Genomic DNA, 55,001 nt, shown 5'->3' with positions numbered 1-55,001 from the left:
CAACCTCGACCTCGACTGGTTCGGCCGCCACCTCCCGGCCGACGGCACGGTCCAGGTCCGCGACATCACGCCGGGCACCTGCTGCATCGGCCTGTGGGGCCCGCTGGCCCGCAAGGTCCTCCAGCCCCTGACGGACGAGGACTTCTCGGGCGACGGCCTCAAGTACTTCCGCGCCAAGCGCGCCCACATCGGCTCCGTCCCGGTGACAGCCATGCGCCTGTCGTACGTCGGCGAACTCGGCTGGGAGCTGTACACCACCGCCGACCTCGGCCAGAAGCTCTGGGACACCCTGTGGGCGGCGGCCGAACCGCTCGGCGGCGTCATCGCGGGGCGCGGCGCCTTCAACAGCCTGCGCCTGGAGAAGGGTTACCGCTCCTTCGGCACCGACATGACGTACGAGCACGACCCGTACGAGGCCGGCGTCGGCTTCGCGGTCAAGCTCGACAAGGAGGACTTCGTGGGCAAGGAGGCGCTGGTGCGCCGCAAGGCCGACGTCCGACGGAAGCTGACCTGTCTGACCATCGAGGACCCGCGGTCGGTCGTCATGGGCAAGGAGCCGGTGTACGACGGCGACCGCGCGGTCGGCTACGTCACGAGCGCGGCGTACGGCTACACGATCGGCAAGGGCATCGCGTACGCCTGGCTCCCGTCGGAACTCACCGCCCCCGGCACGACGGTCCACATCGGCTACTTCGACCAGCGGATCGAGGCGGTCGTAGCCGAAGAGCCGCTGTTCGACCCGACGATGTCCCGTCTCCGTGGCTGACCCCGGGAAGGAGCAGCGAAGGTGACCGCACAACTCCTCGACGGCAAGGCCACCGGAGCCGACATCCGGCGCGAACTCGCCGAATCCGTCGCCAAGTCGACCGCGCCATGGCTGCGCCCGGACCACCCTCCTGGTCGGCGGGCCGCGCGCCCGTGACCTCCTCGCCCATGGCTGTCGGCTCGGCCTGCACCCACGGGGCTTCGCCCCGGGCCGCTGTGCCCAGACCGCGCTGGGCCGCACTCAGGTCGTGCTGGTCGCCCGCGACCAACTTCGGGCGGGCTTCTGGGTGTTGCTGCGCTCCTCCTTCGCCGGTTGTCCGACGGACCGGCTGCTGGACGCGGCGACCGAGTACGTGTGAGCGGTGCTTGAGGGAAGGGCGCGCGACCGGCAACTCCCGGTCGGGCGCCCTTCGTTGTGGATGTCAGGCCGTGTGCAGGGTCAGCCCGTACCGGTTGAGGATCTCGTTGACCGGCTGGTACCAGGTCTCGCCGCCGGAGGTGCAGTCGCCCCAGCCGCCCGAGGTGACGCCCTGTGCCTGGTCGCCGCTGATGAAGGAGCCGCCGGAGTCACCGGGCTCGGCGCAGACGTTCGTCTTGGTCATCTGGTAGACCGCGCCCTGGCTGTAGTTGACGGTCTCGTTCTTGGCCAGGACCGTGCCGCAGTGCCAGTGCGAGGTGGAGCCGGAGCGGCAGATGGAGGCGCCGACGGGGGCCTCCACCGAGCCGCGGACCAGCTGGTCGGAGACGGTGCCCCAGCCGAGCACCACCGGGACGGTCCACCAGCCGCTGCCGACGTTCACCCAGGCGTAGTCGTTGTCCGGGAACGACGAGCCCTGGAAGTTGCCGACGTAGGAGCCGTCCCAGCCGTACACGGCGCCGGTGTGCTGGTCGCAGTGCCCGGCGGTGATGAAACCGCCGTACACCGAGAAGCCGATGGAACAGCGGACGTTGCCGGTGTAGTAGGGGTCGCCGCCGACGGTCCCGGCGGCGAAGGTGCTCGGGGCCTGGGCGATCTGGCGCACCTCGACCGGTCCGGCCTTGCGAGCCCTGGCCAGGAAGGCCTGGACATCGTTGTCATCGCGGTTCGCGGTGACGACGTTCACGACGATCGAGCCGGCCTTCTGGTCGACGTACCAGCTCCCGACCCCCTTGGGCGCGGCCAGTTCGTCGATGTGGGCCTTCGCCGCGTCGAGTTGCCGTGCGCTGTGCTCGACGAGGCGTACGGTGGCGCCGGTCGCGCGGACGGCCTCGGTGTTCGCGCCGCGGGTGACGGCGACGGTCAGCTTCCCGCTGCGGGAGTCGAACCAGGAGCCGCCGTACGAGGCTCCGGCGGCCCGCTTCGCCTTGCGTTCCACGGCAGTTGCCGTCTTCTCGGCGGAGAGCCGTGCCAGTGCCTGGTGCTTCGTCAGGCCGAGGTCGCGCTGCATCGCGGAGATCAGCGCGGAGGAAGCGGGTGCCGCGGCGCGGGCGGGGGAGTCGGCGGCCGAGGCGGGAAGGGCGCCGGCGGTCGCCCAGGTGCCGAGGAGGAGGAGTGCGGACAGGGCGGTGCGCATGGCTGTGGTGCGTCTCAAGGGAGTGCCCCTTCGTTGTTCCAGCGAGGTGGGGGTGGAACAGCAGAACGGTGAGAGCGCTCTCATCCAGATGCGCGGCCGAGCTTAGCCACTGATCATGAACAGGTCCATGCCAATCCCAAGAGTTGGCCAAGAAAGACGGCCCCGCGCCTCACCGCGCGCGTCTGACGAGCATCAGCACACCCTCCGCACTCGTCCACGGCCCGTGCTCCATGCCCGGCAGCCGGTAGGCGTACATGCCCGCGGTGAAGGTCTCGTCCAGTCGCAGGTCGGTCAGGGAGCCGTCGAGGAGATACACCTCCTCGTGGAAGTCGTGCCGCACCGAGCCCTGCGCGCTGGTGTCCGCCCCCGGCTCGTACCGCTGGAGCACGGTGGCGTCCCCGGTCTCCGGATCCTCGGCCAGCATCTGCTCCCACACGCCCTCGGCGGCCCCCGGTGGCCGGTGCCAGGGCGCTTCGGGGCGGTGGAACTCGGACTGCGGTCTGCTCATCGGGGTACCCCTTCGCGGTGTCGACCCAGTTCAGCACCGGCGGTACGCCTTGTCCGGGGTGCGCAGGTGGTGGGACTCTGGGACGAAAGGTATCCGCCGAGGGGACTCGGGAGGGCCCGATGGGACGTGATGTGCCCGCCCTGGTGTTCACGCGGGAGGACCGCCGCCGGTACCGGGACAAGATGCACACCTGCCTGGATGTGCTGGCGCAGATGCTGCGCGAGTCGGGGTTCGAGAGTGAGCGCCCTCAGGTCGGTCTGGAGATCGAGCTCAACCTGGTGGACGCCGACGGACGCCCGGCGATGCGCAACACCGAGGTGCTCCGGGCGATCGCCGACCCCGCCTGGTCGACCGAGCTGGGCCGCTTCAACCTGGAGATCAACGTTCCGCCCAGGGAGCTGACGACCGGCGGCCCCGGGGCGTGGGAGCGGGCGATCCGCGACGCCCTCAACCACGCCGAGGAACGCGCCGCGGCCGTCGGCGCGCACCTCATCATGATCGGCATCCTGCCGACCCTGTGGGAGACGGACGTCGGCGAGGCCGCCCTGTCCGGCGATCCGCGCTACAAGCTCCTCAACGAGCAGATCTTCGCGGCCCGCGGCGAGGACCTGCGGATCAGGGTGGACGGCGTGGAGCGGCTGTCGATGTACGCCGACGCCATCACGCCCGAGGCCGCGTGCACCAGCACCCAGTTCCATCTCCAGGTCGCCCCCAAGGAGTTCGCGGACTACTGGAACGCGGCCCAGGCGATCGCCGGCGTGCAGACCGCCCTGGCGGCGAACTCGCCCTACCTCTTCGGCAAGGAGCTCTGGCGCGAGACCCGTATCCCGCTCTTCGAGCAGGCCACCGACACCCGCCCGCAGGAGATCAAGGCCCAAGGGGTACGGCCCCGGGTGTGGTTCGGGGAGCGCTGGATCACCAGCGTCTTCGATCTGTTCGAGGAGAACGTCCGCTACTTCCCGGCCCTCCTCCCGCTCTGCGACGACGAGGACCCGCAGGAGGCCCTCGACGGCGGCGGTGTCCCGCAACTGGGCGAACTGACCCTGCACAACGGCACGATCTACCGCTGGAACCGCCCCGTCTACGCCGTCACCGACAGCGGCCCGCACCTGCGCATCGAGAACCGCGTCCTGCCCGCCGGGCCCACCGTGGCCGACATCATCGCCAACGGCGCGTTCTACTACGGCCTGACCCGCGCCCTGGTCGACGAGGACCGCCCGGTGTGGACCCGCATGTCCTTCTCGGTCGCCGAGGAGAACCTGCACACCGCGGCCCGCGACGGCATCGACGCCCGCCTCTACTGGCCCGGCGTAGGCGAAGTCCCGGTCACGGAACTGGTGTTGCGCCGCCTGCTGCCCCTGGCCCACCGCGGCCTGGAGCTGGCCGGCCTCGACGCGACCTGGCGCGAGCCCATGCTCGGCATCATCGAACAGCGCTGCGTCACCGCCCGCAACGGCGCCCTGTGGCAGGCCGAGACGGTCCACCACCTGGAGAAGACGGCCACCTCGGACCGCCGGGAGGCGCTGCGGCGGATGACCATGACATACAAGGACTACATGCACCTGAACGCACCCGCGCACACCTGGCCCGTGGACTGACGGCCGAGTGACGGAGACGAACGCCGGATCCCGCGCGTCGGGGGACGCGCGTGCGGCACCCGAATCGCTGTGGCGCAACCGGGACTTCGTGCTGCTGTGGTCCGGCCAGGTGCTCTCGACCCTCGGCACCCGCACGTCCTCCGTCGCCGTCCCGCTGATCGTCCTGGCCATGACCGGATCGCCGGGCCGGGCAGGTCTGGCGGGGTTCGTCTCCACCCTCCCGTATCTGCTGTTCTACCTGCCCGCGGGGGCGGTTCTGGACCGGCTGGAGCGCGGGCGGGTCATGCTGTGGTGCGAGGCCGTCCGGGTCGTGGCGCTGGGCAGCATCCCGGTGGCGCTGTGGCTGGACCGGCTGACGTACACCCAACTCCTGTCGGCGGGCTTCGTCGGCGGCACGTGTTTCGTCTTCTTCAGCGTGGCCGAGAAGTCGGTCCTGCCCTCGCTCGTCACCCCCGGGCAACTCACCCCGGCGCTCGCTCAGCAGGAGGCCAAGTCCCGGGCGCGGGCCTGGCCGGTCCGCCCCTTGGCGGCCTGTTGTACGGCGTCTCGCACGCCCTGCCCTTCCTGGCCGACGCGCTGTCGTACGTCGCCTCCTTCACCACTCTCGCCTTCATCCGCGCGGATCTACGGGTCCGACGCCGGGAGCCGGCCGGTCCCTGGTGGCAGGAGGTGGGCGCCGGGGTGCGGTGGCTGCTCGGGCAGCCGTTCATCCGGGTCACCGTGGTGTGCATGGCGCTGGCCAACATCATGTTCCAGGCGCTGACCCTGGTGGTGATCGTGCTGGCCCGCCACCTGGGCGCCTCCGCCGGTGTCACCGGCGCGGTGCTCGGCTTCTTCGGCTTCGGCGGCCTGGCCGGGGCGTTCGCCGCGCCCTGGATCCAGCGCCGGCTGCCGCCCAGGACGGTGGCGATCGGCGCGGCCTGGCTGTGGGCGGCGCTGCTGGTGCCGATCGCCGCCATGCCCACCCCGCTGACCCTCGGCCCGCTGGTGGCGGCGATGGCCTTCGTCAGCCCCGTGTGGAACGTGGTCGTGGTCGGCTACCAGTACAAGGTCATCCCGGACCACATGCTCGGCCGGGTCAAGAGCGTCGTCCTGCTGGTCAGTTGGGGTGCCATTCCGTTCGGTTCGCTGATCGCCGGAGCGCTGCTGGACGGCGTGGGCCCCCGGGCCGCCGTCCTCGCCCTGTCGGGGATCGGCCTCCTCGTGGCCGTCATCGCCACCACAAGTCCCGGAATCCGCAAGGCGGTTGTCCTGGCCGAACACTGACGGTCCCTCAGGACCTCAGCTCTCGCCCAGCACTTCCCGGATCACATGCCTCGCGTTGTCGGCCATCGCCCGGTTCGTCCTGCGGTAGTACGGCAGCGCGATCACCGCCTGCGACAGCGTCCGTCCCCGCCCGCGCCGCCAGGCCGCCTCGTCCACGTCGAGTGCCTCGCGGAAGACCGCCCGCGCGTCGGCGGGCAGCAGGTTCCACGCCGGGAACAGGTCGCAGGCCGGATCGCCCACTCCCATGCACCCGAAGTCGATCACCGCGGTCAGCCGTCCCGCGTCCACCAGCAGATTGCCCGGCATCAGGTCGGCGTGCAGCCACACGGGATCCCCCTCCCGGTCCGGGACCCGCATGGCGCCCTCCCATACGGCGGTCACCGCATCGCAGTCGACGCCCTCCTCGGGAATCCCGCGCAGCCGCTCGATCGCGGCCCGGGTCTCAGCGTCGAGTTCGGACAGCGGTCCACCCCGGTGGGCCCGCGGCGCGCCCGGCAGACCGACACCCCGCATCGCCGTCACGAACCCGGCCAGATCCTCGGTCAGTCGCACGGGCTCGCTCAACGCCCCCGCCTCGGGATTCCGCCCCGACAGCCATCGGTACACCGACCACGGCCACGGAAAACCCTCGGCGGGCTCCCCGGTTGCGAGCACCTCGGGGACGGCCGTGGGCAGCAGGGGCGCGAGCCGCGGCAGCCACTCCCGTTCCAGTGCCACATCCCGCGCGCCGCCTGCCACCAACGGCAGTCGTACGACCATGTCCGCGCCGAGCCGGTACATCGCGTTGACCGTCCCGCCGGACGGAAACCTCTCCACCGGCAGCTCCGCCCACCGCGGGAACCGGCCGGCGACGAGCCGCCGTACGAGGTCCTCGTCGATGGGATGCAGGTCGGGGTGGAGTCGCCCTGTGGTCATGGGGTGTCATCCGACCTTCGGGGACGGACACACGTCAATCGCTTTTCCGGCGGTGCCAGTTATCAGGTCAAGCGTCCCGGACTCTTGACTCGGAAGGCGTCCGCCCCGATCCTCGTCGTACCTTGCGCAGGTCATGACAGCCTCATGGGTTGGTCAACCGCGCGATCCCGCCGACCGAGGGACGTGGGCAGTGACGCAGACCCGACGCTCGTACCGCAGACGCAGGAACGTCACCATGATGTCGCTGCTCCTCCTGGTGCTGGCCGTCGTCCTCGGCCCGACGCCGAGTTCGGCGGCGAGCGGCAACTGGTGGGACCCGACCGCGCGGCCCACCCCGGACGTCCAGGTCAACGTCACCGGCGAACCCTTCACCGGCACCAACTCCGCAGGCGAGGTCCGCGGGTTCGTCGACGCGCACAACCACCTGTTCTCCAACGAGGCCTTCGGCGGTCGGCTGATCTGCGGCAAGGTGTTCTCCGAGGCCGGAGTCGCCGACGCGCTCAAGGACTGTCCCGAGCACTACCCCGACGGCACCCTCGCGATCTTCGACTACATCACCCACGGCGGCGACGGCAAGCACGACCCGGTCGGCTGGCCCACCTTCAAGGACTGGCCCGCCTACGACTCGATGACCCACCAGGCCAACTACTACGCCTGGGTCGAGCGCGCCTGGCGCGGCGGCCAGCGCGTGCTGGTCAACGACCTCGTCACCAACGGCGTGATCTGCTCGGTCTACCCCTTCAAGGACCGCAGCTGCGACGAGATGACCTCGATCCGGCTCCAGGCGAAGCTGACGTACCAACTCCAGGACTACATCGACAAGATGTACGGCGGCACCGGGAAGGGCTGGTTCCGGATCGTCACCGACAGCGCGCAGGCCCGCGAGGTCATCAAGCAGGGCAAGCTCGCCGTCATCCTCGGCGTCGAGACCTCCGAGCCCTTCGGCTGCAAGCAGATCCTCGACATCCCGCAGTGCAGCAAGGCCGACATCGACAAGGGGCTCGACGAGCTGTACTCGCTCGGGGTGCGCTCGATGTTCCTGTGCCACAAGTTCGACAACGCGCTCTGCGGCGTCCGCTTCGACTCCGGCGGCCTCGGAACGGCCATCAACGTCGGGCAGTTCCTGTCCACCGGCACCTTCTGGCAGACCGAGAAGTGCACCGGGCCGCAGCACGACAACCCGATCGGCAACGCCACCTCCGAGGCCGAGGACGACCTGCCGGCCGGCGTGGACGTCCCCTCGTACGACTCGGACGCGCAGTGCAACAAACGCGGGCTCACCGAACTCGGCGAGTACGCCGTGCGGGGCATGGAGAAGCGCAAGATGATGCTGGAGATCGACCACATGAGCGTCAAGGCCGTCGGCCAGGCGCTGGACATCTTCGAGGCCGACTCCTACGCCGGCGTGCTCTCCTCGCACAGCTGGATGGACCTCAACTGGACCGAGCGCGTCTACAGCCTCGGCGGCTTCGTCGCCCAGTACATGCACGGCTCCGAGGGCTTCGTCGCGGAGGCCGCCCGTACCAAGGCACTGCGCGACAAGTACGGCGTCGGCTACGGCTTCGGCACCGACTTCAACGGCATCGGCGACCACCCCGCCCCGCGCGGAGCGGACGCCGCGAACAAGGTGACGTACCCCTTCAAGAGCGTCGACGGCGGTTCCGTCATCGACAAGCAGACCAGCGGCGACCGTACCTTCGACTTCAACACCGACGGCGCGGCGATGGTCGGCATGATCCCGGACTGGATCGAGGACATCCGCAAGGTCGGTGGGGAGGACGTCGTCAACGACCTGTTCCGGGGCGCCGAGTCCTACCTCGACACCTGGGGTGCGACGGAGCAGCACCAGGCCTCGGTCAATCTGGCGGGCGGGCGTACGGCGACGGCCAGTTCGTCCGAGTCGAACCCCTTCACCAGCTACCAGCCGGGCCGGGCCGTGGACGGTGACGGCTCCACCCGCTGGGCCAGCGACTGGAGCGACGACCAGTGGTGGCAGGTCGATCTGGGCTCCACCAACCGGGTCTCCAAGGTGACGCTGGACTGGGAGCGGGCGTACGGGAAGTCGTACAACATCGAACTCTCCACCGACGGCTCCACCTGGCAGACCGTCTGGTCCACCACCTCCGGCGACGGCGGCCTGGACACGGCCAAGTTCGCGGGCACACCGGCCCGTTACGTCCGCGTACACGGCCTCGACCGCGGCACCGACTGGGGATACTCGCTCTACGAAGTGGGCGTCCACAGCGCCTGACGCACCCGAACCGAGGACACACATGGCACGCATGCCGTCGGCCGAGCGGCGCAGACAGCTGACGGAGGCTGCCATCAGGGCGATGGCCCGGGACGGCGTCGCGAAGACGACGACCCGGTCCATCGCCGCCGAGGCGGACGTGTCCCTGAGCGTCTTCCACTACTGCTTCGACTCCAAGCAGGCGCTCGTCGAGTCCGTGATCACGGCTCTCACGGATCACTCCGTGACGGTGGTGAAGGAGGCGCTGAAGCCCAGGGACACGTTGGTGGACACCGTCCGGGCCGGGTTCCAGGCCTACTGGGACCACGTCCGCGCCCACCCCGACGAGCACATGCTCACCTACGAACTCACCCAGTACGCCCTCCGTGAGCCCGGCTTCGAGCACCTGGCCCGCCGCCAGTACGAGCTCTACGTCGACGCGTACGCCCACCTCATCGACGAGCTGCGCGCCGGCATGGACCTCCAACTCCAGGTCCCCGTCTCGGTGTTGGCCCGCTATCTGGCCGCCATGACCGACGGGCTGACCCTCAACTACCTCGTCCTCGGCGACGAGTCGGCCTGGGCCGACATCCTCGACACGGTGACCGCCCATGTGGCGGGCCTGGTGCACGACGGGGCGTAGCCGCCGGCGCGGGGCCGGGTCGCCCTCCGGTCCACGTCGACCTGTAGGTTTGCCGGTGATCCGTGCGCCACTCCGCCGGCGCCGGCACCGGCTGAGGGAAAGGACCACATGGCACGCGTCGCCGTCATCACCGCGCCGAACATCGGATACCGGAACACCGGGATGCTGACGGTGGACCTGGCGTTCGAGTCCATGCGCCGGCGGATGGGCGGCGAGATCGACGCGAACTGGTACACCCTGCACCTGCCGGAGACCGTGGAGCTGCGCGCGGGCGCCCGGGGCACCGACTTCCCGTTCCGCTTCCGCTCCCTGTCCGATCACCTCGACGAGCTGCGCGATCACGACGCCGTGGTCTTCTGGGGCGACTTCCTGCACGCACGGCACTACCTGGAGCAGGACGCGACGAACCGCCTCCTGGACTTCGGGTTCGCGGCGGACCGGGACTCCGCCCGGGCCCTGCTGCACCGCACCCTGCTGCTGGCCGACCAGCCGGACGAGCTCCTCGCGCGCACCCTCAGCTACGGCGGCACGATCCTCCACAACACACAGGCCGACCTGGAGGACAAGGAGTACGGCCCCTTGTTCACGCGCCTGATGACGCGCAGCCACCGGGTCTGGATGCGGGAGCCCCTCTCGGCGGCCAAGATCGCCCACCTGCGCGGGGACCGTACGGCCGAGTACTTCGGCTCGGACGCGGCCCTGCTCTCCCGCCCCGGCGACCTCGACCACCTCCCGACCACGGACTGGTCCCGGGAGGTCCCGGACGGCGGCGCGATCGGCGTGTTCCTCGGCGCCCGCTCGACCATCCCCGACTGGCTGCCCGGCTTCTGCCGCAAGGTCTCCGACCGCCTCGGGGCCCCGCTGGAGTGGCTGCCCTGGTTCGACCGGGAGATCCCCGCGCAGGCCGGCGCCATCGCGGCCCGCCCGGGCACGCCCACCGTCGGCGACCTGCTGGGAGTCCTCCCGCGCTATCGCCTGGTCATCACGGACACCTACCACCTGGCCGTCAACGCCTGGGGCACCGGCACCCCGGTCCTGTGCGTCGGCGCGCCCGAGCCGGTACCGACGACCCACGACGACTACCTCACGCTGAGCCAGGTGAAGAAGCATGTCTTCCACCTGGCCTACGACGCGGCGGACTTCTATCTGACCACCGCCCCCGACGCCCCGGAGGGCCACGGACGCCGCATCGACCGGCTCGGCCGGCTGGTGGAGGGCGGGGGAGCGGACGCCGTCGCCGCGCGGATCCGCGCGCATGCCGACCAGTCGGCGGCCGCTTTCACCGGGACGCTCGCCTCGCTGCTCGGCATGTCCTGAGCCGGATCCGGTCAGCAAGCCCTGCGCCAAGACCTTGACGTGTACTTGGCGAAGTGGCTTCATGGGAGCGCTCCCACATCTCGTCTCCTTCCATTCCTCTCCTTCCCCTTCCCTGAACTTCTTGGCGCTCACTCCCTGGAGTCGCAGTGAGAACAACAAGAAGCACGACTCGAAACCGCTCGTTACCCGGTCTGCTGACGACCTTGGCGGCCCTGCTCGGGCTCGTCCTCGGCGGCGCGATGTTCCCCGTCGCCGCGCAGGCGCGTGGCGCCCTCGCCGCCGGACTGCACATCAGTGACGGACGGCTGCTGGAGGGCAACGGCAACGACTTCGTGATGCGCGGGGTCAACGCCGCCCACACCTGGTACCCGGGCCGCACCAAGCAGTCGCTGGCGGACATCAAGGCGCTCGGCGCCAACACGGTCCGCGTCGTCCTCGCCGACGGCCACCGCTGGAGCGCGAACAGCGCCGCGGACGTGGCCGACGTGATCGCCCAGTGCAAGGCCAACCGGCTGATCTGCGTCCTTGAGGTCCACGACACCACTGGTTACGGCGAGGACAGCGCGGCCGGCACGCTCGACGAGGCAGCCGACTACTGGATCGGCCTGAAGGGCGTCCTGGCCGGCCAGGAGAACTACATCGCCATCAACATCGGCAACGAGCCCTGGGGCAACACGAACCCGGCCGGCTGGACCGACCCCACCATCGCCGCCGTGAAGAAGCTGCGCGCCGCCGGTTTGGACCACCTGCTCATGGTGGACGCGCCCAACTGGGGCCAGGACTGGCAGGGCGTGATGCGCGCCAACGCCAAGGCCGTCTACGCCGCCGACCCCACCGGCAACCTGATCTTCTCGATCCACATGTACAGCGTCTTCGACACCGCGGCCGAGATCACCGACTATCTGAACGCCTTCGTGGATGCCGAACTGCCCATCCTCATAGGCGAGTTCGGGGGTCCGGCCGACCAGTACGGCGACCCGGACGAGGACACGATGATGGCCACGGCGCAGCAGCTGAAGCTGGGCTACCTGGCCTGGTCCTGGAGCGGCAACACCGACCCGATCCTGGACCTGGCCATCAACTTCGATCCCACGCAGCTGAGTTCGTGGGGGCAGCGCGCGTTCAACGGCGCGAACGGCATCGCGCAGACCGCCAAGGAAGCGACGGTCTACGCCGGTTCGGGCACGGGCGACACCCAGGCCCCGACCACTCCCGGCACCCCCACCGCGTCCTCGGTGACGGCCACCTCCGCCACGCTCACCTGGACCGCAGCCACGGACGACGTCGGCGTCACCGGTTACGACGTCGTACGCATCGCGGACGGCACCGAGACCAGGGTCGCCACCGCCACCGGCAACTCCGCCACGGTGACCGGGCTGGCCGCCGAGACGACGTACACCTTCGCCGTCTACGCCCGTGACGCGGCCGGCAACCGCTCGGCCCGCTCCGCCACGGTGAACGTCACGACGAGCAGGGCGCCGACCCTGTCCTGCTCCGTCGGCTACCGCGTGGTGGGGGAGTGGCCGGGAGGTTTCCAGGGCGAACTGACGATCGGGAACGGCGGTAGCGCCGCGATCAACGGGTGGACGTTGGGCTTCGCCTTCGCCGACGGGCAGAGCATCTCCAACATGTGGGGCGGCACGGCGGCGCAGGACGGCGGCACGGTCAAGGTCACGCCTGCCTCCTACACGACGAGCATCCCGGCGGCCGGTTCGGTGACCGTCGGGTTCATCGCGAGCAAGGGGTCCACGAACACGGTCCCGACCGCGTTCACCCTCAACGGGAGCACCTGCAAGGCAAGTTGACCGGATCGACCGGCGGGGGTCGCCTGCCCTCGCCGGTCCCTCCATCTGGCTGTTCCCGGCCCCCGTCGCTCTCGCGTCGGCCCAGGGGCCGCCCCGCCGCGTCGGCGGTCACAACTCCTCGCCGCCCCTGGCCAGTTGATCCGCGAGGCACGCCAAGTAGAGGGCCATGGTCGTCCGGTGTTCCCGCAGCGGGCGGCCGGTGATCTGCTCGATCTTGTTCATGCGGTAGACGACCGTGTTGCGGTGGATGTGCAGGGCCGCGGAGGCCCGGACCAGGTTGAAGCCGTTCTCGCACCACGCGGTGATCGTGTCGCGGAGCGCCGGCCAGTCCGGCTGGGCGCGCAGTTTCGCTGCCGTCAGTTCGAGGAGCCGGGTCCGGGCGGGCTGGCCCACCGCGGCCAGGAGCTGGTGGACCCGCAGATCGGTGATGACGTGGACGCGGGAGCCGCCCGACAGGCGGGCGCCGAGGCGGAGTGCGTCGCAGGCGTCCTGGTAGGAGTCGTGCAGACCGCCGACCGATGAGGCGGGCTCGCCGATGCCCGCGCGGGCGGTGAGGCCGTCCTGCGCGGCGATGACGTCGGTGACCCGACGGCAGCGGTCGGCGAGCGGGGTCGCCGGGTGCTCGGTGGGCAGGCGGTGCAGGACGCCGATCCAGCCGGGGCCGTGGTGGCGACGATGTCCTGCGGATCGGCGAAGACCTCACGGACCGTGCGCAGCAGCTCCGAGCGGACCAGCGCGATGTCCTGGGTGGGAGTGGGGTGCCGGCGCCCGGGCCTCGAGGGCATGGTCACCTCGATGGCCACCGCCACCCGGGGCAGCCGCAGGTCGAAGCCGAGTTCGGCGGCCCGGAACCTCAGGAACTCGCCCTCGACGACCTGGGGGTCGTACGAGGCGATGTCGGTGAGGAGTGTCTCCGCGGCCCGCTCGGCGAGCAGACGGGAGCGCAGCATCACGGACTCGCGCAGCAGGATCTCCGTCTGGCGTTTGACCAGCAGGCCGAAGCGGCGCACCTGGGCGGGCGTGCCGGTGATGCCGACCGTGCCCACCGCCCGCCCGCCGGTGACCAGGGGCAGGGTGCAGCCCGGCCGTACGCCCTGGAGCTGCTGGGCCTGCGCGGCGGTGTGGGTGGCGGGTTCCTGGGTGCGGACGACCTCGACGGACGCCTCGTGGAAGGAGCCGACCCGGCTGGTGTCACCGCTGCCGATCACCATGCCCTCCGCGTCGGTGATCAGCACGTTGAAGCCGATGACCGCGGACGTGTCCGCGGCGATCTCCTGGGCCAGCGAGGGACTCAGCACGCGCTTTCCTCCCGCCGAGGGGTGAGCAGGTTTGGGCGCACCGTACAGGGGAGGGGGCGTTTTCGGCCACAACTTCGTACCAAGTGACCGGTGACGACCGCGCGGGTGATCTCTAGCGTATGGCCCCAATCAGTACCCCGCCGAGGGCACAGCGCGGTGAACGGCGGGTCCCTTCAGCGCCCAGACGGAAGGCCCGAGCCGATGATCCGTGCGCGTTCGCTCATCTCTCCCCTCCTCGCCCTGCTGTTGCTGTCCACGGTCGCCGCGTGCGGCTCCGGTGGCGATGACGCCCCGAAGAACGTGTCGGCGAAGACCGCCGCCCTGGGCACCCTGACGCCCGGCGTCATCAAGGTGGCGGTCCAGCCGTACGCCCCGTACACCAGCATCAAGGGCGGCAGGATCGTCGGCCTGGACGGCGACATCCTGAACTACATCGCCAAGAAGCTCGGCCTCCAGGTCAAGCCGCAGGTCACGGACTTCGCCGGCATGCTGGCCGGCGTGCAGTCCCGCCGCGTTGACATCACCATCGGCGGCGTCGCCTGGTCCGCCGACCGGCAGAAGCAGGGCCTGTTCACCGACCCGCCCTACTACTCGCCCCCGCCATGGCCGTCCGCAGCGGCAAGACGTACAAGACCGTCGACGACCTCAAGGGCCTGAACCTCGGCACCGTCGAAGGCTATGTCTGGGTCAAGTCCATCCAGGCCGTCCCCGGCGCCAAGCTGCACGCCTACCCCGACGCCAACGGCGTCTTCGACGACCTCGGCGCCGGCCGCGTCGACGTCGGCTTCCTCGACCCGCTGATCATCATCGCGGCCCAGAAGGAGCGCCCCGACCTCAAGATCAAGACGGAGTACCTGACCCCGCCGACCGCCGCCGAGGTCAAGGCCGAGCCCGCCTACGCGTACTTCCAGCCGTACCAGACCGGCTTCTACCTCCCCAAGCAGGCCACCAAGCTGGAGAAGGCGATCTCCGCGCAGATCGACGCCATGTACACCAACGGCGAGATGGCGAAACTCGTCGAGAAGTACGGCGGTGACCCCGAGCAGTTCCTGAAGCCGGCCGCCGATGTCGCCACCGCCCGCCGCGGTGTGGACCGGCCCGCGGACTGGACGCCCCCGTCCGTCGCCAAGTGAGGGGATGACATGTCCGGTCTCTTCCAGGTCCCCTGGTCCGACTACCGCTCCGACCTGCTCGACGCCCTCGGCCGCACCGTCTCCTACACCGTGGTCAGCTTCGTCGGCGCGGTCGTGCTCGGCCTCGCGGTGGCGCTGCTCAGGCTGAGCAGGGCATGGCCCGCACGGGCCGTCGCCGCGATCTACACCGAGGTGTTCAAGAACGTCCCGCTGCTCGCCATCATCTTCCTCACCTACTTCGGCCTGGCCTCCGCCGGTATCCGCCTGGACGTGTTCACCGCCGGCTGCCTCAGCCTGATCGTCTTCTACGCCGCTTACCTGTCCGAGATCTTCCGCTCGGCGATCAGCGGGGTGCACGCGGGGCAGACGGAGGCAGGCGAGGCGCTCGGCATCGGCCGGGTGGGCATCTTCGCCCATGTCGTGCTGCCACAGGCGGTACGACAGGCGCTCCCCGGCACCAACACCATGCTGGTCGACCTGTTGAAGTCCACCTCGCTGCTGGTCACTGTCTCCGCCGCCGAGCTGATGTCGGAGGGGCGGCTCATCACCTCGGCGACCTTCCGCGCGCTGGAGGTGTACCTGGTCATCTCCGCCATCTACTTCGCCCTGTGCTATCCGCTCTCCCAGCTCCTCCTGCTGCTGGAGCGCAAGGTGCGGGCGGGCGTCCCGCTGTCGCCGTGGCGCCGCCGCCGGGTGCACACCGCCCGTGCGCTGCTCGCCGCCGACCTCGCCGCACGAACCGACCGGAAGGAGGCGGCCGTATGACCGAGCCCGTCACCACAGCGAAGAGCACGCCGACTGCCGGCACGGAAACGGTCGTTCGGATCGAGGGGCTGAGCAAGTCCTTCGACGGGCGGCTCGTGCTCGACGACGTGAGCCTGGAGGTCGGCCGGGGCAGCATCGTCAGCGTCATCGGACAGAGCGGCGGCGGCAAGACGACCCTGATGCGCTGCGTCAACCTCCTTGAACGGCCCGACCGGGGCACGGTCGAGGTGGCCGGGGAAGTGGTGCACCGCGACGGGCGGACCGTCTGCCGCGACCTGCCACGACTGCGCCGTACCGTCGGCATGGTCTTCCAGCGGTTCCACCTCTTCCCGCACCTCACGGCCGTGGAGAACATCGTCCTCGCCCAGCGCAAGGCGGGCGTCGGCGAACAGGAGGCGCTGGAGCGGGCCGTGGCCCTGCTGCGCCGGGTCGGCGTCGCGCACCGGGGGCTCGCCCAGCCCGAGCAGCTCTCCGGCGGGGAGCAGCAACGGGTCGCCATAGCAAGGGCGTTGGCGCTGCGCCCCGAAGTACTGCTCTTCGACGAGCCCACCTCCTCCCTCGATCCGGAGGCCACCCGTGAAGTGCTCAGCGTCATGCGCGAACTGGCCGCCGACGGCATGACCATGCTGCTGGTCACCCATGAACTGCCGTTCGCCCGCGAGGTGTCCGACCACGTCGTCTTCGTCGACGGCGGCCGGATCGTCGAGGAGGGGCGACCGGAGGACGTCCTGGATCGTCCCGGACAGGCCCGCACCCGGGAGTTCCTCGCCGCCTACGGGACCGCGTCATGACCGGTCCGAGCGGCGACGGGCCCGTCGTGGTCGTGGGCGGCGGTGTGGTGGGACTGTGCACCGCGTACTACCTGGCCAGGGCCGGGCTCGCGGTCGAGGTCGTCGAGCGGCGCGGCCTCGGCTCCGGGGTGTCGCGGGGCAACGCGGGCTGGGTGTGCCTCAGCCACTCGACGCCCGTACCGGCACCGGGAGTCGTGCGCTATGCCCTGCGCTCCCTGGGCCGCCCGGACTCGCCCCTCTACCTGCGGCCGCTGCCGGATCCGGCGTTCGTGCGGTGGCTGTGGCGGTTCTGGCGCAGCAGTACGCCGGCCGCGTTCCGGCGCGGCTACGCGGCGATCGCCGAGCTGAACCGTGACACCTTCGACCTCTTCGACGGCCTGCGCGAGGCGGGGGTGGAGACGACCCTGACCCGCCCCGGCATGGTGCACGCCTTCCTGTCCCCGGCCGAGGCCCGCCACCACCTCGCGGTCCAGCGGGAGATGGCCGACGGCCGCTACCCGATGCCCGACGACGTCGTCACCGGGACGGCGGCCCGGCTGCTGGACGACGCGCTGTCCCCGCAGGTGCAGGCCGGCTACCTGGTGGAGGGGGAGGGCGTGGTCGACCCGGAGGCCTTCGCGCGCGGGCTGGGGGAGGCACTGGCCGGCGCGGGGGTGAAGGTGCACGAGAACACGGAGGCCCTCGGATTCCGCACCTCCGCGGGCCGGATCACCGCCCTGCGCACCGCCGAGGGCGAGATCCCCTGCACGGCCGCCGTCATCGCGGCCGGCATGCGTTCGGGGGCCCTGCTGCGTGGGCTGGGGCAACCGCTTCCGCTCCAGGCCGGCAAGGGCTACAGCTTCTCCGTGGACCTGGACCCGGCCCCCCGGCACACCCTGTACTTCGGCGAACGCCGGGCGGTCGCCTCGCCCATCGGCGCCACCACCCGCATCGGCGGCACCATGGAGCTGAGCGGCAACAACAACCGCCTCGACTGGCGGCGCGTCGTCGCCGTCGCGCTCGCCAGCCGGCACTACCTGGGCCGCTGGTTCGACGACCCCGACGACCTCGTCGGCCAGATCCGCGACCCCTGGGTCGGCGGCCGTCCCTTCCTGCCCGACGGGCTCCCGGTCATCGACCGAGTCCCCGGTTACGGCAACGCCTTCGCGGCCACCGGCCACGGCATGCTCGGGGTGACCCTGGGCCCGGTCACGGGCCACGAACTCACCGAGTACGTCCGCACCGGGCACCGCCCGAAGGCCCTGGAGCCGTTCCGCTTCGACCGGCTGAGGGGGTGACACCGGGCCGCGATCCGCAACACGTTCCTCGTATCGCTGCACAGGGGTTGTCCTGACATTCTCCCGGAGCCTAGGGTCGCCTTCCAGGAACAAGCGCTTTCTGTGCGTCAAGCATGCACGGAGACCACCCCACTGGCCCCCGAGGAGCGCGCATGGGCATCCGAGTCAGCCACGTCCACGGTGACCACATCGGGGTCGTGGCGGCGGACGGCACCGAGATCTTCCGGTACGTCTACCGCCCCGACCCCGACCCCTTCGAGGCGCGCAAGCCGTACGCGCACCCGGTCCGCACCCTTGCCGGGCGCACGGTGACCGGCTACCGGCCCAGCGACCACCGCTGGCACAAGGGTCTTCAGATGACGGCGAGCCATCTGTCCGGCCAGAACTTCTGGGGCGGCAACTCCTATGTCCACGGGCAGGGTTACCTGCCGCTGCCGGACCGCGTCGGCTCGATGCGGCACGACCGCTTCGCCGACTTCACCGTCGAGGACGACGAACTGGCCTTCTCCGAGGAGCTCACCTGGATCGCCGCCGACGGCGAGGAGTGGGCCCGCGAAGTACGCGGCATCACCGTCCACTCCGTCGACGAGGAGGCCGGTGCCTGGGCCCTGGACTGGTCGATCCGCCTCACCAACGTCCGCGACGAACCCCTCGTCTTCGGCTCCCCGACCACCGAGGGCCGCGAGCTCGCCGGATACACGGGACTGCAGTGGCGCGGCCCCCGAGACTTCACCGGTGGCACGGTCCGCGCCCCCGAATCCGACGCCGACGCCGAGAAACTGATGGGCACTCAGGGCCCCTGGATCGCGTACACCACCGAACACGACGACGTGGACGGCCACTCCACACTCGTCTTCGCCCACGCGCCCGACAACCTCGACGCCGATACGGCGATCCACGAGTCGCACTGGTTCGTGCGCGCCGAGCCGATCCCGACGGTCGCCTTCTCCTGGGCGTTCTTCGAGGAGTTCACGCTGCCGCCGGGCGCCTCCTTCGCCTACCGCTACCGGATCGTCGTCGCCGACGGCGCCTGGGACCGCGACCGGGTCGCGGCCCACCTCGACGGCCTGCCGTGGTGAGCAAGCCCCGACCCTGCTGACGGCAGGGCGCTTTCGACAGACCCGTCCGAGGAGAGGAGAGGTGACCTCGGCATGCCCGGACACAGGACAAAGGGGTTCTGCGCGTCGGCCGCCGCACTCGCGTTGTGCGCGGTGCTGACCGGCTGCGGGGGATCAGGGGAGTCGGCCGGCGGCGGCAAGGTCGTGCTGCGCTACACGTGGTGGGGCAACCCCGACCGCGCGGCCCGCACCGAGCAGGCCGTCGCGCTGTTCGAGAAACAGCACCCGAACGTGCGGGTGCAGACATCGTTCTCGGGCTACGACGCCTACAAGCAGAAGCTCGCCATCCAGGCCACGGGCGGCGACGCCCCCGACGTGATGCAGCTCGACTACCGGCAGATCGACCAATACGCGAGCGGGCACGTCCTGTTGGACCTCGGCAGGGTCGAGGACACCCTGCGCACCGAGGAGATCGACGCGGGCCTGCTCGCGACCGGCCGGGTGAACGGCAGGCAGTACGCCGTCCCGCAGGGCCGCGGCACCGAGACCGTCGTCTACGACACCAAGGCGTGGAAGGCCTCCGGGGTCCCGCTCCCGACCAAGAGCTGGACGTGGACTCAATGGGCCGACGACATGCGGGAGTTGGCCGCGAAGACCGGCAAGCCCGGCGGCACCGACCCCGGCCAGAGCGAGGACGCCTTCGAGGTGTGGCTGCGCGGCCAGGGCAAGGCCCTCTACACCAAGGACAGCCGACTCGGCTTCACCGCCGACGACTTGACCAAGTGGTGGACGTTCACCGACAGACTCCGGCGTGCGGGCGCCGTCTCGCCCGCCGAGCAGACCACCCAGCTCGACGGCTCCGTCGAGAACACCCCGCTCGGTCGCGGCAAGGCCACCGCCGACTTCAACTGGGACGCCCCGTCCAGCGGTTACCTCGCCCTCGTCCCCACCGGAGTCGCCCTCGCGCCGATGCCGTCCGGCGAGGACGGCACACCCGGCCAGTACTTCAAGCCCTCGATGTTCCTCGGTGTCGGCGCTCACACGAGTCACCCCGAGGAGGCCGCCGCGCTCGTCGACTTCCTCCTCAACGACGACGGGGCCGCGAAGATCCTCGGCGCGACCCGCGGCATCCCCGTCAACGAGACGATCCGCGAGCGGACACCCTCCCGGCTCAAGGACTTCGACAAGACGGTCTCCGACTTCCAGGCCTCCCTGGAGGGCACCCTCAAGGACCCGCCACAGGCCCCGCCCTCCGGCGACAACGCGCTTCAGACCACCTTCCAGCGCGACTACGACCAGGTGTCGTACGAGCGGATGTCGCCCCGCGAGGCGGCCGAGGACTACGTCACCGAGGCGAAGGCGGAGCTGAGGTCATGACGACGACACAGACACCTGCCACTGCGGTGCGTGCGACGGCGGCCACCTCGAAGCGGCGGCCGAAACGCCAACGGGAGGGCGCCGCCTGGGTGTTCCTCTCGCCCTGGGTGCTCGGCGCGACCGTCCTCACCCTGCTCCCGATGGCCGTGTCGCTGTACCTCTCCTTCACCGACTACGACCTGTTCAACGCACCGCGCTGGGTGGGCCTGCGCAACTACACGCAGATGTTCACCGAGGACCCGCGGTACTGGCGCTCGGTCACCACGACCCTGACGTACGTCGTGATCGCCGTACCCCTTCAGCTCGCCCTCGCGCTGGCCGTCGCCCTCGCCCTGAAGAACATGCGGCGCGGCAGGGCCTTCTACCGCTCCGCCTTCTACGCGCCCTCGCTGCTCGGCGCCTCCATGTCCATCGCCCTCGTCTGGCGCGCGCTGTTCAACGACGGCGGCACGGTGGACCACCTGTTCGGCACCGGCGGCTGGATCACCGAACCCGGCTGGGCGCTGCTCGCCGTGGCCCTGCTGACGGTGTGGCAGTTCGGTGCGCCCATGGTCATCTTCCTGGCCGGACTGCAACAGATCCCGGCCGAGCTGTACGAGGCGGCGGCCGTCGACGGGGCAGGAAAACGGCGGCAGTTCGTCTCCGTCACCGTGCCGATGCTGTCCCCGGTGCTCTTCTTCAACCTGGTGCTCCAGACCATCCAGGCCTTCCAGGTCTTCACCCCCGCCTTCGCCGTCAGCGCCGGCAAGGGCGGCCCCGCCGACTCGACTCTCGTCTACACCCTCTACCTCTACGACCGCGGCTTCGTCGCCTCCCACATGGGCTACGCCTCCGCCATGGCCTGGGTGCTGCTGATCGTGATCGGCGCCGTCACCGCGGTGCTGTTCCGCACCTCGCGCTCCTGGGTCTTCTACGCCTCCGAGGGGGACCGATGACCACGACCGTCCCAACTGCCGCTCGCCGCAAGACGGTTCGCCGGGGCCGGATCGCCGTGCACCTCGGCTGTCTGGCCGCGCTGCTGGTCATGCTCTACCCGCTGGCCTGGCTGCTCGCCACCTCGCTCAAGCCCGCCGACGAGGTCATCGCGAGCCTCGACCTCCTGCCCAGCCACCTGGAGTGGTCCAACTACCGGACCGCCTTCGAGGGCGTGAACGACGTCTCCGTCTGGCGGCTGCTCGGCAACTCCCTGCTGATCGCGGGCGGTGCGGTCCTCGGCAACGTCATCAGCTGCTCGCTGGCCGCCTACGCCTTCGCCCGTCTCCGCTTCCGGATGCGCGGCCCGCTGTTCGCCTTCATGATCGCCACGATCATGCTGCCGCACCACGCGGTGCTGATCCCGCAGTACATCATCTTCAACAAGCTCGGCCTGGTGAACACCTACTGGCCGCTGATCCTGCCGAAGTTCCTGGCCACGGAGGCGTTCTTCGTCTTCCTCGTCGTCCAGTTCATGCGCGGTCTGCCGCGCGAGCTGGAGGAGGCGGCCCGCATCGACGGCTGCGGCCCGTTCCGCAGCTTCTACAAGGTGATCCTTCCGCTCACCCGCCCCGCCCTGATCACCACCGCGATCTTCACCTTCATCTGGACCTGGAACGACTTCTTCACCCAGCTCATCTACCTCTTCGACCCGGACAAGTTCACCCTCACCCTCGCCCTGCGCTCCTTCGTGGACGCCTCCAGCCAGTCGGCCTTCGGCCCGATGTTCGCCATGTCGGTGATCGCCCTGCTGCCGATCGTGCTGTTCTTCCTGGCCTTCCAGCGCTTCCTGGTGGAGGGCATGGCCAGTTCGGGACTGAAGGGATGAGCGCCATGCGCAGCGCACGGGAGCCGGGCGAGGTCTTCGGCCCGCGGATGACCCTGTTCGCCGACACCCTGAGCGTCGGCCTCGCGACCACCGTGGCCTGTCTGCCTCTGCTGACCGCACCGGCCGCGCTGTCCACGGCCTGCGCGGTGCTGCGCGGCGCGGGCGAGGACCGCCCGGCCACCGCCGGGCAGTACTTCGCGCTGCTACGGCGACGGATGCGCACCGGCGACCTCGCGGCGGGCCTGGTCGCCCTCGCGGGAGTGCTGCTGTTCGCCGCCGACCTGGCGCTGGCCCGGGTGGGACTCCCGGGGGCGCCGGCCTTCGCGACGTCGGCCGCCGCGATCGGGGCGGCCGCCACCGTCGTGGCGCTGCGGGCCTGCGCCCGCCCCGAGTCGCTCACCGACTGGCCGACTGCCCTGCGCGCTGCCGCCCGTGACGCCGTGCACGACACGGGCGGCAGCGCCCTGGTCCTCCTCGCGGTGGCGACCGCGGCCCTGTGCGCCTGGATGCTGATACCGCTGGCCTTCCTGGCCCCCGGTCCGCTGGCCCTGGCGCTCACCGCGGTCGACATACGCTCCGGCGCTAGGGCTTGATACCCACCGCGGTCCACAGGCTGACCTCGGCGTCCGTGTTGGTCGGCTCCTCGTCCGGGCGCCAGTGGTGGCCGACGGCGACGCCGGGGTCGAGCAGGTCGAGCCCCTCGAAGAAGCGGCCGACCTCCTCCTTGGAGCGCACCTGCACCTGGGTGCCCGCACTGATGTAGATGTCGACGAGCTTGCGCCAGGTCTCCGGGTCGAAGTCCGGCGTGCAGTGGCTCAGCGCCAGCGCGCTGCCCGAGGGCAGGGCGTCGAGCAGCCGGGCAACGATGTCGTACGGGCCCCACGCGTCCGGGATGAAGTGCAGCAGCGCGTTGAGCGAGAGCGCCACCGGCTTGGTGAGGTCCAACGCCTGCGAAAGTTCAGGGGCGTTGAGGATCGTCTCGGGCTCGGTGAAGTCCGCGTGGATGTACGTGGTGCGGCCTTCACGGGTGCTGCGCATGAGCCGCTCCGCGTACTTCAGCACGAGCGGGTCGTTGTCGGCGTACACCACCTTGGCGTCCGGCACCACGGCCTGGGCGACCTGGTGGAGGTTGGGCTCGGTGGGGATGCCGGTGCCGATGTCCAGCCACTGCCGGATGCCGTGCTCCTGGGCGAGGACCCGGGTGGCGCGGTGCATGAACGCGCGGTTCTCCCGGGCGCAGACGAAGATCGCCGGGAACACCTCCGCGACCTTCCCGGCGGCCTGCTGGTCGACGTCGAAGTGGTCCTTGCCGCCGAGGTAGTAGTCGTACATCCGGGCGGAATGGGGCCTGCTGGTGTCGATGTCCCGCGCGGCGTGCGAGTTGGTCATGCTGTCCCTTTCGGAGGTGTGCGTGGGGGGAGGGGAGAGAAAGTCAGCCGATGGTGAGGTGGTCGGCCAGGCCCCGCTTGACCCCCGCGACGAACGCGGCGATCTCCTCGGGGGTGTAGATGAGGGCGGGTCCGGCCGGGTCCGTCGACTGGCGCAGCGCCACCCGGCCGTCGGCGAGCTGCTTCGTCTGCACGCACTGGCCCCCGTTGGGGCCGCTCCAGGGTGATTCCCAGCCCTGCTCGCCGAGCTCCGTGGCGGGCATGCCGTTGTAGACGTAGAAGCTGCCGTCGATCGTGGTCATGAGTACTCCTTGCGCATGCGGTCCAGGAGTGCCCGGCTCTGCGCGTCGGAGGTCAGCAGGGACATCCGGTTGTGCGCCTCGAGATGGGCTACGACGTCGGAACGCTGGTCCAGATACATGGCGCCGGAGAGGACCTCGGTGTAGACGACGTCCGGCAGCTCCGGCTCCTCGAAACGGAAGTAAGTGAAGGGGGCGCAGGCACCGACATGGGCGCCCGCCGTGAACGGCACCACGTCGACGCTGACGTGCTCCAGCTCCGAGACCTCCAGGAGCCGCTCGATCTGCTCCCGCATCACCTCGGGGCCGCCGACCACACGGTGCAGTACGGCCTCCTCCATCACCACCCACAGAGTGGGCGCGTCGGGTCTCGCCAGCAGACCCTGACGGTGTAACCGCAGGTCCACGCGGCGCGTGAGGTCCTCGTCGGCGTCGTTCGGGAAGCCGCCGCTCAGCACACCGCGGGCGTAGCGCGGGGTCTGGAGCAGTCCCGTCACGTAGTGGGGCTCGTACGTGCGCAGCGTCTTCGCCCCGGTCTCCAGGCTCACGTAGGCGCTGAACCAGGTGGGCAGCACGTCCCGGTACGTGTGCCACCAGCCCGGCTCGTTGGCCCGCTCGGCGAACTCGACGAACTCGGCCGTCTCCTGCCGGTCGGCCCCGTACGTCTCCAGCAGCTTCTCGACGTAGAGGGGCTTGAGCCCGACCTCCGCCTTCTCCAGGCGCCGGATGGTCAGGGGCGTCACCCGCAGGGCCCGGGCGGCGTCCTCCAGGGACACGCCCGCACCCTGCCGCCGCTCCTGCAGCCGACGGCCGAGGATCATGCGCAGCACCGTGGGTGCGCTGCTGCCGCTGTTCGCGCCCGGACGACCTTCGCTCACGCCCAAACCTCCTGAGGGACTGTCACCGGTAAGAGTCTGAAGGCGACTTGGTGAAGTCGCCAGAGAGATATCGGCCCGATGAAATTATCAGGCAGCTGGTTGCAGCTTGAACTTGGGTGGGAGCATAGTTACTTGTGTGAATCGTTTCGGCGATCACCTGCAACACCCCTTCCCTGCTGCCCCGTTGCTCACGCCCGCTTCCGACTGCGCCCGCTCGATCCCCACGGAAGGCACCGCCGTGTCCCCCCACACGACTTCCTCGCCGCAGCTCTTAGACGTATCGAGCCCGGAGCTCACCCACTGGCTGGAGATCCCGCCGCACCGGTCCAGCGTCAGAGTCGCCCGCCGTTCCATGAACGCCCGGCTGACCGACTGGCTGCTGCCGGGCGAGCTGTGCGCGGACGCCGTCCTGCTCGTGTCCGAGCTGGTCACCAACGCCGTCCGGCACACCCTCAGCGCGCGCATCCTGTGCGGCATCGGGCTCGTCGGCGACGGCCGCGTCCGGCTCGAGGTGCACGACCACGACTACACGGGTGGCGACCTGCCCCGCTGCGATCCGGGCCCCGACGACGAGGGCGGCCGCGGACTGCTCCTGGTCGAGCAGCTCGCGGACGCCTGGGGCGTCGACCGGTCCCGGCTCACCGGCGGCAACGCCGTGTGGGCCACTTTGACCGCCTGAGGTTCAGCCCCGGGCCGGCGTCAGTTCGGCCAGCAGCAGCGTCCGGTCGTCCCCGCCGGTCGCGTCGGAAGGAGCGTGCAGGAGGTGGTGGCACAGCGTGGGCAGCGGATCCTGGCCGCCGGCGCCCACGGGTTCGTCGACGGCCGCGTCCAGGGCGCGCGCGAGCCGGGCGATCTCCTGGTCGATGTCGGCGTCGCGGGACTCGACCAGACCGTCGCTGTAGAGGACCAGCAGGGACGGCTCCGGCACGGTGATCACGGTCGCCTCGTAGTGGCCCGTGCCGAGCCCGAGGGGCAGGCCCGCCTCGACCAGCGGCACCGGCGCGCTGTGCCCGTCGGGACCGCGCAGCAGCGGGGGAGGATGGCCGGCTCCGACCAGGGTGCAGGTGTGCAGGGCCGCGTCCCACTCGGCGTAGATGCAGGTCGCGAAGGAGGCGCCCGGGGTGTCGCAGGCGAGCGCGTCGAGGCGTCGTACGAGATCGGCCGCCGGGATGTCCAGGCCCGCCAACGCCCTTGCGGCGGTGCGGAGTTGGAGCATCGCGACGGCGGACTCCGGGCCGTGCCCCATGGCGTCCCCGACGATCAGGCTGACCCGGTCGCCAGGCCGTTCGAGTACGTCGAACCAGTCGCCGCCGATGACGGTGTCCGGCCCGGCGGGCAGCGAGCCATGGGCGACCCGGCAGCCCGCGAGCTCCTGGTGCGTGCCGTGCGGCAGGCTGTCGCGGATGGCGAGGGCGGTGCGGCGCTCGCGCTGGTACCGGCGTGCGTTGTCCAGCGCCAGAGCGGCCCGCGCCGCCAACTCCTCGACGGCCGCCACCTCTTCGGGCACGAACGCCTTCCGGTCCGGGCCGCGCGTGCAGACGACGAAGCCGATCGTGGACTCCCCGAGCCGCAGCGGCACGACGAGGAACGAGGACACCATCAGCAGGTCCTGGAGGCGTGCGTCCACGTCGCCGGAGGCCAGCAGCCGCTCGACCGTGATCGTGTCGACCGCGTCCAGCAGCTGCGCCTGCCCGGAGGCGAGGGCGCGGGCGTGCGGGGTGCCGCGCGGGAAGACGATCACCTCGCCGACCGGCAGCACTGCCTCCCAGTCCTCCTTGGCCCCCGCGCCCAGTCGCAGCGCCAGCCGGTGCGCCTCGATCCGGGGCGGGTCCGCCGTCAGATACGCGTTCTCCTCGCGCCGCCAGCGCTCCAGCAGATAGACCGAGGCCGCGTCGGAGAACGCGGGCGTGAGCGCGTCCGCGATCCGGCTGCCGGTCAGCCGCAGGTCGAGTTCCGAACCGATCAGGTCGGCGGCGGGGGAGAAGACCGACGGTCTCGGCGAGGGCCGGGCGTCGGTCGGGATGTCGGTGCGGCTGCGCGGTTCGTTCCGCAGGGTCGTGCCTTTCCGGGTGGGGGGCCGGCCGCGCGGCAGGACAACTGGCGCGCCGCGCCGCGCGTCGCACGCAACTATATGATGATGCGTCAATGTCTGGCGCAGGAAGGGATGTTGAATGCCCGACATCGCAGGTCCGGGGCAGGGAAGTGATCCCGACAAGGCGAGCGTGGCCCGGATGTACGACGCCATGCTGGGCGGACAGCACAACTTCGCCATCGACCGGGAGGCCGTCGCGGCCTTCTCCGCCATCGACCCCCAGGTGCGCACCCTGGCCCGCGCCAACCGTGCTTTCCTCGGCCGGGCCGTGCGCTTCCTCGCCGCGGCCGGGGTCCGCCAGTTCATCGACCTCGGCTCCGGCATCCCCACCCAGGGCAACGTCCACGAGGTGGCCCAGTCGGCGAGCCCCGGCGCCCGGGTGGTCTACGTCGACAACGACCCCGTGGCCGTGGCCCACAGCGGCTCGCTGCTCGCCGACAACCCGGACGCGGCCATCGTCGACGCCGACATCCGCCGCCCGGCCGACATCCTCGCCGCACCGCAGGTGCGCAAGCTGATCGACTTCGAGCAGCCCGTCGCCGTACTGATGAACGCGATCCTGCACTTCGTCTCGCCCGAGGAGGACCCGGCCGGCATCGTGACCGCCTTCCGGGACGCCGTCCCGGTCGGCAGCTGGCTGGCGATGTCCCACGGGACGAACCAGGACCGCCCCGACACGGCCGCCGCGGTGGGCCAGCTGTACCGCGCCCGCGCCGCCTCACCGGTCACCCCGCGCTCCCACGACGAGATCCTCGGCCTCTTCGACGGCTTCGACCTCGCCGAGCCGGGCCTGGTCCACGTGCCCCTCTGGCGCCCCGACCCGGACGACGTGATCCCGGACAACCCGACGGACTACTGGGTCTACGTGGGAGTCGGCCGCAAGAACGCGTGACCGGGGGAGCGGTCAGCCCCGCGGCGCGGCCGTGCTCCGCCGGACCACCAGGCTCGTCGGCACCAGGTCGGTCCCCGGCAGGGAGCCGCCCCGGGTACGGATCTGCTGGAGCGCCCCCTGCACGCACCGCCGGCCCACCTCGGCGAAGTCCTGGTGGACCGTGGTGAGGGGCGGCACGAAGAAGGCGGCGTCCGGGATGTCGTCGAAGCCGACCACGCTGATCTCCTCGGGCACGGACCGGCCGCGCTCGTGGAAGGCCCGCAGCAGGCCCAGCGCCATCTGGTCGTTGGCGGCGAACACGGCCGTGCAGTCCGGCCGTTCGGCGAGCTCGAGGCCGGCCGCGTACCCGGACTCGGCCGACCAGTCACCGTGCAGCGGCGGCGGCACCGGACACCCGGCACGCTCAAGCTCCTTGCGCCAGGCCTGAGTTCGCCGCTGCCCGGCGAACGAGGTCTCGGGTCCCGTCACATGCCATACGGTCCGGTGGCCGAGATCCAGCAGATGCCGTACGGCCTTGCGCGCACCGTCGGCCTGGTCGGTGTCGACCACGCTGTAGCGGTCCCCGGCGTCCGAGTCGACGACCACGACATGTACGCCGGGCGGGAGTTGGACCGTGCCGGTGTCGAGCAGATGGATCTCCATGATGACGATCACCGCGTCGACCGCGAGCTCGCCCATGCGCGTGAAGGCGCCCAGCACGTTGTCCTGGGTCGGCACGTCGATCGGGATCAACGTGATCGCGTACCCCTCGGCCGCCGCGTGCGTGGCGATCGCCTCCACGGTACGGCTGTTGCCCGTCGAGGCCAGGCTGAACAGGATCACGCCGATCGTGTTGAACTGGCCGTAACGCAGCGCGCGGGCCGCGCTGTTGGGCCGGTAGCCCAGCTCCCGCATCGCCGCAAGGACCTGCTCCCGGGTCGAACTGATCACCCCGGCATGGCCGTTGGAGACCCGCGACACCGTCTGTGAGGAGACGCCCGCGAGCTTGGCGACGTCCGCCATGGAGACACGCTGTTTGCGGCGCCCGCCAGGGACGCCGGAGCCGCCCCGTTCCACCACTGGTGCCTCCTTCGGGCCGACTTGGGTGACCTGTAGCGCAGTGCACCGGATGGTACGCGTGAGAAGCCTTGACGGCCGCTGGGGCTGATGCCAGGATTCCGGCGCCGCCGAGTTTACGTAAACATCCGACACGAAGGTGCGCGATGTTTACGTAAACATACGGGGCGCAGAGCCGCCACCTCTTGAAAGGGCACGTCGATGCGCAAGACCCCCGCCACAAACCGCTCCGCCTTCCGGCTGCGCGCCGCCTGTGTGGCGGTCGCGATCGCCGCGGTCAGCGGTGCGACCCTCGTCGGTACCCCCGCCTCGGCCGCCGCGCCGACCGGTACGAGCCAGTTCCGAGGCGTCAACTGGGCCGATCCGCGCGACAACTTCGCCGACGACTACCTCCAGCTGTCCGGTCTGTCGACCACCGACGGCTACGCGAAGACCTACGCCAAGTCGAGCCGGATCATCTCGGCGTTCCATGCCAACCTCGGCGCCAACACCGTGCGGCTGCCCATCAACCCGTACACGGTCGACGGCGCCTACTGGAAGTCGTACCGCGGGGTCATCGACGCGGCCTCCGACCAGGGCTTCAAGGTGATCGTGTCCTACTGGGAGGGCACCGGCGACAAGAAGGACGGCTACATCGACGACGAGACCACGTACTGGCCCATGTGGGACACCGTGGTCAAGGCCTACAAGCACGACCCCAAGGTCTACTTCGAGCCGATGAACGAGCCGCACGGCTACACCGACGCCCAGTGGGCCGACATAGCCGCGAAGTGGCTGGCCACCTACCCGTCCGTGCCCCGCAACCGGGTCTTCGTCAGCGGCGCCGGCTACAACGACCACGTCACCACGGTCTGCGCCGACCCCCGCCTGAAGGGCACCTACCTCTCCCTGCACCACTACGGCTTCTGGAAGAGCTACGCCACCTACGACCAGTGGGTCTCCGACCTCAAGGAGCGGCTCGGCGACTGCGCGGGCCGCACGGTCGCGGACGAGTTCGGCGCCCCGATGACGACGGGCCTGAACTACAACGTGCCCACGCCGGACGACAACTCGGTCAACTTCATCCAGGCCGACACCGACACCTTCCGCAAGCTCGGCATGGGCTCGGTCTACTGGCCGGGGCTGCGCACCGACGACACGTACTCGATCCAGAAGCTGATCGGCGACGCGTCCCGGCCGTGGCTGGAGACGACGAACCAGTCCGGCGCGGACCGGCTGGCCTGGGGCTGGGGACGCGGGAAGCCGGTCCAGCAGCCCTGACCCGGGCTCTGATCGACGACCCGATGGCCGGCCGCAGGCGTGAGTGCAGTGGCCGGCCGTCGAGGGGTCAGGCCGCCGCCGGCTGGACCAGTCCGGACTCGTAGGCGAAGACCACCGCCTGTACGCGGGCCCGGGCGCCGATCTTGGCGAGGATGTGGCTGACGTGGGACTTCACGGTCGTCGGGGCGATGGACAGGCGCTGTCCGATCTCGGCGTTGGACCAGCCGGAGGCCACGGCGGTGAGGATGTCGCGCTCGCGGTGGGTGAGCGTCTCCAGCCCGATCTCCTGGGTGATCCGGCGCAGCGGCTTCTGCTCCCGGACGGTGTCGATGAGCGCGCGGGTCAGACCCGGCGTGATGACGGCGTCCCCGGCGGCCACGACCCGGACGGCGGCGGACAGTTCCTCGGGTGTGGCGTCCTGGAGGAGGAAGCCGCCGGCCCCGGCGCGCAGGGCCGCGGAGGCGTAGGACTCGTCGCCGGTCGGGGTCAGTACCAGGAGCCGCGGCCGGTGGTCCCCGGGCCCGGCGGGCCGGGTGATGCGGCGGATCGCCTCGACGCCGTCCGGGTCGGAGGCCCGGCTGCCCATGACGACCACGTCGGGCCGGAGCTCGGTGGTCATCCGGGCCGCCTCGAAGGCGTTCGCCGTCTCGCCGACGACGGTCAGATCGGGCTCGGCCGCGAGGAGCATCCGGAGGCCGAGGCGCTGGAGGGACTGGTCATGGACGACGAGTACGGAGGTCATGGCGTGCATCTCCTCTGAACGAAACCGTTTCGTTCACCTACGGAGCAGCATAGCCCTGCCGCTATCGAAACGGCACCGTCTCTGTTGTGTTCTGGATCACCAGATCTGAACGGCGACCCGTGTTCGTCCGTACTCCTTCATCGAGCTGGTTCCTGGACACGGAGGGGCACTTGTCACAGCAGGCAACGCCGGGACGCACCGACCGCATTCCTTCCACGGTCCGCCTGGCGCGCGGCGCCGCGCTGATCGGGGGCCTCGCGCTGCTGCCGCTGGCCACGGCGTGCAGCGGGGGCGAGGGCGGCGGCGAGGCCGACAAGGCACGTAGGACCTCGGTGTCGGCCGCCCCCGAGGCCGGGGTCGTGGCGCCGGCGAAGGTGGAGGTGATCGCCGGGCTGATCGGCTGTGCGAAGCCGAAGATCCGGGTCGAAGCGGAGGAGCTCCGGCAGGGCGTGTGCCACACCAAGCAGGCCGACCGCGTCATCACGACGTTCCCCGAGGAGAAGTACAAGCTTGCCTGGCTCGACGCCGCCAGCGGCTACGGCGGTCAGCACCTGGTCGGCGCCCGCTGGGTGGTCAGCGCGAAGCCGGAGCTGCTGAAGGCCTACCGCGACAAGCTCGGCGGGGACATCCAGCAGATGCGCGGCTTCGGCCCGACGGCGGCACCGAGCGCCTCCTAGCGGATCAGTCGGACAGCGGGAAGTGGCAGGCGACGGAGCGTCCCGACGCCGTCGGGGTGAGCCGGGGCCGTTCCAGGGCGCACTGCTCGCGGGCGTAAGGGCAGCGGGTGCGGAACGGGCAGCCCGTCGGCCGGTGCACCGGGTTGGGCACCTCGCCGGTGAGGACGATCCGCTCCCGGGGTGACGCGTCCGTCCCGTCGTCGATCTCCGGGACCGCCGAGAGCAGGGCCTGCGTATAGGGGTGCGCGGGTGTCTCGTACAGCTCCTCCGTCCCGGCCAGCTCGACGATCTCGCCGAGGTACATCACGGCGATACGGTCCGAGACGTGCCGGACCACGCCGAGGTCGTGCGCGATGAAGACGTAGGTGAGTCCGAACTCCTCCTGGAGGTCGGCGAAGAGGTTGAGCACCTGCGCCTGGATCGACACGTCGAGTGCGGACACCGGCTCGTCGGCCACGATCAGCTTCGGGTCGGTGGCCAACGCCCGTGCGATACCGATGCGTTGCCGCTGCCCGCCGGAGAACTCGTGCGGGTACCGGTCCAGATGCGCCGACGACAGTCCTACGACGTCGAAGAGCCCGGCGACCCGGCGGCGGACCGAGGCCGCGTCGCCGTACCGGTGCACGAGCAGCGGTTCGGCCACGATGTCCCCGGCGCGGCGGCGGGGGTTGAGCGAGGCCTGCGGATCCTGGAAGACGAGCTGTATGCCCGGCCGGACGGGACGCATCCGTCGCGCGGACAGGCTGCTGATGTCCTGGCCGTCGAACTCCACGCTCCCACCGGTGAGTTCGGTGAGCCGGACCAGACACCGACCTAGGGTGGACTTGCCGCAGCCCGACTCGCCGACGACACCGAGGGTCTCCCCGGCCCGCACCTCCAGGGACACCCCGTCCACGGCCCGCAGGATGCGCCGGCGCCGGGAGAATCCGTCGGCGCGCAGGGGATAGTGCTTGGTGACGTCCGTGGCCCGCAACAGGACGTCGCCGTGGGACGGTTCGACCGTGTCCTGCGTCGTCATGACGCCGCCTCCGCATCCATGTCCCGCACGTCGGTGGTCGCCGCCCGGGTCGTGAGCCGTAGCGCCGCGCGGTGGTCGGCCGGCAGCCAGCAGGCGTCCCGGTGCGTTCCCTCGCCGTGCCCCGCCGACAACACCGGCCGCTCGTCGCAGCGTTCGTGCCGCAGCCGGCAGCGCGGTGCGAAGGCGCAGCCCTCCGGCAGGCTGCCGGGGGAGACGGGCACCCCCGCGATGGTGGGCAGCCGTCGCAGCCGCGGCCCGCCGACCCGGGGCACCGAGTCGAGCAGCCCCCAGGTGTAGGGGTGCCGCGGGCCGTGGAACACCGCCCGGCGCGGCCCCTCCTCGGCCGCCCGGCCGCCGTACATGACCATGACCCGGTCGGCGATCCGCGAGACCACGCCCATGTCGTGGGTGATGAGGACGATGGCGGAGCCGCGGGCGTTCAACTCCCGCATCAGGTCGAGTATCTGGGCCTGGACGGTGACGTCCAGTGCCGTCGTCGGCTCGTCCGCGATCAGCAGGGCCGGGTCGCAGGAGAGCGCCATCGCGATGACCGCGCGCTGCCGCATGCCGCCGGAGAACTCGTGCGGGTACGCGTTGACCCGGGAGGCCGCGTCGGGGATGCCCACGTCGGAGAGCAGCTGGACCGCACGCGCGTGCGCCGCCCTGCGGGAGACCCGCTCATGGGCGCGTATCTGCTCGGCGATCTGCCAGCCCACGGTGTACACGGGCGTCAGCGCGGTCATCGGGTCCTGGAAGACCATCGCGATCTCCCGGCCCCGTACCGCACGCATCCCGTCCGCGGGCAGGGCGAGCAAATCCCCTCCACGGAAGAGGACTTCGCCCGAGACGGTCACGTTCGGGTTGGTGATCAGGCGCAGCACGGCCAGCATCGACACGCTCTTGCCGGAGCCCGACTCGCCCACCACGCCCAGGACTTCGCCGGGGTCGACGGAGAAGGAGAGTCCGTCGATGGCCGTGACGGTCCCGGTGCGGGTGCGGAACGACACCCGCAGATCTCGTACGTCCAGCAGGGGTTCAGGCATGGCGGGCCCTCGGGTCGAGTCGTGCGTACAGGATGTCCACCAGCGCGTTGGCGAGGACCACGAAGAACGCCGCGTACAGGACCGTGCCCATGATCACGGGCAGGTCGAGGTTCTGCAGGGCGTCATAGGTGAGCTTGCCGATGCCGGGCAGGCCGAAGACCACCTCGGTCAGCAGCGCGGCGCCGCCCACCAGCGCGCCGAAGTCCAGGCCGAACAGGGACACGATCGGGATCAGCGAGCAGCGCAGGGCGTGCCGGATCAGGATGCGCCGTTCGGACAGGCCCTTGGCGCGGGCCGTGCGGACGTAGTCCTCGCCCAGGGCGGTGACGACCTCGCCGCGCAGGAGGCGGGCGTAGATCCCGGCGTACAGCAGGGCCAGGGTCAGCCAGGGGAAGAGCATGTGCAGCGCCCACTGGCCGGGGTGGGCGAGGCCGACGTAGCCGGGCGGCGGCACCCACGAGAACAGTGAACCGTGCAGCTGCTTCTGGGTGACGAGGTTGACGACCTCGCCGAGCCAGTAGGCGGGCAGCGATACGCCGACCACGCCCACCAGCATGATCAGCGGGTCGGCGGCCCTGCCGCGCAGCGTGGCCGCGGCCGTGCCCATGAGGATGCCGGCCACCATCCAGATCACCGCCGCGCCGACCACGAGCGACAGGGTCACCGGGGTGGCCTGCACGATCTGCGGGATCACCCGGGAGCCGCGGTTGACGAAGGACTCCAGATCGCGGTCGACGAGCAGGTGACGCATCATCAGCAGATAGCGGACGGGCATCGGGCGGTCCAGGCCGAAGGAGTGCCGGACCTGGGCGAGAGTGGCCGGGTCGGCGTTGCGGCCGGCGATACGGGCGGCCGGGTCGACTCCCGGGGTGGCGAAGAAGATCAGGAACACCAGGACGCTGATCGCGAACATCACCAGCAGGGCCGAGGCGAAGCGCTTGAGGGCGAAGTGCAGCACGTCGGTCACACCCCTCCGCGCAGCCGGGCGCCCGGGTCCAGCGCGTCGCGGACCCCGTCGCCGAGCACGCTGAGGGCGCCCGTGGTCAGGGCGATCAGCAGGCCGGGCGCGATGGTCACGGCCGGGCGGGTGTAGAGCAGCCCCAGTCCGTCCTCGATGATCGTGCCCCAACTGGCGTCCGGCGGCTGGACACCGACGGACAGGAAGGACAGCGCCGACTCGGTGAGCATGGCCAGCGCGGTCATCAGCGGGACGAAGACGATCGCCGTCGGCACGACGTTCGGCAGCACCTCCCGGCGCAGGATCCGCAGGGTCGGAGCGCCCGAGCCGACGGCCGCGTGGATGAACTCCTTGTTCCGCAGCACCAGCACCTGACCGCGCAACGGCCGGGCGATGTACGGCACATAGATCGCCGCGATGATCGCGACCGGCAGCCACAGGCTGCCCGCGTCCACGGTCAGCGGACCCAGCCGGAGCCCGTCGGTGAGCAGCACCACCGACAGGCAGATCGCCAGCAGATACACCGGAAAGGCCCAGACGACGTCCAGGATCCGGGAGATGACGGAGTCCACGACCCCGCCCGCGTATCCGGCGACGATACCGACGGCCGTACCGAGCACGCAGGTCAGCAGCGCCGCCGTGAACCCGATGAACAGGCTCGTACGGCCGCCGTACAGCAGCCGGGCCATGACGTCGCGGCCCTGGTTGTCGGAGCCGAGGAAGTAGTGGGCCGGGTCCCAGGTCGGGCCGATGGGCGTGACACCGAGGCCGAGGCCGGTGCTGCTCGGGGTGAGCACCGGCACGGTCCTGCCGTCGACGACCGTCGTACCGGAGACATGGGACTGGAACGGATCGGTGTGGGCGACGTGGCCGGCGTACAACGGCGCGCACAGGGTCGCCAGTACGACGACCAGCAGGACGACGGCCGCCGCCATCGCAGGCCTGTTGCGTACGAGGTCGGTGGCGGCCGTCCGCCAGGGGCCCGGCGAGCGCCGGGCCTCAGCGGTCAACGGGGGCTCTGTGACGGTCATTTGACCCACAGCTGCCCGACGAGCATGTAGAACTGCTTGCTGAACCGGTAGTTGCCGACCCGGGTCGAGGTGAAGTCGATCAGCTTGGGGTTGATCAGCGGCACGAGCGGGGAGTCGGCCATGATCTGCTGGTCGATGGCGCCCCACTGCTGGTTCGCGCTCTTCTCGTCGGTCTCCGCCGTCTTCAGCGCGGCCTGCATCTTCGCGTCGACGCCCTTGTCGCAGAACCCGGAGATGTTGATGCTGGAGTCGCTGCCCGGGTGGAACGAGGCGCAGGACAGCAGCACGTTGAGGAAGTCCGAGGCCGCCGGATAGTCCTGGTACCAGGACGTCAGCGCCAACTGCACCTTGTTCTTGGTGTTCTGGATGTAGGTGAACTGGATGTTCCCCGACAGCGGCTTCAGCTTCGCCTTGTAGCCGAGCTGGGTGAGCAGGCTCTGCAGGTACTCTCCGATCGACTTGTTGACGTCGTCGTCCTGCACGACGATGCCGACCTCCTGCCCCGCCGTACCGGACTGTTTCACCAGCGCCTTGGCCTTCGCCAGGTCCGCCGCCTTCCAGGTCGTACCCCCGCCCTTGGTGTAGTCGCAGGAGTCGACGTGCCCGGGGAAGCCGGCCGGCAGGACGGTGCAGGCGGGGGAGGCGAGGTTGGTGCCGCCGTACAGCCGCACCACGGCCGCCCGGTCCACGGCCCAGTTGATCGCCTGGCGCGCCAGCTTGTTGTCGAACGGCGCCATGTTGACGTTCAGCGTCGCGTACCAGAACGCGGTCAGCGGGTTCACATGCGCCTGCGAGGCGTACTTGGTGCCGATCTCGTTGAGCCGGTCGGCGGGCGGCGGATCGTACATCCAGTCCGCCTGGCCGTTCTCGACGGCGGTCACCTCCGACTCGACGGTCTGCCCGAAGGTGTAGTCGATGACGTCCGGGTAGCCCTGCGGCTCGGCCTCGCGCGACCACTCCTCGAAGTGCGGGTTGCGTACGAGCTTCAGCGCGCGGTTCGGGTCGTACGAGGCCGCCATGTAGGGGCCGGTGGTGGGCAGCGGCTTCGTGCCGGCGTCCTTCGTCGGCGAGTCCTTCGGTACGACGACGGCGTGCGGGACGGCCAGCTTGTACGGGAACTCCGGGTCCGCGGCGGTGAGGTTGATGGTGATGGTGCCGGCCTTCGCGTCGCCGGTCACACCGCCCTTGAGCGTGCAGGAGGCCGGCTTCTTGAGACAGGCGTCGGCGCCGACGATGCCGTTGTAGAAGGTGCCTGCCGTGGGGCTGGAGACCTTGAAGATGCGCTGGAAGGACGCCACGACGTCGTCGGTGGTCAGGGCCTTGCCGTTGGAGAAGGTGATGCCTTTGCGCAGGGTGAAGGTGTAGGTCCTGCCGCCGTTGGTGACCTTTGGCAGTGCCGTGGCAAGGTCCGGGACGACCGTGAAGGACTCCTGCCCGTTCACCTTCTTGAAGGCCAGCAGGCCGTCGTACATCGACTGGTACAACTGCCAGTACTGGAGCGTGTAGTTGACCTGCGGGTCGAAGGTGCCCGCGGCCGCGTGGGCGACCAGTTTCAGGGTGCCGCCCTTGTGCTGTGACTGGAAGGCGGTGGTGCCGGAGCCCGATGACGAGGTGGGACTGGAGGACGAGCCGTCGTCGGAGGACGAACAGGCGGCCGCGGTGAGGGCGAGCGCGACGGTGGCGGCGGCGAGCGCGCCCCGTCTGGTGCTGCGGGACATGGCAGACAACTCCCGTCGGGGGATCAGTCGGTGGAGTCGAGGAACGAGCCCACGACCCGGAGGTAGAGCTCCTCCTCCTCGACGTGCGGCATATGGCTGGAGCGCTCGAACATCTGCCAGCGCACGTCGGGGATGTGGTCGGCGAAGGGGCGGAGGGTCTCGGGAGTCGCCTCGTCGTGGCGCCCGGAGACGAGCAGCGTCGGCGCGTCGATCAGATGCAGCCGGTCGACGACGGACCAGTCCTTGAGGGTGCCGACCACATGGAACTCGTTCGGCCCGTTCATCGTGTGGTACACGGTCGGATCGGCCGCGATGTTGTCCCAGGTCGCCTGGACCTCGGGCGGGTTGGGCGTCAGGCGGCACACATGGCGCTCGTTGAAGACCTGCTCGGCGGCGCGGTAGTCGGGATGGTCGGTGGTGCCCGCCTCCTCGTGCGCGAGCAGGGTGCGCTGCACCTCCGGCGGGAGGGCGGCCCGCAGCTCGGCGGCCGCGGCCAGCCACAGCTCCATGGACGCGGGGGAGTTGGCGATGACCAGGCCGCGCAGCCCGGCCGGCCTTCGCACCGCGTGCTCGGCGGCGAGCATGCCGCCCCAGGACTGGCCGAGCAGGTGGTAGCCGTCCGCGATCCCCAACTTCTTGAGCAGGACGTCGAGTTCGTCGAGGAAGAGCTGGACGGTCCAGAAGTCGGCGCCCTTGTCGGGCAGATGGGTGGAGCGGCCGGTGCCGAGCTGGTCGTAGTGCACGACCTGGCGACCCTGGGCTGCGATGTTCGCGATGGCGAGCGTGTAGTCGTGACCGGCGCCGGGGCCGCCGTGCAGGACCACCAAGGGTGTCCTGCCCGGTTCGCCGGTGATCCGGTACCAGGTGGAATTGCCGTTGAAGTCGACGGTTCCGGTGTGGTTCGGTTCGGGGATCGCCACGAGGGAGCCTCCCAGACAGGCCGGAACGAACCGGCCGCTGGCTGAAACGGGATGGGAGTGACGGATGGGTGAGATAGTCATTGGGTAAATGGTCAGCGCACAAGACCTTTTAGCGGCGCCGGGGCAAGAAGTAACGGCGCGTTCACATGGGTTGCGTGCGTTAACAGAAGCAGCGATTTAGGGGGAGTCAGCTGACATCCGTACCTGAGGCGCCCGGGCCGGAGGACGAGTACGCGCGGGTGCTCGACCGTGTCCTCGGCGGCACACCCTCCCCCCTGCGGCCGGTGCGCGTCACCTCCGCCGTGGACGAGGTCTCCGACCGGCTGCTCACCGCGATCGCCGTCGGTGACTTCCTGCCGGGCGAACGCCTGCCGCCCGAGCGGGAGCTCACCGGGCTGCTGCGGGTGAGTCGTCCCACCGTGCGGGAGGCGGTGGCGCGGCTTCAGGCGCTCGGCGTCATCGAGATCCGGCGGGGCCGCAGCGGCGGGGCGTTCGTGCGCGACAGCTGGACCGCCTCCACCGCCGCCGCGGTCCGGCGGACGCTGCTGCCCCGCTGGGAGGAGTTCGAGCAGCTCTTCGACCTGCGCGGGCTGGTGGAGGGCATGGTGGCCGCGACCGCCGCGCGCCGGCGGCGGCCCGAGGACCTCGAACCGATGCGCGCGGCCCTGGCCGCGCACCTGTCCGCGACCACGCCTCGCGAGGAGCAGGCCGCCGACAGCGCTTTCCACCAGGGCATCTGCGCGGCCACCCGCAATCCGCAGATCGCCCTGCTCAGCCGTGACCTGCTGACCCGGATCAGCCTCGGATTCCCGGTCGAGCCCTGGGGCAAGGGCGAGCGGACCCACTTTCACCGGGCCGGCGCGGACCACACGTCCCTCTACGAGGCCATCGCGGCGGGCGAGCCCGAGCGCGCGGAGGAGATCGCCCGCCGGCACTTCATGATCAGTGCCGAGATGATCCGGGACGTACTGGCCCGGGTGCGGGCCGTGGACGGATCCTGACGCCCACCCGTGTCGATTCGGCCGGGTCGCCGTTCGTATGGACAGTGAAGGGGCAGACGCGACCGAAGGGCGTGATGACGATGACCGAGGTGTCTACGCTGCTCACCGGTCGGGGCCTGGTGGAGTCCCCGCGCTGGCACGGAGGCCGGCTGTACTTCTCCGACTGGTCCGCCGGCGAGGTCGTGGCCGTCGACGCGGCGGGTCGCACTGAGGTCGTCGCCCGGGTGGCGTCCCTGCCGCTGTGCACGGCCTGGCTTCCGGACGGCCACCTGCTGATCGTCTCGTCGGCCGAGGGCCGGCTGCTGCGGCGGGAACCGGACGTCGGTCTGGTCCCCTACGCCGACCTGGGCGAACCCGGCTGGAACGACATCGTCGCGGACGGCCGCGGCAACGTCTACGTCAACCGGGTCGAATTCGACCCGATGGCGGGGGAGAGCGTCAAACCGGGCTCGGTGCACCTCGTCACTCCCGACGGCTCGGTGCGCGAGGTGGCCGACGACATCGCCTTCCCCAACGGCATGGCCGTCACCCCGGACGGCGCCACGCTGATCGTCGCCGACTCCCACCGCCACCGACTGGTCGCCTTCGACATCGACGCCGACGGCGGGTTGTCCGGCCGGCGCGTCTGGGCCGACCTCGGCGAGGGCGCCCCGGACGGTATCTGCACGGACGCGGAGAACGCCGTCTGGTACGCCGACGTCCCGAACCGGCGCTGTGTCCGCGTCACCGAAGGCGGCGCCGTCCTGCGGACCGTGACCCTGGACCGCGGAGCCTTCGCCTGCGCCCTGGGCGGCCCCGACCGCAGGACCCTGTTCATCACGGCGGCGCGCTGGCAGGGCATGACGGAGACCGAGATGGTGGCACCCGGCAGCGGTCAGGTGCTTGCCATGCCGGTCGAGGTGCCGGGCGCGGGCCGGCCGTGAGGGCCGTCCATCACCGGATTCCGGCGTTGAGGACCGTCGCTCACCGGATCCGGCGTTGAGGACCGTCGCTCACAGGAACGGCGTCCCCGCGTCCAGCCCCGACAGCACCCGCCCGTAAAGCTCCAGGTTGGTCGCGGGATTGACGAAGGAGTGCAAGGTCAGTGCCTGCACGTCCCGCACCGCCCGCTGGATCGGCACCTCCCGGTGCAACGAGGACGCCCCGGAGGCGGAGGCGATCAGATCGACCGCCTCCTTGCACAGGCGCGCCGCGTAGCCGCTCTGCGCCCGGATCCTGGCCCGCTCCTCCTCCGAGTAAGGCTCCCCGGCCTCGATCCGGGTGACGAAGTCGCTGGTCAGCAGCTCGGCGGCGGAGATCTTCAGCGCTGCCTCGGCGGCCTGGAGATGGGTGACGGTCGCCTCGTGCTGCCGCTGGTGGAAGGTGTACGTGATGCCCCGCCGGTGGATCCGCTCGGTGAACTCCTCCAGCGCGGCCCGGGCCAGCCCGAGGGCGTTCGGTGCCGTCCAGGCGCAGAACATCAGCAGGACGGGCATCCGGTAGAACGGGTCGTCGGCGTTGGCCTTGGACGGGAACTCGCCGGCGAGCAGGGGTCCGACCGGCAGGATCCGGTGGGCGGGCACGAAGACGTCCCGCGCGACGACACTGTTGCTCCCGCTGCCGGCCAGCCCGGAGACGTACCAGTCGTCGAGGATCTCCAGCTCCGCCATGGGTACGGCGGTCCACAGCACCTCGGGTGGTCCCTCGCCGGACTCCACCCGCGCGGTGAGCAGATGCCAGTCGGCGTGTCGGCAGCCGGTGGCGAACCCCGAGGTGCCGTTGACGACATAGCCGTCCTCCGTGGCCACCGCGGTGGCGTCCGGGATCAGGGTGCCGCCGACCCGCACGTCGGGGCTGGTGAAGATCTCGTCCTGCGCCTCGTCCGGGAAGAGCGCCGCGATGAACGAACACCCGGCCTGGATCAGCGCCGCGAACGCGGTCGAACCGCAGGCCGCGGCCACTTCGGCGATCGCGTCGACCTGGGTGTGCGGCGGCGTCTGGTAACCGCCGTACCGCCTGGGGACGTTCATCCGGTAGAGCCCGGCGTCCGTGAGTGCCGCGACGACCTCGTCCGGGACCCTGCGCTCCTGCTCGGTGCGTAAGGCGTGGTCGCGGATGAAGGGGCGTACGGCCCGTAAGCGTTCGACGAGGCCGGAATCGGAGTGGGGCGCTGACGACGGAGCCATGGCGGACCTCCGGGGGCGACGAATCCTCACCGTGACCCGGATCGCACGAAGAGTCAACGCCCGGTCGGTCGCCGTGCGGGCCTTGCCGTACGGGAGACCTCGTGCATATTATTTGACCTCAAATGAAAGGAACGGCAACCGCCCCACGAGCCCTGCTCGTCCGCCACGACCACGCCTCCCTGTCCGGCCCGGTGGGCGGGCGGCTGGCCGAACTCGGCTATGCGCTGAACGAGTTGACCGTCGTACCCGAGGAGCAGTACCTCACCCCGGGTGTCCGGTTCGTCTTCCCCGACCCCACCGCATACGACGTGGTCGTCCTGCTCGGCGCCCCGTGGTCCGTCTACGACCGGGGCTCCGTCGCCCCCTGGATCGACGGCGAACTGCGCCTGCTGCGCACCGCGCACGCCTCCGACATCCCGGTGCTCGGCATCTGCTTCGGCGCCCAGGCGCTGGCCACCGCGCTCGGTGGGCGGGTGGAGCGGGCGCCGCGGCCCGAGATCGGCTGGACGGCGATCGAGACCGATGCACCCGAGCTCGTGCCCGAAGGGCCTTGGTTCCAGTGGCACTTCGACCGGTTCGGGACGCCGCCGGGAGCCGTCGAGCTGGCGCGCAGCGCCGTGGGACCGCAGGCCTTCCGGGCCGGGCGCTCGCTCGGGGTGCAGTTCCACCCCGAGCTGACCGAGGAGACCCTGCGCATGTGGCTCGACCTGGGCGGCCGCCGGGAGGCCGAGCGGCACGGCGTGGACCCCGACCGGCTGCTCGCCGAGACCGTCGCCCGGAGGGACGAGTCCCGGGAGCGGGCGCATGCCCTGGTGGACGTGTTCCTCGCCCAGGTGGTGCGCGGGTAGAGGTCAGGAGCCACCAGGTCACCGGCGGTCCGTGGACGCCGTGGACGACCCCGTCGTTCTTGAGCGGGATTCTGCATGGAGACCGGGTCCCGTTGGAATTGCGGCACGGTCGACGTCATGGTGGTGGGATGTGCTGGAGTGCGACGGCCGATCTCGTCGCGGGGACCGCGATCGCCGGTGTCGGGGTCGCCTGCGTGGCGCGGGCGCAACGGACCCGCGACCTTCCGCTGGCCGCGCTGCCCGTGCTGCTCGGGGCGCACCAGCTGGTGGAGGCGTGGGTCTGGCATGTGGGCGGCGGCACCGGCCCGGCCGTCGTCGCCTGGACCGTGATCGCGTTTCCGCTGCTGGCGGTGTGGGTGCCGGTCGGTGTGCTGTGCGCGGCCCCGCGGCAGGCCAGGCGCCGACTGGTGCTGCCGCTGGCGTGCGGTGTCGCGACCGCGGTGGCCCTGGTTCATGCGCTCACCACGCATTCCGTGCGGGCCGAGATTCGCGGGCACACCGTCGGCTACGTGCTCGGGTTGTCGCACGGGAGCCTGGTGGTCGCGGGGTATCTTCTGGCCACGGTCGGTTCGCTGCTGCTGTCCGGCGACCGCCGGCTGCGCGGGTTCGGCTTCCTGGCCGGGGTGGGCGCGCTGGTCTGCTACGCGTTGTGGCGGCTGGAGTTCGTGTCGACGTGGTGCGCGTTCGCGGCGGTCTGCTCGGTGGTGATGCTCGGGTGGGCCGGGCGCCGACGGCCGAGGTACTGAGCCGCGGACCCCGGTTATTCCCGCCGATCATGGTGGAGCTGTTACCAGGACCGCTGATCCTCTGTTCAGGAGGGTCCTGGCTGAGTCCGGCCGCACGGCGCAGTGTGGGCCCATGAACACCGCCGAGCCGTCGAAGACCCGCATCCGTGTGACGCCACTGCGCCGCCTGCGAGGCGACACGTACGTACCACGCGAGGCCCGTGAGATCCCGTTGAAGGGCCAGGTCGTCGGGCAGACTCCGGTGCCGTGGAGCCCGGTTTCGTCACCGAGCCGCTGACCGACCGCTGCCGGGCCCACGAGAACGGCCCCAAGATGCGCAACCGCAGCACGGCGGGGACAGGGGCCCTCGGCCTCGCCTGTACCGAACTCCACATCCTCGACTGGCGGTTCCTGCGGGGCAACGGCCCCTTCCAGACCCTGCACCGGACGGTCCTCGCCCACTTCGAGACCAGCCGCGCCTTCCGGGACCTCTGTCTGCGCGAGTCGCGCGCCGTGGTCGGAGCCGCCTCGTCCGTGTACTGCTACCACCGCACGACCCCGTTCGTGGAAGCGCTGTACGGCGGCGACCTGCCGGTCCGGCCGAGCCCGCGCCAGGGATACGTCGTCGTACGGCCCTGGTGAGTCGCCCGCTGCCGCGGAGGTCGTCGTACCGGCGTATGAGGCCGGGACCGCCGACGTACTGCGGTTTCAGTAGTCGGTCCTCCGGATCCAGTAAGCGTGAGTGCCAGTAGCGGGACGACGACGGCCGTACGGCTGCCAGGACAGGCTGAGGGGCAAGCGCGAACAGATGCGGAGTCCCTTGACGTGGCAACATTTCTCTATCGACTGGGCCGGTTGGCCTTCCGACGGCGCTGGTACGTCGCCCTGCTGTGGGTGGGAGTGCTGGCCTGCGTCGGGTTGAGCGCCCTGCGAGCCCCGGGAGCCTCCGACGAGGAGTTCTCGATGCCCGGCATCGAGTCCCAGAAGGCGTACGACCTGATGGAGCAGCGGTTCCCGGGTGCGGCCGCCGACGGCGCCACAGCCCGCGTCGTCTTCGTCGCCCCCGAGGGGCAGAAGGTGACCGCCACCGAGAACAAGCAGGCCGTCGAACGGACGGTGACGGAACTCGGCGACGGTTCGCAGGTCGCCGGCGTCGCGGATCCCTTCAAGTCGGCCGCGGTCAGCAAGGACGGCACGACCGCGTACGCGACCGTCACCTACAAGGCCGCGTCCAGTGACATCACCGACGCGAGCCGCGCCGCGCTGGAGCAGGCCACCCACCAGGCCCGGGACGCGGGCCTCAAGGTCGAGACGGGCGGCAGCGCGATGGACAGCGGCGGCGGGCCCGGCGGGGTCGCCGAGATCATCGGCATCTCCATCGCCGCGGTCGTCCTGCTGATCACCTTCGGCTCGCTGGCCGCCGCCGGACTGCCGCTGCTGACCGCCGTCCTCGGCGTCGGCCTCAGCATGTTCACGATCCTGACCCTGTCCGACGCGCTCGGCCTGTCGACGTCGACCGGCACGCTCGCGATGATGCTGGGCCTGGCGGTCGGCATCGACTACGCCCTGTTCGTCGTCTCCCGCTACCGCGAGGAACGCGCCAGGGGACAGGCACCGCAGGAGGCGGCCGGGCTCGCGGTCGGTACGGCCGGGTCGGCAGTGGTCTTCGCCGGACTCACCGTGGTCATCGCGCTGGCCGGCCTCTCGGTGGTCGGCATCCCGATGCTCACCAAGATGGGCCTGGCCGCGGCCGGTGCGGTGGTCGTCGCCGTCCTCGTCGCCCTGACCGTCGTGCCCGCGCTCCTCGGCTTCTGGCCCAACGCCGTGCTGTCCGGCGCCGTACGCAAGCAGGGTCGAAGCCGGCGCGGATGGGTGCGGCGGCCGGGGAAGGGATCACGATCGGCCACCGCTGTCGAACCCGCGGCCGCCTCCGCCTCCGCCTCCGGCGACGCGAAGGACAACCACGGCACCCGCTGGGCCCGCTTCGTCCTGCGCCGCCCCGTCCCCGTGCTACTGCTGAGCGTGGTCGGCCTGGGCGCCCTCGCTCTGCCGGCGACGGCGCTGCAACTGGGCATGCCCGGTGACGAGGCCAAGTCCACCTCCACCACCGAACGCCGGGCCTACGACGACCTCGCGGAGGGTTTCGGGCCCGGCTTCAACGGGCCGCTGACCATCGTGGTCGACGCCAAGGGCGCGGACGACGCCAAGACGGCCGTGAGCACCATCAGCGAGAAGATCGGCGGGACGAAGGGAGTCGTCTCGGTCTCCAAGGCCCACTTCAACGACGCCGGCGACACCGCGGTGTTCACCGCGACCCCGTCCACCAGCCCCACCGACGAGAAGACCAAGACCCTCGTCAAGACCATCCGGGACGAGCGCCCCGCGACGGAGGCGGCGACAGACGGCGCCTCCTTCGAGGTCACCGGCACCACGGCCCTGAACATCGACATAGCCGGGAAGGTGCAGGCGGCGCTGATCCCGTATCTCGTCGTCATCGTCGGCCTGGCCGTCGTCCTGCTGCTGGTGGTCTTCCGGTCCCTCTTCGTCCCGCTCAAGGCGGCGCTCGGCTTCCTCCTGTCCGTCCTCGCGGCGCTCGGCGTGGTCGTCGTGGTCTTCCAGCAGGGGCACGCTGCCTCGCTGCTGGGCGTGGAGCAGACCGGGCCGATCATGAGCCTGATGCCGATCTTCCTGGTGGGCATCGTGTTCGGTCTCGCCATGGACTACGAGGTGTTCCTCGTCTCACGGATGCGGGAGTCGTACGTCCACGGGGAGACCGCCGAGCAGGCGGTGGTCTCGGGGTTCCGGCACAGCGCCCGCGTGGTGGTGGCCGCCGCTCTCATCATGATCGCGGTCTTCGCGGGGTTCGTCGGCGAGGACGACTCCATGATCAAGATGATCGGGTTCGGCATGGCCTCCGCCGTCCTCTTCGACGCCTTCGTCGTACGGATGGCCCTGGTACCGGCGGTCCTCGCCATGCTCGGCGACCGGGCCTGGTGGCTGCCGAAATGGCTGGACCGGATCCTGCCGCGGGTCGACATCGAGGGCGAGGCCCTCACCCGGAGCCCGGCACCGGTGCCGGACGCGACACCGGACGAGCCGGCCGAGGCACGGGTCTGACCGGCCATCGCGCCCCCGGGCCGCCCGCGCTGCCGAGCGCGGGCGGCCCTTACGGCACCCCGCGCGCACGTCGTCCACCATGGACGCAGGCACTTCACCAGGAGAACCGATGACCCTCAGCTTCGACCGGCCCACGGCGCGCTACACGCGTGTCGTGGACGCGGTGACGGTCGCCGCGGTGCTGGGCTGCGCGGCCCTCGGCGCCTCGCTCACCATCCCCGGCGTCGACCAGCCGCAGGACGACACCCCCGGCTTCGTCCTCGCCGCGGTCGCCTGCCTCGCCCTGTGGCGGGGACGCAGCCACCCGCGCACTGCCGCCACCGTGGCCACGGTCTGTACGGTGGCCACCGCCGCCCTGGGCTATGTGCTCACCCCGCTGCTGCTGGCACCCCTCATGGTCGCCCTCTTCTGGGTGGCCCAAGGAACCGACCGGCGCACCACCCGCGTGTGCGGTCTGGCTGCCATGGCCACGACGGTGATCTCCGCCATCCTGGACAACCCCAGCAGCGAGATGGTGGTCCTGAGGACGGTCGGCCCGGTTCTGTGGCTGCTGCTGCCCCTGGTCGGCGGCAGCGGCGCCCGGCTGCGGCAGGCCTACCTGGAGTCCGTGCAGGCCCGCGCCTCGTACGCCGAGCGCACTCGCGAGGAGGAGGCGCGCCTGCGGGTCGCCGAGGAACGCATGCGCATCGCCCGCGAGCTCCATGACGTCGTCGCCCACCACATGGCCGTGGCCAACGCGCAGGCCGGCACCGCCCGCCACCTCGCGCCCACCCACCCCGAGCAGGCGCAGCGGCTGCTCGAAGAGCTGACGGTCACGACCTCGTCCGCGCTGCTCGAACTCCGGGCCACCGTAGGGGTGTTGCGGCAGACCGGCGACCCCGACGCCGAGTCCCTGGAACCCTCACCGGGCCTGGAGCTCCTCCCCGACCTGGTCTCGACGTGCGCGTCCGTCGGGCTCGACGTCACCGTCAACACCGAGGGCGAGCCCCGGCCCCTGTCTCCGGGCGTGGACCTGACGGCGTACCGGATCATCCAGGAAGCCCTCACCAACGCCACCAAGCACGCGACCGATCACACGGCTCACGTGCGGCTCGCCTACACCGACTCGCGTCTGAAGATCACGGTCACCAATGGCGGCGCCGTCGCCGGCTCACCGCTGCCGGGCGGCGGTTTCGGGCTGATGGGCATGCGCGAACGCGCCCACTCCGTCGGCGGCGACCTGCGGGCCGGCCCGCTCCCGGACGGCGGCTTCGAGGTCAGCACCGCGCTGCCGCTGCAGCACGCATCCTCGGAAGAGCAAGAGGCGGCCCTGTGAGCATCCGCGTCCTGCTCGCCGACGACCAGGCCCTGCTGCGGGGGACGTTCCGGCTCCTCATCGACTCCTGCGAGGACATGGAGGTGGTCGGCGAGGCCGCCAACGGACAGGAGGCGCTGGAGCTGGCCCGCGTGCACCGGCCCGACATCGTCCTGATGGACATCCGCATGCCCGGCACGGACGGCCTCGCCGCCACCGCCGCCATCTGCGACGACCCCAAGCTGGCCGGAACCCGGGTGCTGGTCCTGACCATGTTCGAGACCGAGGAGTACGTCGCCCAGGCGCTGCGCGTCGGAGCCAGCGGCTTCCTGGGCAAGTACGTCACCACGGACACCCTGCTGGCCGGCATCCGCACCATCGCTTCCGGCGAGGCACTCCTCTCACCGGGTGCCACCCGCGCCCTCATCACCCGCTTCCTCACCGCCCCGGCCCCCGGCGCCCTCCTGGCACCCCCGGAACGCCTCGCCGACCTCACTCCGCGCGAACGCGAGGTCACCGTGCTCGCGGCGCGCGGCAGGTCCAACGACGAGATCGCCGCGGAACTGGTCCTGAGCGTGCTGACCGTACGCAGCCACATCCAGCGCTCCCTGACCAAGCTCGGCGCCCGGGACCGCGCCCAACTCGTCGTCATCGCCTACCAGACCGGGCTCGTACGCCCTGCACCGCCCCGGAGATGACGGAGTCCGTGGTTGATCGGGCTCTCGCCTTCGATCCAGGTCTCACCCCGCATTGATGACCACGCACTTCACCTGCGTCCAGTCCTCCAGATAGTCCGGCCCCATGGAGCGCCCGAACCCGCTGTGCTTGTAGCCCCCGAAGGGCGCGCCGATCGCCCCGGCCGGGCCGCCGTCGCCGAGTGTGTTGACGGCGACCTGGCCGGCCTGGACCCGCCGGGCCAGGCGTACGGCGCGACCGACGTCCTGGGTCCAGACGGTGGCGGTGAGGCCGTAGCGGGTGCCGTTGGCGAGCGCGACGGCCTCCTCCTCGTCCTCGTAGGTCAGCACGGACAGCACCGGGCCGAAGATCTCCTCCTGGGCGATGCGCATTCCGGAGGTGACCCGGTCGAAGAGGGTCGGCTCGACGAAGTACCCGTCGTCGTACGGCTCGCCGGTCAACTTGCCGCCGCCCACGACGACTTCGGCACCCTCAGCCCGCCCGATGGCGAGGTAGTCCAGCACCCGCCGCTCCTGCCGGGCGTTGATCAGCGGACCCATGTCGACCGCCTGGTCCCACAGCCCGACGCGTACGGCCCGGAAGGCGTCGGCGACCTCGGCGACGAGCCGGTCGTGCAGCGAGGGGTGGACCAGGACGCGGGAGCCCGCCGCGCAGACCTGGCCGCTGTTCATCACGATGCTGCGCACGATCGCCGGGACGGCCTTCGCGAGGTCGGCGTCCGGCAGCACGATCTGCGGGGACTTGCCGCCCAACTCCAGTTGCAGAGGTATGAGGTTGCGGGCGCACGCCTCCATCACGGCGGTGCCGGTGGCGGGCGAGCCAGTGAAGCTCATCTTGCGGATGCCGGGGTGGGCGGGAAGGGCCGCGCCCGCCTCGGCGCCGTACCCCGTGACGACGTTGAGGACGCCGGGCGGGACGCCCGCCTCCAGAGCGAGCCTGCACAGGTAGAGGGCGGTGAGTGGCGCGTCCTCGGCGGGCTTGAGGACCACGGTGTTGCCGGCGGCGATCGGGGCGGCCGTGTTGAAGACCGTCATGGGGCCGGGCGCGTTCCACGGGATGATCGCGCCGACCACGCCGAACGGCTCGCGAAGCGTCAGACCGAGCAGGTCGGGGGAGCGGGTGGGCAGCGTGTCGCCGAAGACCTTGTCCGCCTTGCCGGCGAGGTACGTCAGGCGCGCGGCGATGGGGGAGGGGTCGACGGGGTGGCCGACTTCGAGGGCCTCCAGGAGGTTGATGGTGTCGTCGTGCTCGCGGACCGACTCGGCCCAGCGGTAAAGGAGTTCGCCGCGTACGGCGGGGCTGGTGTCGCGCCAGGCGGGCAGCGCCTGCTCGGCCGCCCGTACGGCGTCGTCGACGTCCTCGGCGGTACCTCGCGGTACGTGGGCGAGGAGCGTGGCGGTGGCCGGGTTGACGACTTCGAGTACGGCCTTCGAGCGGGCGGGGACCCACTCGCCGGCGATGAGGTGCGTGCCGTCGGGCAACAGCGCGGCGATGTCGAGGTGGGCGGGGGCGGTGGTGGTCATTCTCGTCCTTGGGGGGAGGCAACTGTCGTATGGGGAGCTGGAGTTCAGGCGTCGCGGTCGGTTCGTGCCGCGCCGATCGCAGCGCCCGCCAGCGCGTCGATCTCGTCGCGGCGACGGCAGGCCACGGCCACTCCGTCGCGGTCGACGAGGTCCGGCACCCTCGTCCGGCAGGCGTCCTGCGCGAACGGGCAACGGGACGCGAAGGCGCAGCCCTCGCTGCTGCGTCCCGCCGTGGGGATCGAGGCGGGCGCGAGCCGCCGTTCGGCCCGGCGGCGGCGCTGGACCACCGGATCCGGCACCGGAGCCGCCGCCAACAGCGCGCGGGTATAGGGGTGTTGAGGGGTTTCGGCGACCCGTGCCGCCGGGCCGCGTTCGACGACCCGGCCGGCGTACAGGACGACGATCGTGTCGCTGAGGTAGCGCACCACGGAGAGGTCGTGCGAGATGAACAGGTAGCTCAGGCCGCGGGTCCGCTTGAGGCGGGCCAGCAGGTTGAGGACCTGCGCCTGCACCGAGAGGTCGAGCGCGCTGACCGCCTCGTCACAGACCAGGAACTCGGGCTCCATCACCAACGCCCTCGCGATGGCGATACGTTGACGCTGGCCGCCGGAGAACGACGCCGGGTAGCGGCGCGCGGCGCCCGGCGGCAGGCCCACGTCGTCCAGGGCGCGCAGGACGCGTTCCCGGATCTCCTGCGCGGGCAGGCCCAGGTTGTACCGCAGGGCCTCGGCGAGGATGTCCTCGACCGTGTGGGCGGGGTTCATCGAGCCGTACGGGTCCTGGAAGACCACCTGCATACGGCGGGCGAGGAGCCGGCGGTCGGCGCGGGTGCGCTGGGTGATGTCGGCGCCGTCAAAGGCGACTCTGCCGCCGGTCGCGGGCACCAGGCCGAGGACCGCCGAGCCGATGGTCGACTTGCCGGAGCCGGACTCGCCGACCAGCCCGACGGTCTCGCCGCGGCCCACGGTCAGGTCCACCCCGCGTACCGCGTCGACGTCGCCGCCGCGCAGCCGGGACCGGCGGTAGGTGACGTCCAGGCCGCGTACCTGGAGCAGGGCCGCGTCAGTCATGGGCCGGACCTCCACCCGGACGGTCGCCGAACTCGCCGACACGCTCGTGGAGTTGGTAGAGGCCGGATACGCCCGCCGCACAGGGGTCTCGAACTGGCCCGCCGACCGTCTCTCGTCCCTCGCGCAGCACCTGGCCGAGCGCGGCCACACCGCGGTGGCCAGCTACCAGTTCAGCCTCGCCGAGCCCGACCCGGCCCGCATGAACGGCAACATCCACGCGGACGCCGCCGTACTGCGGGCGGTCCACGACCACCGACTCCCGCTCGTGAGCTGGTCGTCCCAGGCCCGAGGCTTCTTCGCCCGCCCCGACGCCGGGCAGAACGACGTCCGCCCGGACGCCTTCGACACCGAGCAGAACCGCGCCCGCCGCCGACGCTGCCGGGAGCTCGCCGCCGAACTCGGCTCGAGCCCGGAGACGGTCGCCCTCGCCTGGACACTGCGCCACCCGGGCGTATGGCCGTCGATCGGCCCGAAGACACCCCGACAACTGAACCGCTCACTCGACGCCCTGCACCTGTCCCTCACCGACGAACAGGCGCACTGGCTGCGGCACGGCGGCGAACGCCCGGCGGGATGACGGCAGTCGACCCGCGCGGTACCGCACCGGCAAAGGGCCGCCGACGGACGCTCCCGCCGACGGCCCCCTCCCCGACAGCCCTACTTGAGCCCGTGCAGCACGTCGGCGATCCTCGCCGCGACCGTCTCGGCGGCGCCCTTGGCGTACGAGGAGTCCATCGCCTCGTAGGTGATGCGGGCGTAACTCCGCGCCTCCGCCATGTTCTTGGCGCCGCCCTCCAGCATCGACATCACGGCCGTGTGGGGGAACGGCGAGTGCTTCCTGATGTCCAGCGCGGTGTCGGTCGAGAGCTCCGGCGAGACGCCCACGAAGACGCCCTCGCCCACCCGGAGCACCCAGATCGGGACCTCGGCCGTGCCGGTCGGCGTGAAGTCGTACGTCTTCGTCGGCGCCGTCGGGTGTCCCGACGGCATGGTGTCGACCGTGACCGAGTCCGTCACCAGGCGTACTTTGGACGTCGTACTCCCCGCGGAGGTCCTGATGGTCTGCGCGACCCGGACGGCCTCGGTGCCCAGCCGCTCGCCCTGCACGGTCAGCAGGGTCCAGCCCGCGTCCTTGGCGTCGACCTGGGACCACTTCCGGTCCTTGTCGATGACGTACCGCTTCGAGCGGAACGCCGGGGCCTGGTCGCCGCAGGAGCCGACCAGGAAGAACCCGACCACACCGTCGCCGTACTGCTCCTCGACGTGCCGCACCGTGGCGCCCGCGAGGTCGGACGTGATGGGCAGGTCGCCGTTGGCCATGACGGATTCCATCATCACCGAGGACTGGACGCCGTAGTTGACGAGGACGGCGATCGGGTCGCCGTTGGCGTCGTCGAAGCGGGTGACGCCCACGCTCTTGTCGGAGGGGTCCGCCTCGCCGGTGCCCAGCCACCAGCCGTCGGCGGTGAGCACGTCCCGGTTGACGTTGACGTCGCACCTGCCGGTGCCGAAGCCGACGCGGGCGGGTTGCAGGCCCTTGACGGCCGCGGCGACCGCCGTGGTGGTGGCCTGCTTGATCTGCTCGACGTACTGCGCCGCCCCCGCCGAGCTGCTCGCGGCCTGCACGTGCGGGGCGGAGAAGGTGTGCGTGACGGTCACGACGATGTCGGCCGTGGCCACACCGGTCGCCTTGGAGATGATGGCGCGCATGGCCGCGATGGCCTCCGCGCTGATCGACGTCAGGTCCAGTACGGCGAGGGCGACGCGGCCGGATCCACTCTCCAGGAGCAGGATCCGCACGTACAGGTCGTCGTGGACGGTGGTGAAGCCGTCGAGCGGGAGGAGCGAGGCGGGGAAACCGATCGCCGCGCGGCCCGCGCCGACCTCGAGTACCGCTGCCGAACCCTGGGCCGCCTGCGCGGCCGTCGTACCGCCGGCCAGGGTCGCGGCCGTGACCGCGGCGACGGTGCCGCTGAGGAACGACCGCCGCTGAATCGAACTGCCTTCTTTCTCCTCCTGATTTCCCATGGAATGCACAGATCTCCTTCATGTGGGGGATGCCGGAAGGGGACCGATGTTGCTGATCGCGATCGGGACCGCAAAGTACGTCGCGCGTCAACTGAGATTGCGCATCCTGCAGAGCCGCCATGACCGGGAATTCTCTGCGTGACCTGTGAAAAGAAACTTCCATTCGGTGCGGTGGAGAAATTTGGTTCCGGATCGGTTCAGCTTAGTTTGCGGGTCCAACGACATGTCCCGGGCCGGGGGGCAGGTATACGGTCCGAAGCGAATTCCCTGATCAGAGCCGTCCTGGAAACGTCAAGAGGCGCTCTGTCCTGCCCAGTTCCGCCCGTACACGTCACGAAGAGGTGCCATGTCGGCCATCGCTGCCCATGCCTCGCCCCAGCCCCCGCAGCCACACCCCGCGCCCCGGCACGTAACGGCGACGATCGTGCTGGCCTGCCTGGGAGTGTTCGTCTCCTATCTGCCGGTCGTCGGCGTCTCGGTCGCGCTCCCGGTGATGCAGCAGGCGCTCGACGCCTCCACCGTCGGGCTCCAATGGATCACGGACGCCTTCATCCTGCCGACCGCGGCCCTGCTGCTGACCTGCGGCATGATCGGAGACCTGTACGGCCGGAAGAAGATGTACGTCGTCGGCCTGGCGGTGTTCTGCCTCGGCTGTCTGGTGTGTCTGACCGCGGGCAGCGTCGTACAGGTCTGTGTCGGCCAGGCCCTCACCGGCATCGGCACCGCGGCGCTGCTCCCGTCCACCCTCGGCCTGATCAGCCACGTCTGCCCGGACCGCAGCCGGCGCACCCGGGCGATAGCCCTGTGGACGGCCTCCCTGGGGCTCGGCCTGACCCTCGGCCCGCTGTTCAACGGCGTCATCGTGGAGCACACGAGCTGGCGGTGGATCTTCCTGCCCGCTCTGGTCATCGGCGTCCTCACGGCCGTGGCGGGAGCCATGGTCCTCACCGACTCCCGGTCCGACCGCGAGCGTCATCTGGACCTCCCCGGCCAGCTGCTGGCCATCGTCGCCATCACCGGGCTGGTGTACGGCGTCATCGAGGGCGGGAGCGCAGGCTGGGGCTCGGCCCAGGTGGTGATCGCGTTCCTGGCGGCCACCGTCGGCCTGCTCGCCTTCGTCCGGGTGGAACTGCGCTCGCCCTGCCCGATGCTGGACATGCGCCTGTTCAAGTCCGCCGCGTTCTCGGGGGCCGCGCTCGTGATGGCGCTGACCCTCTTCGCCCAGGTCGGCCTGGTCTTCGCGCTGAGCGAGTACTTCGGCCTCGTCCACCACGCCTCGACCCTGGACATCGGCGTGCGGCTCGTCGCCATCAACGGCTTCACCGTCGTACTGGGCCCGCTCGTCGGACGCCTGATGAACCGCACATCGCCCGGACTGCTGCTGGTCACCGGCCTCGTGATCGGCGGCATCGGCGCCCTCTGCGTGAACCTCTTCCAGGCCGACACCGGCACCGGCGAGGCGGCCCTGGTCATCGGCATCCTCGGCATCGGCATCGCCCTCGCCATGGCCCCGATCACGACGATCGCCATGAACAGCCTGCCGCACCGGCTGGCGGGCACGGCGGGCGCCGCCAACAGCGCCCTGCGCCAGATCGGCAGCGCGCTCGGCCCGGCCGTCTTCGGCGTCATCCTGACCAACCGCACTTTGGACACCCTGCCCGGCCACCTCGCCGCCTCCGGCCTGGGCGCCGCCGACCAGGGCCAGGTGAACGGCATGGTCTCCAACGTCGGCATCCAGGCAGGTGCCTTCCTCCACCTCAAAACCCCGCAGTCCACCGGCCAGGCCCTGTCCGCCTACGGCGCGAGCTTCACCGACGCCCTGCACACCTGCGCCCTCATCGGCGGGATCGGGATGCTGCTGGCCGCCGTCATCGCCCTGGTGACGATCGGCGTCCGTGCCAGGTCGGCCCAGGGAAGCGAGGCCGAGGCCGCGCCGGTGACGCAGCCGGCCGGTGACCTGAGCTGAAAGCACCGGGCGCCGTCACTGCGACGGCAGCTCGGTGGCGGTGAAGCGTTCGAAGCCCGCGTGGAAGCGGGTGCCCTGCGGGTCGGTCGCACTGTAGTGGAAGGCGGCCACCCCGCAGCCCCGCCCGTCGAAGGCGGCCCCGGTGTACGAGGCGACCCGGGTGCCGTCGACGGCGAGCTCCACCGTGATCCGGCCCGCGCCGGCCGAGGAACAGGTCATCGACATGTCCACCAGCTGCCGGGCCTCCACCCTGAGGCCGAGGTCCGCGAGGTCGGCCTCCACGACCCGGTCGTGCTGGAACTTCCCCTGGTAACGGAACTCCCGCACGAGCACGGCTTCCTGACCTGTCGTCAGATATGCCGCCCAGCGGGAGCCCTTCCAGTAGTCCCCGGAGCCGTTGCACCACAGCCCGACCCCGCCGTCGCCGCCGTACCACTCCGTCTGGGTGCTCAGGCGTACCGCGAAGGTGGACGGCTCGAAGGGCGCCTGCGGCCAC

The 55,001-nt window shown here is 70.8% G+C and carries 54 protein-coding genes and 4 pseudogenes (2 of these 58 cut by a window edge); 35 read left to right on the top strand and 23 right to left on the bottom strand.

Translation table 11 applies throughout. The annotated features are described in order from the left end of the window. The 3 genes and pseudogenes from ACQEWB_RS04090 to ACQEWB_RS04080 all read left to right on the top strand — a co-directional run. A protein-coding gene (locus ACQEWB_RS04090; protein WP_432827106.1) for a GcvT family protein crosses the window boundary here: on the top strand, positions 1-766 show its 3' portion. 1,673 nt of this gene lie to the left of the window's left edge; only the last 766 of its 2,439 coding nucleotides appear in the window; its start codon lies beyond the left edge, outside the window; the stop codon is at positions 764-766. Between the two features lie 21 nt (positions 767-787). Then, positions 788-922, top strand: coding sequence for a hypothetical protein (locus ACQEWB_RS04085; RefSeq protein WP_432827104.1), 135 nt, complete (start codon positions 788-790; stop codon positions 920-922). Next, a pseudogene (locus ACQEWB_RS04080) lies at positions 885-1,124 on the top strand (sarcosine oxidase subunit gamma); the annotation flags it as partial. The gene ACQEWB_RS04085 and the pseudogene ACQEWB_RS04080, both read left to right, overlap by 38 nt. A gap of 63 nt (positions 1,125-1,187) precedes the next feature. On the opposite strand, the gene ACQEWB_RS04075 reads toward ACQEWB_RS04080, so the two are convergent. Then, positions 1,188-2,318: a S1 family peptidase gene (locus ACQEWB_RS04075; RefSeq protein ID WP_432843635.1), complete on the bottom strand. Its 1,131-nt coding sequence runs from the start codon at positions 2,316-2,318 to the stop codon at positions 1,188-1,190. A gap of 169 nt (positions 2,319-2,487) precedes the next feature. After that, the gene (locus tag ACQEWB_RS04070) at positions 2,488-2,826 is read right to left on the bottom strand and encodes a cupin domain-containing protein (RefSeq protein WP_432827102.1); all 339 of its coding nucleotides are present in this window, start codon (positions 2,824-2,826) and stop codon (positions 2,488-2,490) included. A 119-nt stretch (positions 2,827-2,945) separates the two neighbouring features. Here ACQEWB_RS04070 and ACQEWB_RS04065 point away from each other — a divergent pair, with 119 nt between their 5' ends. From ACQEWB_RS04065 to ACQEWB_RS04055, 3 genes and pseudogenes are all read left to right on the top strand, one after another. Beyond that, complete coding sequence (locus tag ACQEWB_RS04065; protein WP_432827100.1) at positions 2,946-4,424, top strand: glutamate--cysteine ligase; 1,479 nt, start codon at positions 2,946-2,948, stop codon at positions 4,422-4,424. 7 nt (positions 4,425-4,431) lie between these two features. Further along, positions 4,432-4,887: pseudogene (locus ACQEWB_RS04060) on the top strand (MFS transporter); the annotation flags it as partial. Continuing rightward, positions 4,821-5,690, top strand: a complete 870-nt coding sequence (locus tag ACQEWB_RS04055; RefSeq protein WP_432827098.1) for an MFS transporter — start codon at positions 4,821-4,823, stop codon at positions 5,688-5,690. The pseudogene ACQEWB_RS04060 and the gene ACQEWB_RS04055, both read left to right, overlap by 67 nt. 15 nt (positions 5,691-5,705) lie before the next feature. Here the strand turns inward: ACQEWB_RS04055 and ACQEWB_RS04050 are convergent, their stop codons facing one another. Continuing rightward, positions 5,706-6,605: an aminoglycoside phosphotransferase family protein gene (locus tag ACQEWB_RS04050; protein ID WP_432827096.1), complete on the bottom strand. Its 900-nt coding sequence runs from the start codon at positions 6,603-6,605 to the stop codon at positions 5,706-5,708. 235 nt (positions 6,606-6,840) lie between these two features. On the opposite strand from ACQEWB_RS04050, the gene ACQEWB_RS04045 reads away from it, so the two are divergent. From ACQEWB_RS04045 to ACQEWB_RS04030, 4 genes are all read left to right on the top strand, one after another. Next, positions 6,841-8,856 carry a galactose-binding domain-containing protein gene (locus tag ACQEWB_RS04045; protein ID WP_432843633.1) on the top strand — a complete coding sequence of 672 codons (2,016 nt, stop codon included), beginning with the start codon at positions 6,841-6,843 and terminating at the stop codon, positions 8,854-8,856. Between the two features lie 22 nt (positions 8,857-8,878). Continuing rightward, on the top strand, positions 8,879-9,478 hold the full coding sequence (locus ACQEWB_RS04040; protein WP_432827094.1) for a TetR/AcrR family transcriptional regulator: 600 nt from the start codon (positions 8,879-8,881) through the stop codon (positions 9,476-9,478). A gap of 108 nt (positions 9,479-9,586) precedes the next feature. Next, positions 9,587-10,795 (top strand): hypothetical protein, encoded by a 1,209-nt coding sequence (locus ACQEWB_RS04035; protein ID WP_432827092.1) that lies wholly within the window; start codon positions 9,587-9,589, stop codon positions 10,793-10,795. A gap of 146 nt (positions 10,796-10,941) precedes the next feature. Further along, complete coding sequence (locus ACQEWB_RS04030; protein ID WP_432827090.1) at positions 10,942-12,600, top strand: cellulase family glycosylhydrolase; 1,659 nt, start codon at positions 10,942-10,944, stop codon at positions 12,598-12,600. Positions 12,601-12,708: 108 nt separating this feature from the next. On the opposite strand, the gene ACQEWB_RS04025 is transcribed toward ACQEWB_RS04030, so the two are convergent. The 3 genes and pseudogenes from ACQEWB_RS04025 to ACQEWB_RS04015 all read right to left on the bottom strand — a co-directional run. After that, positions 12,709-12,993 (bottom strand): PucR family transcriptional regulator, encoded by a 285-nt coding sequence (locus ACQEWB_RS04025; protein ID WP_432827088.1) that lies wholly within the window; start codon positions 12,991-12,993, stop codon positions 12,709-12,711. 132 nt (positions 12,994-13,125) lie between these two features. Beyond that, a pseudogene (locus tag ACQEWB_RS04020) lies at positions 13,126-13,233 on the bottom strand (sugar diacid utilization regulator); the annotation flags it as partial. A gap of 323 nt (positions 13,234-13,556) precedes the next feature. Next, positions 13,557-13,835: pseudogene (locus ACQEWB_RS04015) on the bottom strand (sugar diacid recognition domain-containing protein); the annotation flags it as partial. A 264-nt stretch (positions 13,836-14,099) separates the two neighbouring features. On the opposite strand from ACQEWB_RS04015, the gene ACQEWB_RS04010 reads away from it, so the two are divergent. The 10 genes from ACQEWB_RS04010 (at position 14,100) to ACQEWB_RS03965 (ending at position 22,693) form a co-directional block, all read left to right on the top strand. Beyond that, complete coding sequence (locus ACQEWB_RS04010; RefSeq protein WP_432827086.1) at positions 14,100-14,555, top strand: substrate-binding periplasmic protein; 456 nt, start codon at positions 14,100-14,102, stop codon at positions 14,553-14,555. Continuing rightward, positions 14,501-15,031, top strand: a complete 531-nt coding sequence (locus ACQEWB_RS04005; protein WP_432827084.1) for a substrate-binding periplasmic protein — start codon at positions 14,501-14,503, stop codon at positions 15,029-15,031. The genes ACQEWB_RS04010 and ACQEWB_RS04005 overlap by 55 nt, the downstream gene beginning before the upstream one ends. 9 nt (positions 15,032-15,040) lie before the next feature. Next, positions 15,041-15,796 (top strand): amino acid ABC transporter permease, encoded by a 756-nt coding sequence (locus ACQEWB_RS04000; RefSeq protein WP_432827082.1) that lies wholly within the window; start codon positions 15,041-15,043, stop codon positions 15,794-15,796. Then, the gene (locus ACQEWB_RS03995; RefSeq protein WP_432827080.1) at positions 15,793-16,587 is read left to right on the top strand and encodes an amino acid ABC transporter ATP-binding protein; all 795 of its coding nucleotides are present in this window, start codon (positions 15,793-15,795) and stop codon (positions 16,585-16,587) included. Before ACQEWB_RS04000 ends, ACQEWB_RS03995 begins: the two co-directional genes overlap by 4 nt. Beyond that, on the top strand, positions 16,584-17,864 hold the full coding sequence (locus tag ACQEWB_RS03990; RefSeq protein WP_432827078.1) for an NAD(P)/FAD-dependent oxidoreductase: 1,281 nt from the start codon (positions 16,584-16,586) through the stop codon (positions 17,862-17,864). Before ACQEWB_RS03995 ends, ACQEWB_RS03990 begins: the two co-directional genes overlap by 4 nt. A gap of 152 nt (positions 17,865-18,016) precedes the next feature. Further along, a complete protein-coding gene (locus tag ACQEWB_RS03985; protein WP_432827076.1) occupies positions 18,017-18,943 on the top strand; it encodes a PmoA family protein in 927 nt (308 codons plus the stop codon). A gap of 72 nt (positions 18,944-19,015) precedes the next feature. After that, positions 19,016-20,299 carry an ABC transporter substrate-binding protein gene (locus tag ACQEWB_RS03980; RefSeq protein WP_432827074.1) on the top strand — a complete coding sequence of 428 codons (1,284 nt, stop codon included), beginning with the start codon at positions 19,016-19,018 and terminating at the stop codon, positions 20,297-20,299. Further along, positions 20,296-21,234: a carbohydrate ABC transporter permease gene (locus tag ACQEWB_RS03975; protein WP_432827072.1), complete on the top strand. Its 939-nt coding sequence runs from the start codon at positions 20,296-20,298 to the stop codon at positions 21,232-21,234. Before ACQEWB_RS03980 ends, ACQEWB_RS03975 begins: the two co-directional genes overlap by 4 nt. Continuing rightward, the gene (locus ACQEWB_RS03970) at positions 21,231-22,100 is read left to right on the top strand and encodes a carbohydrate ABC transporter permease (protein ID WP_432827070.1); all 870 of its coding nucleotides are present in this window, start codon (positions 21,231-21,233) and stop codon (positions 22,098-22,100) included. Before ACQEWB_RS03975 ends, ACQEWB_RS03970 begins: the two co-directional genes overlap by 4 nt. Next, positions 22,097-22,693 (top strand): hypothetical protein, encoded by a 597-nt coding sequence (locus ACQEWB_RS03965; RefSeq protein WP_432827068.1) that lies wholly within the window; start codon positions 22,097-22,099, stop codon positions 22,691-22,693. Before ACQEWB_RS03970 ends, ACQEWB_RS03965 begins: the two co-directional genes overlap by 4 nt. On the opposite strand, the gene ACQEWB_RS03960 is transcribed toward ACQEWB_RS03965, so the two are convergent. Genes ACQEWB_RS03960 through ACQEWB_RS03950 form a run of 3 tightly spaced genes read right to left on the bottom strand, consistent with a single transcriptional unit; the run spans position 22,683 to position 24,665 of the window. After that, positions 22,683-23,489 (bottom strand): SAM-dependent methyltransferase, encoded by an 807-nt coding sequence (locus ACQEWB_RS03960; RefSeq protein WP_432827066.1) that lies wholly within the window; start codon positions 23,487-23,489, stop codon positions 22,683-22,685. The genes ACQEWB_RS03965 and ACQEWB_RS03960 overlap by 11 nt on opposite strands. Positions 23,490-23,532: 43 nt before the next feature. Further along, positions 23,533-23,790: a DUF397 domain-containing protein gene (locus ACQEWB_RS03955; protein WP_432827064.1), complete on the bottom strand. Its 258-nt coding sequence runs from the start codon at positions 23,788-23,790 to the stop codon at positions 23,533-23,535. Beyond that, a complete protein-coding gene (locus tag ACQEWB_RS03950; RefSeq protein WP_432827062.1) occupies positions 23,787-24,665 on the bottom strand; it encodes a helix-turn-helix domain-containing protein in 879 nt (292 codons plus the stop codon). Before ACQEWB_RS03950 ends, ACQEWB_RS03955 begins: the two co-directional genes overlap by 4 nt. 238 nt (positions 24,666-24,903) lie before the next feature. Here ACQEWB_RS03950 and ACQEWB_RS03945 point away from each other — a divergent pair, with 238 nt between their 5' ends. After that, the gene (locus ACQEWB_RS03945) at positions 24,904-25,344 is read left to right on the top strand and encodes an ATP-binding protein (RefSeq protein WP_432827060.1); all 441 of its coding nucleotides are present in this window, start codon (positions 24,904-24,906) and stop codon (positions 25,342-25,344) included. A 3-nt stretch (positions 25,345-25,347) separates the two neighbouring features. Here the strand turns inward: ACQEWB_RS03945 and ACQEWB_RS03940 are convergent, their stop codons facing one another. Next, positions 25,348-26,847 (bottom strand): PP2C family protein-serine/threonine phosphatase, encoded by a 1,500-nt coding sequence (locus ACQEWB_RS03940; protein WP_432827058.1) that lies wholly within the window; start codon positions 26,845-26,847, stop codon positions 25,348-25,350. On the opposite strand from ACQEWB_RS03940, the gene ACQEWB_RS03935 reads away from it, so the two are divergent. Beyond that, positions 26,837-27,649, top strand: coding sequence for an SAM-dependent methyltransferase (locus tag ACQEWB_RS03935; protein WP_432827056.1), 813 nt, complete (start codon positions 26,837-26,839; stop codon positions 27,647-27,649). The genes ACQEWB_RS03940 and ACQEWB_RS03935 overlap by 11 nt on opposite strands. 12 nt (positions 27,650-27,661) lie before the next feature. Here ACQEWB_RS03935 and ACQEWB_RS03930 read toward each other — a convergent pair whose 3' ends face one another. Then, positions 27,662-28,651, bottom strand: a complete 990-nt coding sequence (locus tag ACQEWB_RS03930) for a LacI family DNA-binding transcriptional regulator (RefSeq protein WP_432827054.1) — start codon at positions 28,649-28,651, stop codon at positions 27,662-27,664. Positions 28,652-28,906: 255 nt separating this feature from the next. On the opposite strand from ACQEWB_RS03930, the gene ACQEWB_RS03925 reads away from it, so the two are divergent. Then, entirely contained in the window at positions 28,907-29,965 is a 1,059-nt protein-coding gene (locus ACQEWB_RS03925; protein WP_432827052.1) for a glycoside hydrolase family 5 protein, read from the top strand. Positions 29,966-30,032: 67 nt separating this feature from the next. Here the strand turns inward: ACQEWB_RS03925 and ACQEWB_RS03920 are convergent, their stop codons facing one another. Next, the gene (locus ACQEWB_RS03920) at positions 30,033-30,707 is read right to left on the bottom strand and encodes a LuxR C-terminal-related transcriptional regulator (RefSeq protein ID WP_432827050.1); all 675 of its coding nucleotides are present in this window, start codon (positions 30,705-30,707) and stop codon (positions 30,033-30,035) included. Positions 30,708-30,877: 170 nt separating this feature from the next. On the opposite strand from ACQEWB_RS03920, the gene ACQEWB_RS03915 reads away from it, so the two are divergent. Next, positions 30,878-31,384, top strand: coding sequence for a hypothetical protein (locus ACQEWB_RS03915; RefSeq protein ID WP_432827048.1), 507 nt, complete (start codon positions 30,878-30,880; stop codon positions 31,382-31,384). Positions 31,385-31,388: 4 nt separating this feature from the next. Here ACQEWB_RS03915 and ACQEWB_RS03910 read toward each other — a convergent pair whose 3' ends face one another. Genes ACQEWB_RS03910 through ACQEWB_RS03885 form a run of 6 tightly spaced genes read right to left on the bottom strand, consistent with a single transcriptional unit; the run spans position 31,389 to position 38,072 of the window. Next, positions 31,389-32,402, bottom strand: a complete 1,014-nt coding sequence (locus ACQEWB_RS03910; protein WP_432827046.1) for an ABC transporter ATP-binding protein — start codon at positions 32,400-32,402, stop codon at positions 31,389-31,391. Continuing rightward, entirely contained in the window at positions 32,399-33,445 is a 1,047-nt protein-coding gene (locus ACQEWB_RS03905) for an ABC transporter ATP-binding protein (protein ID WP_432827044.1), read from the bottom strand. The genes ACQEWB_RS03910 and ACQEWB_RS03905 overlap by 4 nt, the downstream gene beginning before the upstream one ends. Beyond that, positions 33,438-34,412, bottom strand: a complete 975-nt coding sequence (locus ACQEWB_RS03900) for an ABC transporter permease (RefSeq protein ID WP_432827042.1) — start codon at positions 34,410-34,412, stop codon at positions 33,438-33,440. The genes ACQEWB_RS03905 and ACQEWB_RS03900 overlap by 8 nt, the downstream gene beginning before the upstream one ends. Continuing rightward, entirely contained in the window at positions 34,409-35,413 is a 1,005-nt protein-coding gene (locus ACQEWB_RS03895) for an ABC transporter permease (protein ID WP_432827040.1), read from the bottom strand. Before ACQEWB_RS03895 ends, ACQEWB_RS03900 begins: the two co-directional genes overlap by 4 nt. Positions 35,414-35,430: 17 nt before the next feature. Then, entirely contained in the window at positions 35,431-37,152 is a 1,722-nt protein-coding gene (locus tag ACQEWB_RS03890; RefSeq protein WP_432827038.1) for an ABC transporter substrate-binding protein, read from the bottom strand. A 23-nt stretch (positions 37,153-37,175) separates the two neighbouring features. Continuing rightward, on the bottom strand, positions 37,176-38,072 hold the full coding sequence (locus ACQEWB_RS03885; protein ID WP_432827036.1) for a proline iminopeptidase-family hydrolase: 897 nt from the start codon (positions 38,070-38,072) through the stop codon (positions 37,176-37,178). A 239-nt stretch (positions 38,073-38,311) separates the two neighbouring features. Here ACQEWB_RS03885 and ACQEWB_RS03880 point away from each other — a divergent pair, with 239 nt between their 5' ends. After that, on the top strand, positions 38,312-39,073 hold the full coding sequence (locus ACQEWB_RS03880; protein WP_432827034.1) for a FadR/GntR family transcriptional regulator: 762 nt from the start codon (positions 38,312-38,314) through the stop codon (positions 39,071-39,073). Between the two features lie 80 nt (positions 39,074-39,153). After that, positions 39,154-39,996, top strand: coding sequence for an SMP-30/gluconolactonase/LRE family protein (locus tag ACQEWB_RS03875; RefSeq protein WP_432827032.1), 843 nt, complete (start codon positions 39,154-39,156; stop codon positions 39,994-39,996). A gap of 69 nt (positions 39,997-40,065) precedes the next feature. On the opposite strand, the gene ACQEWB_RS03870 is transcribed toward ACQEWB_RS03875, so the two are convergent. Then, positions 40,066-41,238 carry a flavin-dependent monooxygenase gene (locus ACQEWB_RS03870; RefSeq protein WP_432827030.1) on the bottom strand — a complete coding sequence of 391 codons (1,173 nt, stop codon included), beginning with the start codon at positions 41,236-41,238 and terminating at the stop codon, positions 40,066-40,068. A 122-nt stretch (positions 41,239-41,360) separates the two neighbouring features. On the opposite strand from ACQEWB_RS03870, the gene ACQEWB_RS03865 reads away from it, so the two are divergent. The 7 genes from ACQEWB_RS03865 (at position 41,361) to ACQEWB_RS03835 (ending at position 47,920) form a co-directional block, all read left to right on the top strand. Beyond that, positions 41,361-42,086, top strand: coding sequence for a type 1 glutamine amidotransferase (locus ACQEWB_RS03865; RefSeq protein ID WP_432827028.1), 726 nt, complete (start codon positions 41,361-41,363; stop codon positions 42,084-42,086). A gap of 128 nt (positions 42,087-42,214) precedes the next feature. Then, entirely contained in the window at positions 42,215-42,832 is a 618-nt protein-coding gene (locus ACQEWB_RS03860; RefSeq protein WP_432827026.1) for a DUF6629 family protein, read from the top strand. A gap of 112 nt (positions 42,833-42,944) precedes the next feature. Continuing rightward, positions 42,945-43,109 carry a hypothetical protein gene (locus tag ACQEWB_RS03855; protein ID WP_432827024.1) on the top strand — a complete coding sequence of 55 codons (165 nt, stop codon included), beginning with the start codon at positions 42,945-42,947 and terminating at the stop codon, positions 43,107-43,109. Further along, positions 43,079-43,453: a tRNA-dependent cyclodipeptide synthase gene (locus ACQEWB_RS03850; protein ID WP_432827022.1), complete on the top strand. Its 375-nt coding sequence runs from the start codon at positions 43,079-43,081 to the stop codon at positions 43,451-43,453. The genes ACQEWB_RS03855 and ACQEWB_RS03850 overlap by 31 nt, the downstream gene beginning before the upstream one ends. A gap of 183 nt (positions 43,454-43,636) precedes the next feature. Further along, a complete protein-coding gene (locus tag ACQEWB_RS03845) occupies positions 43,637-45,928 on the top strand; it encodes an MMPL family transporter (RefSeq protein ID WP_432827020.1) in 2,292 nt (763 codons plus the stop codon). Between the two features lie 109 nt (positions 45,929-46,037). Continuing rightward, entirely contained in the window at positions 46,038-47,243 is a 1,206-nt protein-coding gene (locus tag ACQEWB_RS03840; protein ID WP_432827018.1) for a sensor histidine kinase, read from the top strand. Then, the gene (locus ACQEWB_RS03835) at positions 47,240-47,920 is read left to right on the top strand and encodes a response regulator transcription factor (RefSeq protein WP_432827016.1); all 681 of its coding nucleotides are present in this window, start codon (positions 47,240-47,242) and stop codon (positions 47,918-47,920) included. Before ACQEWB_RS03840 ends, ACQEWB_RS03835 begins: the two co-directional genes overlap by 4 nt. A 42-nt stretch (positions 47,921-47,962) precedes the next feature. Here the strand turns inward: ACQEWB_RS03835 and ACQEWB_RS03830 are convergent, their stop codons facing one another. Beyond that, the gene (locus ACQEWB_RS03830) at positions 47,963-49,441 is read right to left on the bottom strand and encodes an aldehyde dehydrogenase family protein (RefSeq protein ID WP_432827014.1); all 1,479 of its coding nucleotides are present in this window, start codon (positions 49,439-49,441) and stop codon (positions 47,963-47,965) included. Between the two features lie 44 nt (positions 49,442-49,485). Continuing rightward, positions 49,486-50,511, bottom strand: a complete 1,026-nt coding sequence (locus ACQEWB_RS03825; RefSeq protein WP_432827012.1) for an oligopeptide/dipeptide ABC transporter ATP-binding protein — start codon at positions 50,509-50,511, stop codon at positions 49,486-49,488. On the opposite strand from ACQEWB_RS03825, the gene ACQEWB_RS03820 reads away from it, so the two are divergent. Further along, the gene (locus tag ACQEWB_RS03820; protein ID WP_432827010.1) at positions 50,510-51,088 is read left to right on the top strand and encodes an aldo/keto reductase; all 579 of its coding nucleotides are present in this window, start codon (positions 50,510-50,512) and stop codon (positions 51,086-51,088) included. The genes ACQEWB_RS03825 and ACQEWB_RS03820 overlap by 2 nt on opposite strands. An 80-nt stretch (positions 51,089-51,168) precedes the next feature. Here ACQEWB_RS03820 and ACQEWB_RS03815 read toward each other — a convergent pair whose 3' ends face one another. After that, positions 51,169-52,539, bottom strand: a complete 1,371-nt coding sequence (locus ACQEWB_RS03815; protein ID WP_432827008.1) for a hypothetical protein — start codon at positions 52,537-52,539, stop codon at positions 51,169-51,171. Positions 52,540-52,885: 346 nt separating this feature from the next. Between ACQEWB_RS03815 and ACQEWB_RS03810 the strand changes: the two genes are divergently transcribed. Next, on the top strand, positions 52,886-54,505 hold the full coding sequence (locus tag ACQEWB_RS03810; protein ID WP_432827006.1) for an MFS transporter: 1,620 nt from the start codon (positions 52,886-52,888) through the stop codon (positions 54,503-54,505). A gap of 15 nt (positions 54,506-54,520) precedes the next feature. Here ACQEWB_RS03810 and ACQEWB_RS03805 read toward each other — a convergent pair whose 3' ends face one another. Then, positions 54,521-55,001, bottom strand: the 3' portion of a protein-coding gene (locus ACQEWB_RS03805) for a serine/threonine-protein kinase (protein ID WP_432827004.1). It continues 1,163 nt past the right edge of the window; 481 of the gene's 1,644 nt are visible here — the last part of the coding sequence; its start codon lies off the right edge, out of view; the stop codon is at positions 54,521-54,523.

The sequence above is a fragment of the Streptomyces sp. CA-249302 genome, from assembly GCF_050936785.1.
In the GTDB taxonomy this organism is placed as follows: Bacteria; Actinomycetota; Actinomycetes; order Streptomycetales; family Streptomycetaceae; genus Streptomyces.
This window is presented reverse-complemented; position numbering and strand designations above follow the sequence as displayed.

What these genes read in the sequence shown, in the direction of transcription:
- ACQEWB_RS03920 (WP_432827050.1), bottom strand. Translation starts at nt 30,707, where the DNA reads ATGACCTCCGTACTCGTCGTCCATGACCAGTCCCTCCAGCGCCTCGGC.
- ACQEWB_RS03825 (WP_432827012.1), bottom strand. Translation starts at nt 50,511, where the DNA reads ATGACTGACGCGGCCCTGCTCCAGGTACGCGGCCTGGACGTCACCTAC.
- ACQEWB_RS03810 (WP_432827006.1), top strand. Translation starts at nt 52,886, where the DNA reads ATGTCGGCCATCGCTGCCCATGCCTCGCCCCAGCCCCCGCAGCCACAC.
- ACQEWB_RS03940 (WP_432827058.1), bottom strand. Translation starts at nt 26,847, where the DNA reads ATGTCGGGCATTCAACATCCCTTCCTGCGCCAGACATTGACGCATCAT.
- ACQEWB_RS03905 (WP_432827044.1), bottom strand. Translation starts at nt 33,445, where the DNA reads ATGCCTGAACCCCTGCTGGACGTACGAGATCTGCGGGTGTCGTTCCGC.
- ACQEWB_RS04045 (WP_432843633.1), top strand. Translation starts at nt 6,841, where the DNA reads ATGATGTCGCTGCTCCTCCTGGTGCTGGCCGTCGTCCTCGGCCCGACG.
- ACQEWB_RS03955 (WP_432827064.1), bottom strand. Translation starts at nt 23,790, where the DNA reads ATGACCACGATCGACGGCAGCTTCTACGTCTACAACGGCATGCCCGCC.
- ACQEWB_RS03975 (WP_432827072.1), top strand. Translation starts at nt 20,296, where the DNA reads ATGACGACGACACAGACACCTGCCACTGCGGTGCGTGCGACGGCGGCC.
- ACQEWB_RS03870 (WP_432827030.1), bottom strand. Translation starts at nt 41,238, where the DNA reads ATGGCTCCGTCGTCAGCGCCCCACTCCGATTCCGGCCTCGTCGAACGC.
- ACQEWB_RS04010 (WP_432827086.1), top strand. Translation starts at nt 14,100, where the DNA reads ATGATCCGTGCGCGTTCGCTCATCTCTCCCCTCCTCGCCCTGCTGTTG.
- ACQEWB_RS03820 (WP_432827010.1), top strand. Translation starts at nt 50,510, where the DNA reads ATGGGCCGGACCTCCACCCGGACGGTCGCCGAACTCGCCGACACGCTC.
- ACQEWB_RS03890 (WP_432827038.1), bottom strand. Translation starts at nt 37,152, where the DNA reads ATGTCCCGCAGCACCAGACGGGGCGCGCTCGCCGCCGCCACCGTCGCG.
- ACQEWB_RS03840 (WP_432827018.1), top strand. Translation starts at nt 46,038, where the DNA reads ATGACCCTCAGCTTCGACCGGCCCACGGCGCGCTACACGCGTGTCGTG.
- ACQEWB_RS03855 (WP_432827024.1), top strand. Translation starts at nt 42,945, where the DNA reads ATGAACACCGCCGAGCCGTCGAAGACCCGCATCCGTGTGACGCCACTG.
- ACQEWB_RS04000 (WP_432827082.1), top strand. Translation starts at nt 15,041, where the DNA reads ATGTCCGGTCTCTTCCAGGTCCCCTGGTCCGACTACCGCTCCGACCTG.
- ACQEWB_RS04035 (WP_432827092.1), top strand. Translation starts at nt 9,587, where the DNA reads ATGGCACGCGTCGCCGTCATCACCGCGCCGAACATCGGATACCGGAAC.
- ACQEWB_RS03980 (WP_432827074.1), top strand. Translation starts at nt 19,016, where the DNA reads ATGCCCGGACACAGGACAAAGGGGTTCTGCGCGTCGGCCGCCGCACTC.
- ACQEWB_RS03875 (WP_432827032.1), top strand. Translation starts at nt 39,154, where the DNA reads ATGACCGAGGTGTCTACGCTGCTCACCGGTCGGGGCCTGGTGGAGTCC.
- ACQEWB_RS04005 (WP_432827084.1), top strand. Translation starts at nt 14,501, where the DNA reads ATGGCCGTCCGCAGCGGCAAGACGTACAAGACCGTCGACGACCTCAAG.
- ACQEWB_RS03925 (WP_432827052.1), top strand. Translation starts at nt 28,907, where the DNA reads ATGCGCAAGACCCCCGCCACAAACCGCTCCGCCTTCCGGCTGCGCGCC.
- ACQEWB_RS03990 (WP_432827078.1), top strand. Translation starts at nt 16,584, where the DNA reads ATGACCGGTCCGAGCGGCGACGGGCCCGTCGTGGTCGTGGGCGGCGGT.
- ACQEWB_RS03995 (WP_432827080.1), top strand. Translation starts at nt 15,793, where the DNA reads ATGACCGAGCCCGTCACCACAGCGAAGAGCACGCCGACTGCCGGCACG.
- ACQEWB_RS03960 (WP_432827066.1), bottom strand. Translation starts at nt 23,489, where the DNA reads ATGACCAACTCGCACGCCGCGCGGGACATCGACACCAGCAGGCCCCAT.
- ACQEWB_RS03970 (WP_432827070.1), top strand. Translation starts at nt 21,231, where the DNA reads ATGACCACGACCGTCCCAACTGCCGCTCGCCGCAAGACGGTTCGCCGG.
- ACQEWB_RS03830 (WP_432827014.1), bottom strand. Translation starts at nt 49,441, where the DNA reads ATGACCACCACCGCCCCCGCCCACCTCGACATCGCCGCGCTGTTGCCC.
- ACQEWB_RS03865 (WP_432827028.1), top strand. Translation starts at nt 41,361, where the DNA reads ATGAAAGGAACGGCAACCGCCCCACGAGCCCTGCTCGTCCGCCACGAC.
- ACQEWB_RS03965 (WP_432827068.1), top strand. Translation starts at nt 22,097, where the DNA reads ATGAGCGCCATGCGCAGCGCACGGGAGCCGGGCGAGGTCTTCGGCCCG.
- ACQEWB_RS03935 (WP_432827056.1), top strand. Translation starts at nt 26,837, where the DNA reads ATGCCCGACATCGCAGGTCCGGGGCAGGGAAGTGATCCCGACAAGGCG.
- ACQEWB_RS03815 (WP_432827008.1), bottom strand. Translation starts at nt 52,539, where the DNA reads ATGGGAAATCAGGAGGAGAAAGAAGGCAGTTCGATTCAGCGGCGGTCG.
- ACQEWB_RS04065 (WP_432827100.1), top strand. Translation starts at nt 2,946, where the DNA reads ATGGGACGTGATGTGCCCGCCCTGGTGTTCACGCGGGAGGACCGCCGC.
- ACQEWB_RS04050 (WP_432827096.1), bottom strand. Translation starts at nt 6,605, where the DNA reads ATGACCACAGGGCGACTCCACCCCGACCTGCATCCCATCGACGAGGAC.
- ACQEWB_RS03930 (WP_432827054.1), bottom strand. Translation starts at nt 28,651, where the DNA reads ATGGCGGACGTCGCCAAGCTCGCGGGCGTCTCCTCACAGACGGTGTCG.
- ACQEWB_RS03985 (WP_432827076.1), top strand. Translation starts at nt 18,017, where the DNA reads ATGGGCATCCGAGTCAGCCACGTCCACGGTGACCACATCGGGGTCGTG.
- ACQEWB_RS04040 (WP_432827094.1), top strand. Translation starts at nt 8,879, where the DNA reads ATGGCACGCATGCCGTCGGCCGAGCGGCGCAGACAGCTGACGGAGGCT.
- ACQEWB_RS03910 (WP_432827046.1), bottom strand. Translation starts at nt 32,402, where the DNA reads ATGACGACGCAGGACACGGTCGAACCGTCCCACGGCGACGTCCTGTTG.
- ACQEWB_RS04075 (WP_432843635.1), bottom strand. Translation starts at nt 2,318, where the DNA reads ATGCGCACCGCCCTGTCCGCACTCCTCCTCCTCGGCACCTGGGCGACC.
- ACQEWB_RS03860 (WP_432827026.1), top strand. Translation starts at nt 42,215, where the DNA reads ATGTGCTGGAGTGCGACGGCCGATCTCGTCGCGGGGACCGCGATCGCC.
- ACQEWB_RS04070 (WP_432827102.1), bottom strand. Translation starts at nt 2,826, where the DNA reads ATGAGCAGACCGCAGTCCGAGTTCCACCGCCCCGAAGCGCCCTGGCAC.